This is a genomic window from Lentzea sp. NBC_00516 (genome assembly GCF_036346835.1).
Lineage (GTDB): Bacteria > Actinomycetota > Actinomycetes > Mycobacteriales > Pseudonocardiaceae > Lentzea > Lentzea sokolovensis.
In genome coordinates this window covers 4758104-4814478 of the sequence record NZ_CP107840.1, presented here as the reverse complement: position 1 = coordinate 4814478, position 56375 = coordinate 4758104, and the positions used below count along the sequence as shown (strand labels likewise).

Below are 56375 nucleotides of genomic sequence, written 5' to 3'. Positions count from 1 at the left end.
TGCGCGACTTCTCGGCGGCCTTGGAGAAGTCGTTGATCAGGTCGTCCGCCTTGACCTTCGACAGCGAGGACTCGTCGCCCAGCGCGCTCCACGAGTCCAGGAACGGGAGCTCCGCGAGGTGTTTGATCGAGCCCCGGTACGCGCGCACCGCGTCCTCCGCGGCGTCACGGCAGCCCTTGTCCGACACGCCGCCGACCCGGCCCGCCAGCACCAGGGACGCCACGAGCCGCTTGAGGTCCCATTCCCACGGTCCTGGGAGCGTCTCGTCGAAGTCGTTGATGTCCATGACGATCTGGCCCTCGGGCGTGCCGTAGAGGCCGAAGTTCGCTGCGTGTGCATCACCGCACAACTGAGCGTGAAGTCCTGTCGCGCACCCGGCGGCGAGATCGCCCGCCTGCAACCCGGCCGAACCGCGGAAGAACGCGAACGGGTTCTCCAGCATCCGTCCGACCCGCAACGGGATCAGGTTCTCCAATCGGCCCTTGTTGCTGGCGCGCAGGAACTCCAGCACGGACGGGCGTGCGGAGGCGAGCGACATCGCGCGGTGCGCCTTGAAGTCCACAGAGGACCGCAACGCGCGTCCCTCCGCGTAGACCTCGTCCGGCTCGACCCAACGGCCCAATGCCGCAGCAGCCCTGGCGCGAACCCGTTCACCCATAAGAGTCATCATGCCTGCGGCGGACGGGCAGCGTGGCCCGTCCGCCGCTTTTGTGACCTAGCTACGAATGAAAATCACCCTAAACGGGACGAACAACCTCGGCGATCGCCTGAACGCCCAGGTCGATCTCGTCCCGCGTGATCACCAACGGCGGAGCGACGCGCAACGTCGACGCGTGCGTCTCCTTGCACAGCACCCCGCGCAGGGAGAGCGCCTCGGACGCGGCCCTGCCGACCGGACCGCCGGGCGCGATCTCGACACCGGCCCACAGGCCGCGCCCGCGCACCTCGGCCACCCCGTGACCGACCAGCTTGTTCAGCTCGGCGTGCAGGTACGCGCCCATCTCCCGCGAGCGCTGCTGGAACTCGCCGGTCGCGAGCAGCCCCACGACCGCGCGGCCCACGGCGCAGGCGAGCGGGTTGCCGCCGAACGTCGACCCGTGCTCGCCGGGCTTCAGCACGCCCAGCACGGCCCGTGAACCGACCACGGCGGACACCGGCAGGATGCCGCCGCCCAGCGCCTTGCCGAGCGTGTAGAGGTCGGCGCGCACGCCCTCGTGGTCCAGCGCGAACAGCTCGCCGGTCCGGCCGAGGCCCGACTGGATCTCGTCGGCGATCATCAGGACGTTGTTCTCGTCGCACAGGCGGCGGATCCCGGCCAGGTACCCGGCGGGCGGCACGACGACGCCGGCCTCGCCCTGGATCGGCTCCAGCAGCACGGCGGCCGTGCGCGGGGAGATCGCGGACTCGATCTCGTCGAGGTTGCCGTACTTCACGACCTTGAATCCGGGCGTGAACGGTCCGAAGTCGTTGCGCGCGGTCTCGTCGGTCGAGAACGACACGATCGTCGTGGTGCGGCCGTGGAAGTTGGACCCGGCGACGATGATCTCGGCCGTGCCCTCCGGCACGCCCTTGACCTGGTACGCCCACTTGCGCGCGACCTTGATCGCGGACTCGACGGCCTCCGCGCCGGAGTTCATCGCGAGCACCATCTCGGTGCCGGTCAGTGCCGCGAGCTCGCGGCAGAACAGGCCGAACTGGTCGTGGTGGAACGCGCGGCTGGTCAGCGTGACGCGGCCGAGCTGCTCGACGGCGGCGGCCACCAGGGCGGGGTGGCGGTGCCCGAAGTTCAGCGACGAGTAGCCGGACAGGAAGTCCAGGTAACGGCGGCCCTCGACGTCGGTGACCCACGAACCCTCGCCGTGCGAGATGACCACCGGAAGCGGGTGGTAGTTGTGCGTGCTCCACTCCTCGTCGAGTGCGACGTAGTCAGCGCTAGCCAAAGTGGTGGTCTCCGCGGTGTGGTGGTCAGCGATGGCGGTCATCCTCCAAGGCTAGGGTCCCGGACAAGCGATATCGACCGTGAAGCGTTGCGCACTGCCTCAGTTCGTTGCGTAGATTCATCAATCAGTGGCGGAACTTTGCACAGCAGGCGGAATCGGCGGTGAATCGCTACGGTCTGGTGATGTCCAAGAAGTCGGTTCGTGAAGCCCTGCGGCTCGATGAGGTGGATCTCTCCACCCTCGACCCGGCGGGCCGCCCGGTCGGTCCCAAGAACAAGAAGGAGGCGGCCGACGACCTGGTCGCCACCGGGGCCGAGCTGGACGACCTGCAGGAAGCGCTGTACGCGGAGAATTCTCGCGCGGTGCTGCTCGTCCTGCAGGGAATGGACACCGCGGGCAAGGGTGGCGTGGTCCGCCACGTCGTGGGCCTGGTGAACCCGCAGGGCGTGCGCATCGCGTCGTTCAAGAAACCGACTCCCGCCGAACGGCGCCAGCACTTCCTGACGCGCGTCAGGAAGGTCCTGCCCGAGAAGGGCCGCATCGGGGCGTTCGACCGCTCCCACTACGAGGACGTCCTGGTGCCCAAAGTAGAACGCCTGCTGACGGCCGCGGAGATTCGCGGGCGTTACAAGGAGATCAACGCGTTCGAGCGGGAACTCGCGGACGGCGGCGTCACGGTCGTCAAGTGCTTCCTGAACATCTCGCCGGAGGTGCAGAAGGAACGGCTGCTCGCGCGCCTGGACGACCCGAAGAAGCACTGGAAGTACAACCCGGCCGACATCGACTCGCGGTCGAAGTGGTCCCGGTACCAGGACGCCTACACGCAGGCGTTGAAGAACTGCTCGGCCACGCCCTGGTACGCCGTCCCGTCGGACCGGAAGTGGTACCGGAACTGGGCGATCAGCCGGTTGCTGCTGGAGACCATGCGCGAGATGGACCCGAAGTTCCCGCCGCCCGCCTACGACATCGAGGCCGAGAAGGCCCGGCTGATCTCCGCCGACCCGTTGCGCTAGACGCAATCTTGATTGCACCTATTGCCTGGCCGTAGTGGTCTGGGCCAGTGTGGGCTGCGCCGCCGCCGCAAAGTTCATTCCGGAGGTGCGGACGTGGGTGTTGATCGGCGACGTTTTCTCGGAGCCATGGGCGTAGGAGCTGGACTGCTGATGACCGGAGGAACCGCTGAGGCGGCTGCCGCCACGCGGAGAGTGTTCTTCGGCGCCTACACGACGTGGAGCGGTGGCGCCAAGGGCATCGGCATCGGCACCTACGACACCGTGACCGGGCAGCTGAAGACGACAGGCGTGATCACAGGCGTGGTCAACCCGTCGTTCGTGATCGAGTCGCGGGACGGCAGGTTCCTCTACGCCGTCAACGAGAACACCAAGGGCGAGGTCACCGCGATCAACGCGGCCACGCTCAAGGTGATCAACAAGCAGGCGACCGGTGGCGCCGACCCGTGCCACCTGACGCTCGACCCGTCCGGGAAGTTCCTGATCACGGCGGACTACTCGTCGGGGTCTTTGAGCGTCTTCCCGGTCAACGCGGACGGCAGCCTCGGCGCGCGCACGCAGAAGGTCCAGCACAAGGGGTCAGGGCCGAACAAGGAACGTCAGGAAGGCCCGCACGCGCACCACATCGTGTTCGACCCCGCCGGCAAGTACGCGGCGGCGGTCGACCTCGGCGCGGACTCGGTGTTCGTCTACTCGTTCACCGGCGGGAAGCTGACCCAGGTCTCGCAGGCGAAGCTCACACCGGGAGCCGGACCGCGCCACATCGCGTTCCACCCGGACGGCAAGACGGCCTACGTGGCGAACGAACTGGACTCGACGATCGTGACCTGCACCTATGCGAACGGGGTGCTCACGCCGGGCCAGGTGCTCAAGACCGTGCCGTCCGGAAGCCCGACGAACTACCCGGCCGAGGTGCTGGTCTCCGCGGACGGCAGGAACGTCTACCTGTCGAACCGCGGGCATGACAGCATCGCGCACTTCGCGGTCGGCGGTTCCGGGCTGACGATGCTCGGCACGACCGCGGTCGGCGGCAAGTACCCGCGGCACATCACGTTCGACCCGACCGGGTCTCTGCTGTTCGCGGCCAACCAGAACTCGAACAACGTCACGTCGTTCACGGTGGACAAGGCAACCGGCAAGATCACCTCGTCCGGCACGGCGCTGCAGACCGCGATCCCGGTCTGCGTGCTGCCCACACGACTGGGTTAATACCCTTCCTAGTCGATCGTCCACAGTGGTACTCCGGCTCTCATGGGTCTTATGGCTGGAGTCCTCGCTGTCGCTCTGCTGGCGCCCGCGCCGTTCGCACCGGAGTACATCGCACTCGGCGACTCCTACGCGTCCGGTGCGGGCGCCGGTTCCTATGTGGACGGCTCGTGCCGTCGCAGCTCGAACGCCTACCCGGCGTTGCAGGGCAAGGAGTTCTCGTCGTTCAAGTTCGTGGCGTGCAGCGGCGCGACCACGAAGTCGCTGAAGTCGCAGTTCCGGGCACTGACCCCGGCCACGACGCTGGCGACGATCACCATCGGCGGCAACGACCTCGGGTTCGTCGACGTGCTGACGACCTGCACGCTCGGCAGCGACAACGCGTGCGGCAAGCGGGTGGAGAAGGCCCGGCAGTTCGCCCGCGACGAACTGCCCGCGCGGCTCGACGCCACCTACTCCGCGATCAAGACCGCCGCACCGAACGCCGAACTGGTCGTGCTCGGCTATCCGCGGCTGTTCACGCAGGTCGACGGGTGTCGCACGCTCTCCACGATGAAGCGTGAGGATCTCAACGCCGCCGCCGACGAGCTGTCCGGGGTGATCGCCGAGGCCGCCGCACGGGCGGGAGCGCGGTACGTGGACGTGAGGGAAGCGTTTGCGGACCACGGCGTCTGCTCGCGCGAGCCGTGGATCAACGCGCTGATCAATCCGACCGCCGACTCCTACCACCCGAACAGGGCCGGTCAGGTCGCCTACTTCAAGGCGCTGACTTCCCGCAGCAGGTAAGTTCGGGCTTACCGTTCGTGGAGACTTGCCCAACGGCGTTCGCGGCGCTCGGTGATCCGACCCTCCGCGAGATCTTCACGCTGCTCGTGTCCGGACCGCGGGCGCTGCTCGCCTGGCACCTCGACGGTGACCGGGATTACGACCCGGACCCGGCGCGGGCCTCCACGGTGGAGATCACCTTCACCCCCGAGGGCTCCGGCACCCGCGTTGAGCTGGTGCACAGCGCCTTCGAACGGCACTTCGCCAAGCCGGACCGCGTGCGCGAAGGCGTCTCCGGGGAAGGCGGCCGGGGAGCTAATCTGGTCGGCTTCCGGCAGGCGTTCGTGTGATCATGCGCGGGTGAGTCTTCTGAGGGAGGTCACGGCCACCCGCTATGTGACGCCGTTCCGCGAGGGCGGGTCGATGCCGGGGCTGGTCGAGGCCGACGACCTGGGTATGTACGTGGTGAAGTTCCGCGGCGCGGGACAGGGAGTGAAGGTCCTGGTCGCCGAGATCGTCGTCGGCGAGCTCGCCCGGCGGCTGGGCTTCCGGATACCCGAGATCGTCCTGGTGCACCTCGACCCGGAACTCGCGCGCGCGGAACCGGACCAGGAGGTCCAGGAGTTGCTGCGGGCCAGTGGCGGCCTCAACCTCGGCCTCGACTACCTGCCCGGGTCGTTCGACTTCAACCCGATCGTGCGCGACCCCGGAACCGGGCTCGCGACGAGGCTGCTGTGGTTCGACGCGCTGGTGCTCAACGTGGACCGCAGCTGGCGCAACCCGAACATGCTGCTGTGGCACCGCGAACCGTGGCTCATCGACCACGGCGCCGCGCTCTACTTCCACTACTCGTGGAGTGAGGACCGCCCGGCCACCAAGGACTACCGGTACGACTCGTCGGACCACGCGATGCTGCCGAACGCGGGGGCGCTGTCCGAAGTGGACGCCGAACTGGCCGCGAAGGTGACGCAGGAACTGCTCGACGAGGTGCTCGCACTCGTTCCCGACGAGTGGCTGGAGGGCGATCCGGCCGAACTCCGTCAGCGCTACAAGGACTTCTTCACCTACCGCCTGAACAACCGCGGCTGGGTCGACTCGCTGGAGGCCGCGCGTGCCGCACGTGTTTGAGTACGCGCTGCTGCGGGCGGTGCCGCGGCAGGAGCGGGGCGAGTTCATGAACGTCGGCGTCATCGTCTACTGCGCGTCGCTGGGCTTCCTGTGCGCGAAGACCTATGTGGACGGTGAGAGGCTGCGGGTGCTGGACCCGCACCTCGACGTCGAGACGCTCGAATCGTCGCTGAAGCACCTCGCCAACTCGTGCGACGGCACTCCCGAGGCCGGTCCGGTCAGCAGCACGACGGTCGGGCAGCGCTTCCGCTGGCTCACCGCTCCTCGCAGCACGATCGTGCAGACGTCACCGGCCCACACGGGCTGGACCGACGACCCGTCGGCGGAGGTCACCCGGCTTTTCGAGGCGTTGGTGCTGCCGCCCCGGTAGGTTTCGTCGCAACCTAAAGGGACGAACGGCGTCTCTAGTTGCAAAGCGAAACTGATGCGATCGGGGTTGGCGACAAATGAGCGCTGGGTATCACCACGGCTACCAGCAGCCGCGGCGTCCCATGCCGCCGCAGCGGCCGATGAAGAAGAAGAGGCGTCCGGGACGCGTCATTCTGGTGCTGCTGCTCGTCCTGGTGCTGGGCACGATCGGGTTCGGGTTCTACGTCGACTCGACGCTGACCCGGATCAGCGCGCTGCCGGACTACGAGGGCCGTCCCGCCGAGACGCCGGGCACCACCTGGCTGCTCGTCGGATCGGACGCGCGGGAGGGCCTGACGCAGGAGCAGAAGGACGCGCTGGCCACCGGTGACGCCGCCGGACGGCGGACCGACACCATCATGATGCTGCACCTGCCGGACAACAGCGCCGCCAAGCCGGTGCTGGTGTCGATTCCGCGCGACTCCTACGTCGCGATCCCGGAGAACGGCCGCAACAAGGTCAACGCGGCGTACGCGTTCGGCGGGCCGCAGATGCTCGTGCAGACCGTCGAGGGTGCGACCGGCGTGCGCATCGACCACTACATGGAGATCGGCTTCGGCGGGTTCTCCGACATGGTCGACGCGGTCGGTGGCGTGGACATCTGCATCGACGAGCCGATCAAGGACCCGCTGGCCGGCATCGACCTGCCCGCGGGGTGCCAGGAGCTCGACGGACCGCAGGCGCTCGGGTTCGTGCGGACCCGTGCCTTCGCGACCGCCGACCTGCAGCGCGTGCAGAACCAGCGCAAGTTCCTGTCGGCGCTCTTCGAGAAGGTGAAGAGCCCGGCGACGCTCGCGAACCCGTTCCGCGTCATCCCCCTGATGAACGCGGCGTCCGGATCGGTGTCGGTCAACGACGACGACCACGTGTGGCACCTGGCCAGCGTCGCGCTCAACATGAGCGATGCGACGAGCGGAACGGTGCCGGTCGGAGGCACGCCGACGGTGCCCGGTGCGGGCTCGGTCGTGCAGTGGAACAAGGAGAAGGCGTCACAGCTGTTCGACCTGATCAGCAAGGACCAGCCGGTGCCCGCCGAGCTGATCGCCCCTCCGAAGTAGTGCTTCCCCCTACGACTTGACCGGCTCGGGAGTGGGCTCCGAGCTGGTCGAACCGGCCTCCTGTGCGATCTCGTCGAGCTCGCGCAGGAGGTCGTCGTAAATAGGCGTTGTGGACATGGTGTAGCCCCCTCTTGCGGATCTTCCCCCGTTCAGGTGACGGGAGCTTACGCCTCTGTACCCAGTCATTCGGCCAGATATGCCAGTGAGACGCTAAATGTTGGCTAAAGCCACCCTGTGACCAGGCGTTGTGTGGGCCCGCCACATGTTGATCACGCCGCGTGACGCCTACCGTTTCCAGGCATGTCGAGTGTCACGGGTCACAGCGCGCTGGTCACCGGTGCCGCGAGCGGCATCGGCCTGGCCTGCGCTCGCGCACTGGCCGCCGCCGGCGCCGAAGTCCATCTGGTAGATCGAGATCCGAAGGTCCTCGCCCTCGCCGAGGAACTCGGCGGCGCCGGTCACGTGCTCGACCTGATGGACCCGGTCGACGCCCTGCCCGCCCAGATCGACGTTCTCGTCAACAACGCCGGCGTGCAGCACGTCGCGCCCATCCACGAGTTCCCCGCCGAGCGCTTCTCGGCGATGCTCGAACTGATGGTGGGGGCGGCCTTCCGGCTCACCAAGCACGTGCTGCCGCACATGTACGCGCGCGGCTGGGGCCGGTTGGTCCACATCACCAGCGTGCACGGCATCCGCGCCTCCGCCTTCAAATCCGCCTACACCGCGGCGAAACACGGCCTGGAGGGGTTCTCCAAGGTCGCCGCGCTCGAAGGCGCCCCACACGGCGTGACGTCCAACTGCGTGGCCCCCGGCTACGTGCGGACTCCGTTGGTGGAGAAGCAGATCGCGGACCAGGCGAAGGCGCACGGGATTCCCGAGTCGGAAGTTCCGGAGAAGATCTTCCTCCAGCGCAGCGCAGTCAAACGGATGATGGAGCCTTCCGAGGTGGCCTCGGCAGTGCTGTGGTTGTGCGACAACAGTTTTGTCACCGGTACGTCGTTGGCCGTCGATGGCGGCTGGTCAGCTCAATGAGGAGTTGTCGATGATCAAAAAAGTGGTAGGCGCTTCGCTCATCGGAACAACTGTCGAGTGGTACGACTTCTTCCTCTACGGCTCGGCAGCCGCCCTGGTGTTCAACAAGCTCTTCTTCCCGACCGCGGACCCGTTGAACGGCACGCTGCTCGCGTTCACGACGTACGCGATCGGCTTCCTGGCGCGGCCGTTGGGCGGCGTCGTCTTCGGCCACTTCGGCGACCGGCTGGGGCGCAAGAAGTTGCTGGTGCTGTCGTTGCTGCTGATGGGTGGCGCGACGATGCTCATGGGTGTGCTGCCGACCTACGCGTCGGTGGGAATCCTGGCGCCGATCCTGCTCACGCTGCTGCGACTGGTGCAGGGCTTCGCGCTCGGTGGTGAGTGGGGCGGGGCCGTGCTCATCGTCTCCGAGCACGGTGACGCGAAACGGCGCGGGTTCTGGGCGTCGTGGCCGCAGGCCGGTGTGCCGTGCGGGAACCTGCTGGCGACGGGTGTGCTGGCGATTCTCGCCGCGGTGCAGTCGGACGAGGACTTCCTCGCGTGGGGCTGGCGGATCCCGTTCCTGCTCTCCGGCGTGCTCGTGGTGATCGGGCTGTGGATCAGGCTGACGGTGTCCGAGTCGCCGATCTTCCTGGCGGCGCAGGAGAAGCGCGCGAAGGAGCCCGTGCAGGAGAAGGCGCCGGTCCTCGTGCTGCTCAAGCACAACTGGCGCGAGGTGCTGATCGCGATGGGCGCGCGGTTCGCCGAGAACGTGTCGTACTACGTGATCACGGCGTTCATCCTGGTCTACGTGGTGACGGGACTCGGGTTGTCGAAGTCGGTGGGGCTCAACGCGGTGCTGATCGCCTCGGCCGTGCACCTGGTGACGATCCCGGTGTGGGGCCATCTGTCCGACAGGTTCGGGCGGCGGTCGATCTACCTGATCGGCGCGGTCGGCATGGGCGTCTGGATCTTCGCGTTCTTCGCGTTGCTCGACACGAAGGACCCCGTGCTGATCACGTTGGCCACCACGATCGGATTGGTGCTGCACGGCGCGATGTACGGGCCGCAGGCGGCGTTCTTCTCGGAGCTGTTCGGGACGCGGGTGCGGTACTCGGGCGCGTCGGTCGGCTACCAGCTGGCGTCGATCGTGGCGGGCGCGCTGGCCCCGTTGATCGCGACGGCGTTGCTGAAGGCCTACGGGGCCTCGCTCCCCATCTCGATCTACGTGGTGATCACGTGCGTGATCACGGTGGTGGCGATCCTGCTGGCGAAGGAGACCCGTGGTGCGGATCTGGAGGATCGTGACAGGGTTGGGGTGTGACACGACGGCGTGAGGCCGAACTGGCGGCGTTGTTCGAGACCGCGTCCGAGCTCGCGGGCATGCGCGACCCGGACGCGGTTCTCCGCTCGATCGTGCGCAGAGCCCGGACGCTGCTCGGGACGGACGTCTCCTACCTGTCGATGAACGACCCGGCCGGCACCTACATGAGGGTGACGGACGGGTCGTTCTCCCCTTTGTTCCAGAAGGTCCGGCTCGGCCTCGGCGAGGGCCTGGGCGGGCTGGTCGCGCAGACCGCACGGCCCTACGCGACCGCCGACTACTTCGCGGACGCCCGCTTCAACCACACGAACCCGATCGACTCGGCTGTGCACGACGAGGGCCTCACGGCGATTCTGGGCGTGCCGCTGAAGCTCGACTCGAAGGTCATCGGCGTGCTGTACGCGGCCGACCGGACCTCGCGCGAGTTCCCGGCCGAGGAAGTCGCGTTGCTGCAGTCGCTGGCCGACCACGCGGCCATCGCGATCGACACGGCGTCGTTGTTCGCGACGATCCAGTCGCACAACGAGGCCATGAAACGGGCCGAGGAGGCCCACGACCGGCTCACGGACCTGGTGCTGCGCGGCGGTTCCTCGGCCGACGTCGCCGCGGCGGTGGGGGAGTTGCTCGGCGGGCAGGTCGAGGTGCTGGACACCGTGCCGACGCCGGCGGTGCGGGCCAACGGACGGGCCGTGCTGCTCGACGACGTCTGGGTGTGCGCGGTGCTGGCCGGATCGGAACTTCTGGGCGGCATCGCGCTGACCGGGTGCCCGGACCTGCCGAACGTCGATCGCCGGCTGTTCGAGCGCTCGGCCGTGGTGACGGCGTTGTTGTTGCTGCTGCGCCGAACCGTGGCCGAGGCGGAGAACAAGGTCCGCGGCGAGCTGATCACCGACATTCTGGACGGCAGGGACGCCGCGGGGTTGTTGGCGCGTGCTCGCCGGGTGGGCGTCGAGCTGAGCGATCCGCACGTCGTGCTGGTCGCGGATGGAAACCTTTCCGGGGCAACGCATTACGCCTCGGTCCACAGAGGACTCGCCGGGTCGCGTGACCGGGACGTCGTGCTGGCGTTGCCGTCGCGGTCCACGGACGTCGCTCGCGAAGTGGCGAAGGCGCTGGACGCGACGGTGGGTGCGTGCGGGCCGGTCGCAGGGCCGGTGGCCATCGCGGCGGCCTACGAGGAGGCGCGGCGGTGCCTGAAGGCGTTGCGGCAGCTGGGCCGGGAGAAGGACGCCGCGACGATGGACGACCTCGGGTTCGTCGGCGTGCTGCTGGGCGATCGCGCGGACGTCTCCGGGTACGTGCGATCGGTGCTCGGCCCGGTGCTGGACTACGACTCCGAGCGCGGTACGGAACTGGTGCACACGCTGGAGGTCTACTTCCGCTGCGGCGCGAACCTGAGTCGTGCCAAGGCGGAGCTGCACCTCCACGTCAACACGGTCACCCAACGGCTCGACCGGGTCACGTCGCTGCTCGGCGACTGGCAGTCGCCGGACCGCGTGCTGGAGGTGCAGCTCGCCCTGCGGCTACTTCGCCTGACCGGTTAGGGCGGGCACCGCGTCGCCCGCCGCCGCGTCGGAGTGGCCGAACGGCTTGGCGATCAGCATGTAGACCAGGCCGATGCCGACCACGAGCGTGCCGCTCAGGATCACGACGTAGTTGTCGTACCAGGGGCCGTCCGGGGTGCGCGGCCAGACCATGTTCACCATCGCCGCGACGCCGTACGCGAGCGCCAGGACGTTGATGATCAGGCCCCACCGGCCGAGCGTGAACTCGCCGGACGGCGTCCAGCCCTTGAGCCTCGCCCGCAGCGCCGCGAACACGACCATCTGGAAGCCCAGGTAGATGCCGAGCGTCGCGAACGACACGATCTTGTCCAGCGCGTTCGTGGACAGCATCGACGCGATCACGATGACCGCCGGGATGACGCCGGCGAGCGCGAGGGCGTAGGGCGGGATGTGGCGCTTCGGGTTGAACTTCGCAAGTGCCCTGTGCCCGAAGATCATCTTGTCGCGGGCGTAGGAGTAGGTCAGGCGGGACGCGGCCGCCTGCAGCGACATCGTGCAGGACAGGAACGAGATCAGCACGACGCCGATCACGATCTTGTAGCCGACCGGGCCGAACGCGTTGGTCAGGATGTTCGTGACCGGGTCCGCGTCCTCGCCGCTGATGACCTTGCCGAAGTCCGGCACCGCCAGCAGCAGCGACAGGCACGCGAACGTGGCCGCCGCGCCGCCGATGTAGATGGTGCGGCGCATGGCCTTCGGGATGACGCGGCCGGGGTCCTTGACCTCTTCCGCGGTGTCACCGCACGCCTCGAAGCCGTAGTACTGGTAGAGACCGATGATGCCCGCCGCGAAGAACGCCGGCAGGTAGCTGCCCGAACCGCCCGCGCCGAAGCTGTCGAACAGCACGCCCAGGCCGTGGACGCGGTTGTCGACCAGCAGCCAGATGCCGACCACGAGCGCGCCGACGATCTCCGCCGCGAACCCGAAGATGGCGGCCCACGACAGCACCTTCGTGCCCGCGTAGTTGATGAGCGTGGAGACCACGATGATCGCGATCGCGCACAGCACGGTGTTGCCGACGTTGGCGGTGTAGCCGAGAAGTGTTGCCAGATAAGGGCCCGCGCCGTAGCTGACGGACGCGATGGTGACCAGCAGGGCGATCATGTAGACCCAGCCGGTCATCCACGCCCAGCGCTTGCCCCACAGGCGGCGTGCCCAGGGGTACACGCCGCCCGCCACCGGGTACTGCGCCACGAGCTCGCCGAAGATGAGCGCGACCAGGAACTGGCCGATGCCCGCGACGACGAAGCTCCAGATCATCGGCGGGCCGCCCAGGGCGAGGGCGACGCCGAACAACGTGTACGTGCTGACCACGGGGGAAAGGTAGGTGAAGCCCAGCGAGAAGTTCGCCCAGGGACTCATGTCCCGCTTGAACTCCGAGGTGTACCCGAGATTTTTGAGCCTGTCTTCCGCTGACAGTGCTGAATCAATTTGGGTCACTCACGCCTCCTTGATCAGGTCCGCGGCGCGTTCTCCAATCATGAGCACCGTGACCATGGGGTTCACGGTGGGCATGGTGGGGAACACGGACGCGTCGACGACCCGGAGGCCTTCGAGTCCGATGACTTTCAGATCACCGTCCACAACGGACCCGATGGCGCAGGTGCCCGCCGGGTGGTAGACGGTGTGGGCCGCGCGGCGGCCGTACTCCGACAGCGCCTCGTCGCTCGTGACGTCCGGGCCGGGTGCGATCTCCCGCTTGAGCCACGACTTGAGCGGCTCCTGTTCGGCGATCTGCCGTGCGATCCGGAAGCCGTCCACGAGGGTCTGCTCGTCGTAGCCGTCCGGGTTCACGAAGTAGCCGAAGTCGAGCGCCGGCTTCTCCTTGGGGTCACTGGACTTCAGCCACAGCTTGCCCTTGCTGTGCGGCCTGGGGATGTTCGGCGTCATGCAGACCCCGTGCTCCACCGCCGGGTAGCCGAGGCGTTCCGTGTTGGTGGTGAACGGGATCTGGTAGAAGTGGAACATCAGGTCCGGCCGCGGGTCGGACTCGTCGCGCCGGATGAACAGACCGGCGTCGGAGTCCATCACCGAGTTCTCCGGCAACGGCTTCGTGGTCTCCCAGACGATGACCGACTCCGGGTGGTCGAGCAGGTTCTCGCCGACGCCGGGCAGGTCGTGCTTGGGCTCGATGCCGATGCTGCTCAGGTGCTCGGCGTCGCCGATGCCCGAGAGCATCATCAGCCGGGGCGTGTCGATGGCGCCCGCGCAGAGCAGAACCTCTTTGTCCGCCTCGATGTAGCCCTTGTCGGTGTGCACGCCGATCGCCCGGTTGCCGTCGAACTCGATCCGGCCGGCCCAGGTGTTGAGCAGCAGGGTCAGGTTCTTGCGGTCCAGGATGGGGTGCACGTAGGCGGTCGACGCCGACGAACGCTGGTTGTTCTTCTCCGGGTGGTAGGCGATGGAGAAGAAGCCGACGCCGTCCTCGAAGGGCGCGGCGTTGAAGTTGTCGACCTCCGGGACGTCGACGGCCTTCCGCGCGGCGGCCACGAAGTCCTTGGCGATCGGGTTCCGGTCCTTCTCCACCACCGGGATGATGTTGAGCTGGACCTTGTCGTAGTACGGGCCGACCGCGTCCCACGTCCAGCCGTGACCCCAGTCGTCGAGGTCCTGCGGCAGCGGCTTGAAGCAGATCAGCGTGTTGTGGCTGGAACACCCGCCGAGCACCTTCGCGCGGCTGTGTCGGATGTGCGAGTTGCCGCGCGGCTGCTCGACCGTCGGGTAGTCGTAGTCGTACTCGGTCTCCAGCAGGTTGATCCAGTTGCGCAGGTTCAGGATCTTCTCGTCGCCGACGTCAGAGGGACCGCCCTCGATGACCGCGACCGTGATCGAGGGATCTTCGGTCAGCCGCGCGGCGAGCACGCAGCCCGCCGTTCCGCCACCGACGATCACGTAGTCATATGCGGTCACTTGGAGTCCCTTCGCGCGAACCAGTTCTGGGCTTCAGGCTTGAGGTTCTGGTACACGTGCTTGGGCTCGGTGTACTCGTGCAGGCCCGCGGTGCCGAGCTCACGGCCGACGCCGGAACGCTTGAAGCCGCCCCACTCGGCCTGCGGCAGGTACGGGCCGAACTCGTTGATCCAGACCGTGCCGTGCCGGAGCTTCTTCGCGACGCGCTGCGCCTTGTCGAGGTCCTGGCTCCAGACACCGCCCGCGAGGCCGTACTCGGTGTCGTTGCCGAGCCTGATCGCGTCTTCCTCGGTCTCGAAGCGCTCGGCCGTGATGATCGGGCCGAACGTCTCGTCCTGGACGAGCTTCATGTCCCTGGTGCAGTCCGCGTAGACGGTGGGACGGAAGAAGAAACCGTTCTGCAGCTCGGGTTCGTCGGGACGCTTGCCGCCGGCCTTGAGAGTCGCGCCCTCCTGCCTGGCGACCTCGACGTAGCTCTCGACCTTGGCGCGGTGCTCGGCGGAGACGAGGGGCCCGGACTCGGTGTCCTCGTCGAAACCGTTGCCCAGCTTGATGAGATCCGCCCGGCGCGCGACCTCGTTCACGAAGTCGTCGTAGACGCTGCTGTGCACGATGAGCCTCGTGCCGGACGAGCAGACCTGGCCCGCGTGGAAGAACGCCGCCGTGAGCGCGTAGTCGACGGCGACGTCGATGTCGGCGTCCGCGAAGACGATGTTCGGGTTCTTGCCGCCGAGTTCGAGGGCGACCTTCTTCACGGTCTTCGCGGCCGACGCCATGATCCGCTGGCCGGTCGCGAGGCTGCCGGTGAACGAGACCAGGTCGACGTCGGGGTGCTCGGACAGCGGGGCGCCGACCTCGGGACCGGTGCCGAGCACGAGGTTCGCGACCCCGTCCGGCAGTCCGGCCTCGGCCAGCAGCTCGAACAACTTGATCGTCGTGAGTGGAGTGATCTCGCTGGGTTTGGCCACCAGGGTGTTGCCGGCCAGCAGGGCGGGCGCGATCTTCCAGGAGACCTGCAGCAGCGGGTAGTTCCACGGAGCGATCAGGCCGCACACGCCCACGGGTTCGTAGTCGACGCGGCTGATGACGTCCGCCGGGGCACCCTGGACGATCTTCGGGTGCAGCAGCCCGGCGAGGTTGCCGTAGTAGCGGAACACGGCGGCGACGTCGTCCACGTCGATGCGGCTCTCGACCAGCGTCTTGCCGGTGTCGAGCGTCTCGGTGCGGGCTATGTCCTCCTTGTCGCGTTCCAGGAGGTCCGCGACGCGGTTCAGCACGGCGGCGCGGTGTTCGGGGCTGGAGTGCTGCCAGTCGCCGTCGTCGAAGGCGTGGCGTGCCTTGGCGATCGCTGCGATCGCCTGGTCGCGGGTCTGCTCCTCGACCTCGGTGATGACGCTCTGGTCGAAGGGGTTGATGATCTGCCGCACCGGCGACACGGACTGCCTCCCTGATTCGTGTGTCCACGAAGGACACCGGGGTTTAGCCGGTCGCCGGTGGGCGTAAACCGTGACGACCGTCTCCTACTTGAGACTCCTGCGGAGCCGGGTGAAAAGTCGTGCGTTGCTCATGGCCACAATGCCAACGATGTCGTCCGGGTGCTCACCGTCTCGATAGGTCGCGACGAACTTCCTGTCCTCGATGGACCCATCTTCCACTCGAACGTCGTCCGTCGCCCGTCCGATGAACTGGATCCGCACGCCGTACTGGTCCGACCAGACGTAGCCTCCGTTGGTGTGCGTCGCGACGGTCTCGCCCGCGAGCAGGTTGCGGGTGGCGATCTGCGCCTGTTCGGTCGCCGACGTCCAGTGCTCGGCGCGGTGCCCCGCGCAGTTCGCGACGTCGCCGACCGCGACGATGTTCTTCACGTTCGTCACGCCGCCCGCGTCGCACACGACGCCGTTGCCGAGGTGGACCGGCCCCCCGGCGAGCCAGTCCGTCGCGGGGCGCGTGCCGATGCCCGCGACGACGACGTCGGCGTGGACGACCCGGCCGTCCGCGAGGTTGATTCCGCCGTCAACGTTGACCGAGTCAACATTGATTCCCGTGATCAACGTTGATCCGTGGTCGCCGTGCAGATGTCCGCACGCGGTACCCATCTCGGCCCCCAGCACGCGTGTGAGGGGCGTGGGGAGCGCTTCGACGACGGTGACGTCCTTACCGAGCGCACGCGCGCTGGAGGCGATCTCAGCCCCGATGAACCCGGCGCCGATGACACCGATGTGCTGCGCGGTGCCGAACGCCTCACGGAGCTTGATCGCGTCGTCCAGCGTGCGCAGGACGTGCGTGCCGGGGATCGTGCGCGGCAGACCGCCCGTCGCGATGACGATGCCGTCGGCCTCGACGGTCGTGTCGTCGCTGAGCGCGATCTCCTGGGTGGAGAGCAGCCCCGTCGCCCGGACGCCGAGACGCCACTCCGCGTTGAGCGCGTCGATGTCCTCCTGGTCCGCGAGGGGCACCGCCTCGACCTTGCCGAGGAGGAAGTCCTTCGAGAGAGGAGGCCGGTCATAGGGCAGATGGATCTCGTCGCCGATGACGACGAGCCGTCCGTCGAACCCCTGCTGGCGCAGTGCCTGCGCCGACCTCAAACCGGCGAGTGAGGCGCCGATGATCGCGATCGTCTTCACGCCACGTCCTTGTTCACTTCGGCATCGACATAGACCTCTCCATCATTCACCTGGACGGAATAGGTCTTCACCGGTCTTTTGGCGGGCAGACAAGTCGGCGCGCCGGTGCGAAGGTCGAAGCTCGCGGCGTGCAGAGGGCACTCCACGAGGCATCCCTCCAGCCACCCCTCGCTCAGCGAAGCGTCCTGGTGGGTGCAGGTGTCGTCGATGGCGTAGATGGCGCCCTCGGCGTTGAACACCGCGATCGGCGCATGAGGGCCGACGATGCGAACCGCCTCCCCTGGGGGCAGGTCCATGAGAGCGCAGGCGCGGATCATCGTCGGCCTCCGTTGCGTGACGCGGCACACGTTCCGAATGACGCAACACAATGTGAGCCTCGCGAGACCCGCCGTCAAGAGTCCAGCTGGTTGTTTTGCCTGCCGGTTACTGTTGCGCGATGAGCAACTCCGACTCGGCAGCTCAGGTGCAGTCCGTGGACAGAGCCATCAGCGTGCTCGAACTACTGGCGCAAGGTGAAGCCGGTATCACCGAAATCGCTGGTGAGCTCGGTGTGCACAAGTCCACGGTGTCCAGACTCGTCTCCGTGCTGGAGTCACGTGGCCTAGTGGAGCAGCTCGGTGAAAGAGGCAAATACGCCATCGGTTTCGGGGTCGTCCGCCTGGCCGGCGCCGCCACCGGACGGATGGACCTGACCAAGCTCGGCCAGCCCGTCTGCCAGACCCTCGCGGACTCGTTCGGCGAGACCGTCAACATCGCCGTGCACGACGCCGGCGTCGCCATCAACATCACCCAGGCCCGCGGCTCCGCGGCCATCTCGGCCGTGAACTGGATCGGCCAGCGCACACCCCTGCACGCCACCTCGTCCGGCAAGATCCTGCTCGCGTACCTGCCGTCGGACGAACGTCGCCGCCTCGTCTCGTTGCCGCTCGACGCCTACACCGAGCACACGCTCGTGGAAGCCGCGCGACTGCTCTCGGAACTGGAGGAGGTCGCGTCGCAGGGGTACGCGGCGTGCTTCGAGGAACTCGAACTCGGCCTGCACGCGGTGGCCGTTCCGGTGCGTGGGCACCGTGGCGAGGTCGTCGCGGCGATGAGTGCTTCCGGTCCGTCGTACCGGTTGTCGCGGGAACGGGTCGACCAGATCGTGACCACGATGTCGTCGGCGGCGGCTGGTCTCTCGGCCCAGCTGGGCTACTTCGCGGGCTGATCCCGCCAGGGGGCCCAGCTCGGCCAGGACGTGCGGAGGCGTTCGGCGAGTGTGCCGCCGAACGCCACCGACGACTCGTGCGAGGCGTACGCGATCCAGTCGAGCATGTCGTCGGTCCAGATGCCTTCGGCGCGGTCGTGGCCACGGTGGCGAGTGCACTGGCGAGCTGGGTGAGGTGCGGCAGGTCTTCGGGATCGAGTCGTTCGACCTCGCTCAGCATCGCGTCTGCCGTCTGCCGCCTGGGCAAGGCCGGCTTTCCGTTGCGGCTCATCAGGTACCTGCGCGCCATCGTGTGCAGGGTGGTGGACTCCATGCCCGATTGTGCGGACGATGTCCGTTCGCGCGGACACGATTTTCCTGCTCGCGCGAACGGCGGTATTGACAGCCGGACGCCCTGGCCGCAACTTGTTGCAGATAGCGGAACGAGTTCTGTTACTCGCAACTGCGGCGAAGGGGTGTCCTGATGCCTGGTGAAGTGCCTCGCGTGGTGCTTGTGGGAGCGGGGATCGTCGGGTGCGCGCTGGCCGACGAGCTCACCGACAGAGGCTTCACCAACGTCACGGTCCTCGACCAGGCAGCGGGCCTCGCGGTCGGCGGGTCCAGCAGTCACGCCCCTGGCCTGGTCTTTCAGACCAACTCGTGCCGCAGCATGACCGCCTTCGCCCGCTACACCGTCGAGAAGTACACCGCTCTGGGCTGCTTCGACCAGATCGGTGGCCTGGAGATCGCCACCAGCCCCGAACGGCTCGCCGACCTCTCGCGCAGGCACGGCTGGGCCACGTCGTGGGGCGTGCGGAGCCGGCTGATCGACGCCGACGAGGTCGCGCGCCTGCACCCGTTGCTGGACCGGGAACAGCTGCTCGGCGGGTTCCTGATCCCCAGTGATGGCCTGGCGAGGCCCGTGCAGGCCGCCGAGATCCAGGCGCGGCGGGCGATCGAACGCGGGGCGAGGTTCGAGTTCGGGCAGAAGGTCGTCGCCGTCGAGACCTCGGGCGACCGGGTCACCGGGGTGCGGACCGAGTCGGACGTGTTCCCCGCGGACATCGTCGTGTCGTGCGCCGGGATGTGGGGGCCGGTGCTGGGGGAGATGGTCGGGCTGACCGTCCCGCTCGTGCCGATGGCGCACCAGTACGTGTTCACCGGCAACGTGAACGCTGACGCGGAAGCGTTGGCACGGCAGCCGATCCTGCGGCACCAGGAAGCCGACCTGTACTTCCGTTCGCACGGCCAGGCGCTGGGGATCGGCGCGTACGGGCATCGGCCCATGCCCGTCGCCGCCCAGGACATCACCGGCTCGGAGCTGCCGTTCACCGAGGAGGACTTCAAGGCGTCGTGGGAGTCGGCCGTCGAGCTGATCCCCGCGCTGGCCGAGGCGGGGGTCGAGCGCGGGTTCAACGGGCTGTTCTCGTTCACCAGCGACGGGATGCCGTTGCTGGGCGAACATCCTGGCCTCAAGGGGTTCTGGGTCGCGGAGGCGGTGTGGATCACGCACTCCGCCGGGGTGGCGCGGTCGATGGCCGAGTGGATCGTCGACGGGCAGCCCGAGCTGGACCTGCACTCGAGCGACCTCAACCGGTTCGAGCAGGTGCAGCTGGCGCCGGACTACGTGCTGGAACGCAGCTGCCAGAACTTCGTCGAGGTCTACGACGTGCTGCACCCGTTGCAGCCCATGGACAGTCCGCGGCCGATCCGCACGAGTCCGTTCTACGGCAGGCAGCAGGAGCTCGGCGCGCTCTTCCTCGAGGCGTCCGGCTGGGAGCGGCCGCACTGGTACGAGGCCAACGCCGATCTGCCCGAGGTGGCCGAGGTGCCCGCGCGAGGTGAGTGGGCGAGCCGGTTCTGGTCGCCGATCTGCGGCGCCGAGGCGTTGGTGACGCGCAAACGGGTCGCGCTGTTCGACATGACCCCGTTGAAACGGCTGGAGGTCAGCGGGCCGGGAGCACTGGAGTTCCTGCAGCACATGACGACCAACAACCTCAACCGCAAGCCCGGCGCCGTCGTCTACACGCTGCTGCTGGACGAACAGGGCGGCGTGCGCAGCGACCTCACGATCGCGCGCCTCGACGCGACGACGTTCCAAGTAGGCGCGAACGGCAACCTCGACCTCGACTGGCTCACCCGGCACGCGCCGGACGACGTGTACGTCAAGGACATCACGGCCGGAACGTGCTGCATCGGCCTGTGGGGGCCGCTGGCCCGCGATCTCATCGACGACATCTCGCACACCCTGGACACGCGGAAGGGGTACTTCACCGCGCAGAAGGCCTTCATCAAGAACGTTCCGGTGACCGCGCTGCGACTGTCCTATGTGGGCGAACTCGGCTGGGAGCTCTACACCACCGCGGACATGGGCCCGAAGCTGTGGGACACGCTGTGGAAGACCGGGCAGCGGCACGGGGTCATCGCGGCCGGGCGCGGCGCGTTCAACAGCCTGCGCCTGGAGAAGGGCTACCGGTCGTGGGGCACGGACATGACGACCGAGCACGACCCGTTCGAGGCGGGGCTCGGGTTCGCGGTGCGCCAGGACAAGGAGTTCCTCGGCAAGGGATCGCTGCACAACCTGACCTCGACCAAGAAGCTCACCTGCCTCACGATCGACGACCCGCACAGCGTCGTGCTGGGCAACGAACCCGTGTTCCACCAAGGAGAACCGGTCGGCTACGTCACCAGCGCCGCCTACGGGTACACAACGGGCCTCAACATCGCCTACGCGTGGCTGCCCAGCGAGATCGACGACGAGGTCGAGATCGAGTACTTCGGCCAGAAGGTCAAGGCCCGCCCGGCACCTGAGCCGTTGTTCGATCCCGAGATGAAGCGGCTCCGCGGATGACGTACGACGTCATCGTCATCGGGCTCGGCGGCATGGGCGGTGCCGCCGCGTATCGGCTCGCCCAGCGCGGGAAACGCGTGCTGGGGTTGGAGAAGTTCACGCCCGTGCACACGCACGGGTCGAGCCATGGCGGGTCGCGCGTCACGCGGCAGGCCTACTTCGAGGATCCCGCCTACGTGCCGTTGCTGCTGCGAGCCCACGAGATGTGGGACCAGATCGAACGGGACAGCGGCGAGCACGTCTTCCACCGCGTCGGCGGAGTCATCGTCGGCGATCCGGCCAGCGGCGCCATCACGGGTAGCCGGGCGAGCGTCGAGCAGTTCGGTCTGAAACACGAGCTGCTCGACGCGTCCCAAATCCGCGGGCGCTTTCCCGGGATGCGTCCGGCGGCGGACGAGATCGGGCTGTACGAACCCGGCGCGGGCTTCGTCGTGCCGGAGACGGCCGTGCGGGCTCACCTCGCGCTCGCCCAGCAGGCGGGCGCCGACCTGCACTTCGAAGAGGCGGTGATCAGCTGGGGGGACGGCAGGGTCACCACGACTCGTGCGACGTACGAAGCCGGGCACGTCGTCGTGTGCCCCGGCCCGTGGGCGCCGGAGTTGTTGGGGGACCTGGGAATCCCGTTTGAGATCGAACGTCAGGTCCAGTTCTACTTCACCCCGGACGGCGACTTCCGCGACCACCCGGTCTACATCTGGGACCGCGCGGACGGCACGATCTTCTACGGTTTCCCCGAGCACGACGGCGCGGTGAAGGTCGCGTTCCACAGCGGTGGCCAGATCTGCACGCCCGACACCATCGACCGCACGGTGCACGCCCACGAGGTCGAGGCGATGGCCGCCGCGACCAGGTCGCCGATGCCCGGCCTCGCCGGCACCTTCCAGCGCGCCGCGACCTGCATGTACACCAACACAGCCGACCGGCACTTCGTCATCGCCCGCGAGCACGACGTGACCGTGGCGTGCGGCTTCTCGGGGCACGGCTTCAAGTTCGTGCCCGTCGTCGGCGAGATCCTCGCCGACCTCGTGATCGACGGGGCCACGCGGCACCCGATCGGCCTTTTCGACCCTGCTCGCTTGAGAGGCGGAGCATGACCGGCAGCCTGATCTCCACCCTTGAGGGCCGCTACTACACCGACCCCGCGATCTTCGCCCAGGAACAGGCGCGCGTCTTCGAGCAGATGTGGTTCTGCGCGGTGAAGTCGGGCGACCTGGCGAACGCCGGCGACTTCCGCACGGTGCAGGTCGGACGGGAGAGCGTGCTCATCGCGCGCGACCGCAAAGGAGGCCTCAACGCGTTCCTGAACGTCTGCCGGCACCGCGGCGCGCGCATCTGCGTCGACGAGGCCGGAAGCGTCAAACGGGCGTTCCAGTGCCCTTACCACGCCTGGACGTACGCGTTGGACGGCAACCTGATCGCCGCACCCAATCTCACCTCAATGCCGGACGTCGATCGCGTTGCGTACGGCCTGACGAAGGTGCATCTGCGCGAGTGGCTCGGGTACGCCTGGGTGAACCTCGCCGAGGACCCGCCGAGCTTCGAGGACGACGTACTGAGCGCCGTCACCGAACGGCTGGGCTCGCTGGAGGGCATCGACGGGTACGAGATCGACCAGTTGTCCGTGGGCAAACGAATCGTCTACGACGTCAAGGCCAACTGGAAGCTCATCATCGAGAACTTCATGGAGTGCTACCACTGCGCGACGATCCACCCCGAGCTCACCGAGGTGCTGCCCGAGTTCGCCGACGGCTACGCGGCGCAGTACTACGTCGGGCACGGCGCCGAGTTCGGTGACGAGATCAGGGGTTTCACCGTCGACGGCAGCGAGGGATTCGAGAAACTCTCGGCGCTGGAAGAGGAACGCGACAGGAAGTATTACGCCATCACCATCAAACCGCAGGTGTTCATCAACCTCGTGCCGGACCACGTGATCCTGCACCGGATGTACCCGCTGGCGGCGGACCGGACGATCGTCGAGTGCGATTGGCTCTACGCCAAGGAAGTCGTCGACACCGGCCGTGACGTCTCTCGCTCGGTCGAGCTGTTCCACCGGGTGAACGAACAGGACTTCGAAGCCTGCGAGCGATGCCAGCCCGCGATGGCCTCACGCGCCTACGCGCACGGCGGAGTGCTGGTGCCCTCAGAGCACCACATCGGCGGATTCCACGCCTGGCTCGTCCAGAAACTGGAATCAGCCGACTAGGGGATCGACTGCTCACCCGTGCACGGCGAAAGCTGGCACGGGTGATGGAGCAGACGGACTTCTTGCTCCCGGACGGGGAGCACGAACACCTGCGCCGCATCCGGCTTCTGGCCGAGCGCGCGCAACGGACGGCGCACAACAGGTCCAACCTCGTTGGGCCACCGCCGTCGCAGGAGCACCTGGACATCCTCGCGGAGATCAGGAAACTCACCGACGAGATGACCACGCCCAGAACGGCCAGGCGGGCCGAGGCGTTGCCCCGGCCCGCCAGACCCGCGGACGACCTCGTCGTCCCGGGGAAGATCTGACTGTCAGCGGCGCTGGCCGCGCACCATCTTCACGAGACCCTTCATCGTCTCCTCGAGCCCGGAGCCGAAGGGGTTGTCGTGCACGAGGTAGGTCCACGTCGAGCTCGGGCGCTTGACTCCGGCGTCGGCGAGGTCGTAGCCGTCGTCGGTGATCTTGGCCGCCTCGTACTTCTCCCTGGTGAGCTCCCAGGACTCCGGCACGATCTTGTTGAACGCCGGGATGGCCTCGCGGTGGAACTCGTCCAGCGGGTTCTGCCGCGCCAGCGCGCGCAGGTGGATGCCCTCGCGCAGGTCCGACAGGAACGTCAGGTGGTGCGTCCACAGGTCGTCGAGGAAGAACAGCGTGATCTTGCGGGCGGCGTCGGCGGCGATGTCGTCCGGCGCGCCTTCCTTCTCGCCGACCTTCTCGAACGCCGCGTCCGTGCGCAGCACCACGTCGCGATGCTTGAGCAGCAGGTCGCGCTGGTGCTCGATCAGCTTGTTGTAGCGCCACGTGTTGCGGTGGATCTCCAGGTTCACGCCCTCGGCCACGCGCTGCGCGTGTTCGAAGGTGTGCAGCAGGCCCTTGTCGTGCACCCGGCCGTCGTTGTCCACTTCGGACGGATCCTCGGCGTCCGGCGCGTACTGGGTGATCAGCTCGTCCTGCATGGACGAGAAGAACACCGAGCCGCCGGGGTCGCCCTGACGTCCGGCGCGGCCGCGCAGCTGGTCGTCCAGGCGCGACGACGAGTGGCGTCCGGAGCCGATCACGTACAGGCCGCCCAGTTCGGCGATCCGGTCGTGGTCCTCGCCCTCGTGACCACCGAGGCGGATGTCCGTACCGCGACCGGCCATCTGCGTGGAGACCGTGATGCGCTGGTACGAACCGGCGTCCGCGATGATCGAGGCTTCCTCGGCGTCGTTCTTCGCGTTGAGCACCACGCACTCGATGCCGGCGGCGCGCAGCTTCGAGGAGATCCGCTCCGACTCGGCGACGTCCAGCGTGCCGACGAGGATCGGGCGCCCGCTCTCGTGGGCGGTCTTGATCTCCTCGACGATCGCGTCTTCCTTCTGCTCCAGCGTCGCGTAGAGGCGGAAGTGCTCGTCCTCGCGGATGTTCTCCTTGTTCGGCGGGATCACGAGCACCTCGAGCTCGTAGAACTCCCGCAGCGTCTCGGCGACGGCGACGGCGGTACCGGTCATGCCGCACCGCGTCGGGTAACGCGACAGCAGCGCCTGCACCGTCATCGAGTCGAGGATCTCGCCCGACTCGGTCGTCTGCACGTTCTCCTTGGCCTCGACCGCAGCCTGCAGGCCGTCCGGCCACCGCTGCAGCTTCGCGACACGGCCACGCGTGTCGTTGATCAGGTGCACCTTGCCGTCACGCACGATGTAGTCGACGTCGCGGTGCAGCAGCACCTGCGCGTGCAGCGCGACGTTCACCTTCGACAGCGTGGACGTGACGTGCTCCTGCGAGTACAGGTCGATCTCGCCGAGCGCCCGCTCGACGGCCTCGGAGCCCGCACCCGTGAGGAAGACGTTGCGCTCCTCGTCGTCGATCTCGTAGTGCAGCTCCTGCCGCAACCGCTTCACCAGGTCCGCGATGACGGGGTCGGCCGCCTCCGCGCTGGTCGAACCGGCCAGCACCAGCGGCACGCGCGCCTCGTCGACGAGCACCGAGTCGGCCTCGTCGATCAGCGCGACCTCGGGCTCCGGCACGATCAGGTCGTCGGGGCTCGTGACGATCCGGTCGCGCAGGATGTCGAACCCGATCTCGCTGACCGGCGCGTAGGTGATCTCGCACTGGTAGGCCTCGCGGCGCTCCTCGGCCTTCGAGCTGCCGTTGATCCAGCCCACGGTGACGCCGAGCAGCCCGTACAGCGGCCCCATCCACTCCGCGTCGCGCTGGGCGAGGTAGTCGTTGACGCTGACCACGTGGACGCGCTTGCCCTTGATCGCGAACCCGGCCGCGGCCATGGCGCCCGCGAGCGTCTTGCCCTCACCGGTGGCCATCTCGACGACGAGGCCGCTCAACAGCCCCAGCGCACCCAGCACCTGCACGTCGAACGGACGTTGCCCGATGGCACGCTCGGCGGCCTCCCGGGTCAGCGCCACGAGCTCGGTGTCCGTGCTCTCCTCGCGCAGCTTCTTGGCGTGTGCCGTCAGCTCCTCGTCGCTGAAGGCCTTGAACGTCTCGGCGTGTTTGTCCACGTCCGAGAGCAGGGCCTGGAACGGGGCGAGGTCGATCGACCCCGGTTTCTGCGCGAACCTGCGCATCCGCTGCTTGAAGCGCGCCATGAGAGTGGTCACGACGCGCCAACGTACGGCATCGACCGGAGGTTCCGCAGAGGTCTTGACTGTGAAGGCCCGATTTGTCTCTTAGATCGGGCCTTCACAGCCTCTGATCAGGTCCGTTCCGGCTGGTGCGTCTCCGGCAGCTTGATCACCGACACCAGCGTGCACAGGCCCATGAGCAGCAGGAACGCCGACACGGACATCGAAGTCCCGGTCGCGCCCAGCAGGGCCGTCATCACGAACGGCGTGCCGCCGCTGACCAGGATCGACGCCAGCTGGTACGCGAGAGAAGCACCCGAGTACCGCACGTGCGGCTCGAACAGTTCACCCAGGTAGGCGGCGATGGGGCCGTACACGAGAGAGGACGCGATGCCTCCGACCGTGGACGCGACGAACATCAACACCAGCGAGCCGGTGTCCACGAGCAGGAAGTACGGGAACGCCCACACGATCATGCCGACGGTGCCCGCGATGATCAGTGGACGGCGCCCGAGGCGGTCCGAGGCGTGGCCGGCCCAGAGGATGACCGGGATGCTCACGATGGACGACAGCAGGCTCACGATCAGCACGGACTCGCGGGCGAGGCCGAGCGTGGTGGTGGCGTAGGACAGGACGCCCGCGATCGACACGTAGAAGATCGCGTTGGAGGCGAACATCAGGCCCGCGCCGAGCAGGATCGGCTTGCGGTGGGTGCGCAGGACCTCCGTCAGCGGTGCCGGGGCGGCGGCGGGCTCGGTCGCGCGGCGTTCCTTCAGTTCGCGGAACACCGGGCTGTCCTCGACCTTGAGCTGGATGAACAGCACCACCGGGAACAACAGCGCCGACGCCAGGAACGGCACGCGCCAGCCCCACGACGCGAACGCCTCTGGCGACAGCGACGTCGTGGCGCTGATGAAGGCGACGTTGCCCAGCAGCACGCCGATCGGAACGCCGGCCTGGCCGAACGTGCCCGCGAAGCCGCGTTTCTTCGGCCCGGCCGTCTCGGTCAGCAGCAGGACCACGCCGCCCCACTGGCCGCCGACCGCGATGCCCTGCAGGAACCGGAGCAGGACCAGCAGCAGGGGTGCGCCGACGCCGATGGACGCCGTGGTGGGCAGCAGGCCGATGAGGAACGTTGCCGCGGCCATCAGCCCGAGGCAGATGACGAGGGCCGGTTTGCGTCCGACCCTGTCGCCGACGTGGCCGAAGACCAGGCCGCCGAGCGGGCGCGCGACGAAGCCCGCCCAGAACGTGCTGAACGACAGGAGCAGCGCCACGATCGGCGTCGCCTCCGGGAAGAACAGCTTGGGGAACACCAGTGCCGCGGCGGTCGCGTAGATGAAGAAGTCGTACCACTCAAGACTCGAACCGACGAGCCCGGCTGCCATGAGCCGACGTAAGGTCTTCTGTTCCGCAGGGGCGACGCTGACCACGGATTCTCCTCACCACGTGTCGATGAACGGGCGTTTCTTCCCTTGAGAACGGGAAGTTGCGGGGGCCAGCGCCGTGGTGATCCAGCGGCGGGTGTCGGCCGGGTCGATCACGTCGTCGATCTCGAAGACCGAGGCGACGTTGAGGGCTTTGCCGTGCTCGTAGGCCATCGCGACCATCTGGTCGTAGCGCTGCTTGCGCTCGTCCGGGTCCGCGATGGCCTCGAGCTCTTTCCTGAAGCCGAGTTTGATGGCGCCTTCGAGTCCCATCGGGCCGAACTCGCCGGTGGGCCAGGAGATCGCGAACTGCGGCACCTTCAGGGAGCCTGCCGCCATGGCCTGGGCACCGAGGCCGTAGGCCTTGCGGAGGATCACGAGTCCAAAGGGGACGGTGAGGTTGGCGCCCGTCACGACCATGCGGGTGAGATGGCGGACGGTGGCGGTGCGTTCGGCGTCGGGGCCGACCATGAACCCCGGGGTGTCGCACAGGGAGACGACTGGGATGTCGAACGCGTCGGCGAGCTGGAGGAAGCGGGCGCACTTGTCGGCGGCGTCGGCGTCGATGGCACCGCCGAGGATCCCGGGGTCGTTGGCGATCAGGGCGATCGAGCGGCCTTCGACGCGGATGAAGGCGGTGACGATGGCCTTGCCGAATCCTTCGCGGAGTTCGAGGACCGAGTCGGTGTCGGCGAGGGTGGTGATGAGGGCGCGGATGTCGTAGGCGCGGAGGCGGTTCTCGGGGACGGCGTGGCGGAGGAGGCGCTGGTCCGCGCAGTTCCACGATCCGAAATTGTCGGTGCTGTCTGGGAGAATTGAATTCAGGGGTCCCCCCGAGGGCGACGGCGAAGGCTGCGCACTCGACGAGGGGACGCCTGCGGGAGCTTGCAAGCCTGTGGGAGCCCGAGAGCCTGCGGGAGCCTGGACGCCTGCGGGAGCTTGCAAGCCTGCCGGAGCCTGGAAGTACGAGAGGTACTTCTTCGCCACGGCCACGGCTTCTTCTTCTGACCCCACCGCGATGTCCACGACGCCGTTGGGCACCTGCACGTCCAACGGGCCGATGTCCTCCGGCCGGAACGTGCCGAGCCCTCCGCCCTCGATCATCGCCGGCCCGCCCATGCCGATGTTCGCGCCCTCGACCGCGATGATCACGTCACACGTGCCGAGCAGTACCGCGTTGCCCGCGAAGCACCGGCCCGCCACCACGCCGATCAACGGCACCCGGCCGCTGAGCTGCGCGAACGCGTGGAACGAGCCGCAGTCGAGTCCGCTGACCATGCTGTGGTCGGTGTCACCGGGACGCCCTCCGCCACCTTCGGCGAACAGCACCACCGGCAGGTTCTCCTGCTGCGCCAGGGCGAACAGTCGGTCCTTCTTCTGGTGGTTGCGCAGGCCTTGTGTGCCGGCGAGGACCGCGTAGTCGTAGGACATCGCCACGACCCGTGCGCCGTTGACGACGCCGATGCCTGCCACAAGACCGTCGGCGGGCGTGCGTTCGATCAGGTCGTCCAACGACCGGCGCTGGCGTTGGGCGGCGATCGCGAGGCCGCCGTACTCGACGAACGATGTACACAGGTCCGCGATGTTCTCCCGCGCGGTCCGGCCACCCCGGGAATGTCGCCGAGAAGCGGCCTCGGGGCGGTCGAAGTCGTGGCGCGCCAGCACCTCGGCCAGATCCGGCCGAACCGACTCCAGATCCACCTCGGCGACGTCCTCAGTGGACTCGCCGACCCCGGAAGCCAGCACCTGGCCCTCGGACACGGTGTCGCCCACCGACACCAGCACGTCGCCGGACACCCGCACGACGTGCTGCATCTTCATCGCTTCGAGCACGACGGAGTCGGAAGAAACAGCGACCACCGTGCCCGCCAGCGGAGCCCGCATCCCAGAAACCGGCTCCTCGACCACGAAGTCGGTAGTCGCCCCGACGATGTCACGCGCAAGCAGCGAGCGGAGGAACTCCAGGTTCGTCGAGACCCCCTCGACCCGGAACTCGCCCAACGCCCGCCGCGCCCGGTTCAGCGCCACGTCCAGGTCCTCGCCGTGCACCACGAGCTTCGCGAGCAACCCGTCGTAGCGCGTCCCGACGCGGTAGCCGACGTACCCGTGCGTGTCGACGCGGACGCCCGGTCCGGCCGGCAGCCCGAACGACGACAGCACGCCGCCCGAGGTCTGGTTCAGCCGCACCTGCACGGCCGCGCCGCGGTCGTGCGGCGTGAAGTCCACGTCGCCGCCCCAGGCGAGCAGCAACTGGGTGCGCACGAGGTCCACTCCGGACACCATCTCGGTGACGGTGTGCTCGACCTGCAGCCGCGGGTTGACCTCCAGGAACGCGAACGAGTCCCCGGACACCAGGAACTCGACGGTGCCGACGCCGGTGTAGCCGGCTGCAACAGCCAACGTGACAGCTGCCTCGTGCAGTGCCTTGCGCAGCAACGGGTCCAGCAGGGGAGCGGGCGCGATCTCCACGACCTTCTGGTGCCGCAGCTGCACCGAGCAGTCGCGGTCACCGATCACCGACGTCCCGACCAGCTGCACCTCGATGTGCCGCGCGGAGGGCATCAATCGTTCGAAGTAGACGTCGCCCACCCCGAACGCCGCCAGCGCCTCCGCCTGGCACGCCTCGACCGCGGCGTCGAGTTCCAAAGCCGAGTACACCGCCCGCATGCCCTTGCCGCCACCCCCGGCGACCGCCTTCACCATCACCGGGAACTCGCCGGGCAGCGCGTCCAGCACCGGGATCCCCAGCGAGGAAGCCAGCTCCCGTGCTCGCCGTTTGTCACCGAGCAGTTCCAGAACGTCAGAGGAAGGCCCGACGAACGCCAGTCCGCGCTCCGAACACGCCCGAGCGAAAGCGGCGTTTTCCGACAGGAATCCCCACCCCGGATGCACGGCCTGGCACCCCTCGGCGGCATCCAGCAGTTGGTCCACATCCAGGTACGGCGACGGCCCACGCAGGGCCACGGCACGGTCCGCGAGGGTCACGTGGAGCGAGGAAGCGTCGTCCTCCGCGTACACCGCCACGGTGCGTATCCCCAGGTCAGCCGCTGCGCGAAGGACGCGCACGGCGACCTCACCCCGGTTGGCGACGAGCAGCAAGACGACCTCCTGAGCGACCGCTTAGTATGTGACGGCGGTCGCATGTTGCCATCTGAAGTGAACGGAAGTCCATACGGAACCGATCGTGGTGCTGAGGCGTCAACGGAACACTTCGCCGCAAACGGGCGATCCAGTTGGCAGACTCCCCGCAAACAGCAAGGGCTTCAGGAGGCCGCAGTGGTGTTCAAGAGGATGATGCGCGCGTTCGGCGTGGGCGGGCCGACTGTCGACACGGTGCTGACGAACCCCAACGTCAGGCCCGGCGAGGTGCTGTCCGGTGAGGTGCGCATCGCCGGCGGCGACCACCCGGCCGAGGTCGACCACGTCACGCTCGCGCTGCTCACCCGCGTCGAGGTCGAGAGCGGCGACAACGAGTACAACACCAACATGGAGTTCCACAAGTTCTCCGTTGGCCAGCGGATCATGATCCAGCCGCACCAGAACCTCTCGCTGCCGTTCCAGATCCCGGTGCCGTTCGAGTGCCCGATCAACGTCGTCGGCGGCCAGCAGCTGCACGGCATGCAGCTGGGCCTGCGCACCGAGCTCGAGGTCCGCGGCGCCGTCGACCCCGGCGACCTCGACCCGATCTGGGTGCACCCGCTGCAGTCCCAGGACGCCGTGCTCCAGGCGTTCGGGCACATGGGCTTCCGCTTCACCAAGGCGGACAACGAGCGCGGCCGCATCCACGGCGTGCCGCAGCAGCTGCCGTTCTACCAGGAGATCGAGTTCTACCCGCCGCCGCAGTTCGCTGGCCGCGTCAAGCAGGTCGAGCTGACGTTCGTCACGACGCCGGGCGAGCTGCACGTCATCCTGGAGGCCGACAAGCGCGCCGGCCTGCTCCGCGCGGGTGGCGACGCGTACGGCCGCTTCGCCGTCTCGCACCAGCAGGCGGTCGGCACGGACTGGACCGCCACGATCAACCAGTGGATGAGCCAGGTCTCCGGCAGCCGCTGGTAGTCATCGGCACCTGGGCGTACCGCTTGCCGATCTCGAGCTGCGGATCTTGCCGGATGACGGGATGATTTTCCGCGAGATCCCCGAGTGCATCGGGGTGTAGCGGGAGGAGGCGTCCGTGACCATCGAGAGCATTCTCGGCGCGCTCATCATCGGTCTGATCCTGGGCTTGCTCGGCAAGCTGTTCGCACCGGGCAAGCAGGCCATCCCGATCTGGCTGACCCTGCTGGTCGGCATCGCGGCCGCGTTCATCGGGTCCTGGATCGCGCGGCTGCTCGGCGTGGAGGACACGCCGGGCATCGACTGGATTGAAGTGATCGTGCAGATCGTCGTCGCCGCGATCGGTGTTTCAGTCGTGGCCGGCGTGTACGGCAGGAAGTCGGTCAGGTAGGTCGGACCATCCTCAGGACGAGGTCGGCGTACATCGCGCCGATCTCGTCCGGAGTCCGCTTCCCGCTCGGCTGGTACCAGCGGGCGACGTCGATGCACAGCGACAGCACGGCCAGGGTCGCGCCCTTGAGGTCGGGGACGTCGAACACGCCCTCCTCGATGCCGTCCGCGATGTAGGCCCGCATCCGCTGCTCGATCTGCCGGCGCAGCTCCGCCACCTGCTCGTGGTGTTCGGGAGAGAGCGCGCCGAGCTCGTACTGCACCACCCGCGCCGTCGTGTGGAACTCCGCGTGCCACCCCGCGAACGCCGCCACCGCGTTCTTCAGCCGCTCCACCGCGCCGGTGCCCTCGATGCCCGACAGCAGCGTCAGCGACGTCTCGTGGCCGACGAGCGAGATGTTGAACAGAAGCTCCTCTTTGGACCGGTAGTGGATGTACACGGCCGCGGGGGACATTCCGGCCAGTGAGGCGATGTCCCGGGTCGTCGTGGCGTGATATCCCTTGCTCGCGAACGCCTGGACGGCCGCGATGAGCATCCGGCGGGCGGCATCCGGGGTGACGGTGCGCCAGGTCTCGTCGAGCAGCGAGAACCCGTCCAGTCCGGTCGTCGTCATCGGGCGGCTCCTCGCGTGTTGACAGGTGATGGATCGTACTGCACGCTAAGCGGGCGCTTAGCTCTAAGCAACCGCTTAGTATGGAGGTAGTCGTGCAGCGGACGCTGTTCAACGAGGATCACGCCGCGTTCCGTGAGTCGGCGAAGGCGTTCGTCGAGCGCACGATCACGCCGAACATCGAGAAGTTCATCGAGCAGCGGGTGATCGACCGCGACGTGTGGCTGGAGGCCGGCCGTCAGGGCCTGCTCGGCCTCGAGATCCCCGAGGAGTACGGCGGCAGCGGCGCGAACGACTACCGGTTCAACACGGTGTTCGCCGAAGAGCTGTGCCGGGTCAACGCCGCGGTGGCGTCGAGCCTTGGCATCCACGGCGACGTCGTGGCGCCCTACCTCGTCGACCTGTGCACCGAGGAGCAGAAGCAGCGCTGGCTGCCCGGCATGTGCACCGGCGAGATCAAGACCGGCATCGCGATGACCGAGCCGTCCGGCGGCTCCGACCTCGCCGCGCTGAAGACCAACGCCGTGCGCGACGGTGACGACTGGATCCTCAACGGCTCCAAGACGTTCATCACCAACGGCTACACCGCCGACATGATCGTCGTCGCGGCCCGCACCGACCCGTCCAAGGGCGCGCGCGGCATCACGCTGTTCGCCGTCGAGACCGGCATGCCCGGCTTCGAGCGCGGCCGCAAGCTCGACAAGGTCGGCCAGCACCCGTCCGACACCGCGGAGCTGTTCTTCTCCGACGTGCGCCTGTCCGCCGAGCACATGATCGGCGACGAGGGCCAGGGCTTCATCTACATGATGGAACGCCTGCCGCAGGAGCGGATCGGCGGCGCCATCTCGAACCTGGCGCACGCGCAGGGCGTCTTCGACGAGACGATGGAGTACGTCAAGGAGCGCAAGGCGTTCGGCCAGGCGATCGGCAAGTTCCAGCACAACAAGTTCCTGCTCGCCGAGCTGCGCACCAAGCTGGACGTCTCGCAGGCGTTCATCGACACGCTGACCATGCAGCACGTGCGCGGAGAACTGAGCCCCGTCGAGGCGGCGCAGGCCAAGTACTGGAGCGCCGACATCGAGAACGAGGTCATCGACGCCTGCGTGCAGCTGCACGGCGGCTACGGCTACATGACCGAGTACCGCGTTGCCCGCGCCTGGATGGACGCCCGCGTCACCAAGATCTGGGCCGGTTCGAACGAGATCATGAAGGAACTCATCGGCCGCGACCTGGGCCTGTAGGAGGTTTTCCATGGCTGAAGCAGTCATCGTCTCCACCGCCCGGTCGCCGATCGGCCGTGCCCGCAAGGGTTCCCTGGTCTCGCTGCGCCCGGACGACCTGGCCACGCAGGTGATCTCGGCGGCGCTGGGCGACATCCCGGCGTCCGAGATCACCGACCTGCACCTCGGGTGTGCCGAGCCGCAGGACGAACACGGCCAGAACATCGCGCGCCGCGTGGCCGTGCAGCTCGGCTACGACAACTTGCCGGGCACGACCGTCAACCGGTTCTGCGCGTCTTCGGTGCAGACCGCGCGAATGGCTTTCCACGCCATCAAGGCGGGGGAGGGCCACGGGTTCATCTCGGCCGGCGTCGAGTGCGTCTCGCGGTACATGCACGCGGGCGCGCCGTCGTTCAACCCGCTGTTCGCCGACGCGCAGCAGCGGACCCTGGACACGGCCGCGTCGAACGCGGCGTGGACCGACCCTCGGCTCGACGGCGCACTGCCCGACTACTACATCTCGATGGGCCAGACGGCCGAGAACGTCGCCACGCAGATGGGCATCTCGCGGCACGACCAGGACGAGTTCGGCGTGCGGTCGCAGAACCTCGCCGAGAAGGCCATCGCGGACGGCTTCTTCGCCCGCGAGATCACGCCGGTGACTTTGCCTGACGGAACCGTTGTGTCGACTGATGACGGACCGCGTTCCGGGGTGACGCTGGAAGCCGTTTCCGCGCTGAAGCCGTCGTTCCGGCCCGAGGGCACGATCACGGCCGGCAACTGCTGCCCGCTCAACGACGGTGCGGCCGCTGTCGTGATCATGAGCGACGTGCGGGCACGTGAGCTGGGCCTGACCCCGTTGGCGCGCATCGTGTCCACAGGCGTCTCGGGCCTGTCGCCGGAGATCATGGGCCTCGGACCCGTCGACGCCACCAAGCAGGCGCTGGGCCACGCCGGTCTGTCCATTTCGGACATCGACCTGGTGGAGATCAACGAGGCCTTCGCCGTCCAGGTGCTCGGTTCCCAGCGCGCACTGGGCATCGACATCGACAAGCTCAACGTGCACGGCGGCGCGATCGCGCTGGGCCACCCGTTCGGCTCGACCGGTGCGCGGATCATGACGACGCTGATCAACGGCATGCAGGCCCGCGACGCCCAGTTCGGCCTGGAGACGATGTGCGTCGGCGGCGGCCAGGGCATGGCGATCATCCTGGAAAGGCTTTCGTAGTGGGAATCCTCGACAAGTTCCGCCTCGACGGGAAGGTCGCGATCGTCACCGGCGCGTCCTCAGGGCTCGGCGTCGCGTTCGCCAAGGGCCTCGCGGAGGCCGGCGCGGACGTCGTGCTCGCGGCTCGTCGCGCGGACAAGCTGAAGGAGACGGCCGCTCTGGTCGAGGCCACCGGCCGTCGCGCGCTGGTCGTGCAGGCCGACGTGTCGCAGCCCGACGACTGCCGTGAGGTCGCTCGCGCGGCGGCGGAGTTCGGTTTGGTGTCGGTGCTCGTGAACAACGCCGGTGTCGCATCGGCGGTGCCGGCCTCGCGGGAGACGCCGGAACAGTTCCTCAGCGTCATGGACGTGAACCTCAACGGCGCCTACTGGATGGCCCAGGCGGCCGCGGCCGTCATGAAGTCCGGTGGCTCGATCATCAACATCTCCAGCGTTCTCGGCCTCGTGACCGGCGGTATTCCCCAGGCCGCGTATTCGGCGTCGAAGGCCGGCCTGCTCGGTCTGACGCGGGACCTGGCGCAGCAGTGGACCGGGCGCAAGGGCATCCGCGTCAACGCGATCTGCCCCGGTTTCTTCGCCTCCGAGATGACCGACCAGTACCCGCCGGGGTACCTGGAGAAGATCCAGGCGTCGCTGCCATCCGGGCGAATCGGTGACCCGGAGGAGCTCGCTTCCGCCGTTGTCTTCCTGGCCTCACCGGCGGGCGGTTACGTTACCGGTGAGACGCTCGTCGTCGACGGTGGTGCCGTGATCGTCTGACTCCAGGGGGAGCCGTGCGGGAGCCCGAGTTCAAGGTTGTCGACCCGCGAAGACGGTTCCTGCTGTGGTTCGTCCCGCCGCTGGCGGTGTTCGTGACCGGGCTGGTGGTGCTGCTCGTTTCGGGGCACATCACCGGCCCGTTCCGTTCTGTCACGGTGGTGCGGGCGCTGTTCGCCTCCAAGCGCGACTTCTTCCAGGACGAGCAGGTCAAGCGCATCCTGATGGCGCGCGGCTACCAGGTGCACGTGACGCCGATCGGCTCGCGCGACCTCGCGGACAAACCCGACCTCGACTCGTACCACTTCGTGTTCCCGTCGGGACACGTGGCGAACGAGCACGTGAAGACCCGCCGGGCGGGCAAGCACGTCGTGCCGTACCGGCCGTTCTTCACCCCGGTCGTGCTCGCCACGTTCCGCGAGTACGCCGAGGCGCTGAAGAAGGAAGGCGTCGCGACACCGCACGATCAGAGCGAGAAACCGCTCTACTACAACCTGGACATGGTCAAGTTCAAGGAACTGGCCGACAAGGACAAGCGGTGGAACGAACTCGGCCTGACCAACGGCAACCGGGTCATCGTGCAGTCGCCGGACCCCTGCAAGGCCTACTCGGGCGCGACGCTCGTCGGGTTCTTCGCCACCGCCTTCGGTGACGAGCCACCGCAGACCGTCGACGCCGCGGAGAAGCTGGCACTGGCGGTCAAGCCGTACGTCGACGCGCAGGGCCAGGCCGGTGAGGACATGGCCCCCAAGTACTTCGTGCCGGAGGGCCGCACGCACGCCGTCATCGCGGTGATCTACGAGCACCAGTACATCGCATATCAGTTGCGGCAGAAGAGCATCGACACCGAACGAGTGCTGCTCTACCCGAACAAGCAGCACCAGAGCACGCCCGAGCTGATCTCGTTCACGCCGGAGGGCGACCGGATCGGCGAGCTGATGATGAACGACCCGGAACTGCGCAGGCGCGCGGTCGAGCTGGGGTTCCACTCGCTGAGCTGGAACGGGGAGTCCGCCGACGACTTCGGCACCTACATCGCGGGCCGCGGTCTGCCGGAGCCGCCGGCCGGTGACGCGGGCAGGGTCCAGCTGCCCAAGGCGGAACTCTTCGAGCGCATGCTCGACGTCGTCGGCGACTGCAAATGAGAGTGCTGGCGGCAGTTCTGCTGCTCTTGCTGGCCGCGTGCACGCCGAGCACGCCCGCGGTCCGGTTGACGATGCTGGCCAGCACCGAACTGGCCGATCTCGGTCCCGTTCTGACGGAGCTGAGGAAGGCCACCGGGGTCGAGCTGGCGGTGGAGCACCGCGGCACGGTCGAGGCCAGCAGGTCGCTCGCCGGGTTCGACCTGGCCTGGTTGTCCACCACCAGGTTCCTGCGGCTTCGTGGTGCCGAACCCGAGCTGGCGTCGAGCGTCATGACGTCCCCGGTGGTGCTCGGGGTGAAGCGCGGCAGCCGGGCGGTGCTGGGCGAGCGGCCGACGTGGGCGGACGTCGCCGACCGGGCCGCACTGGGCCAGTTCCGGTACGGCATGGCCGATCCGCGGGTCTCGGGTGGTGGGATGGCCGCGTTGATCGGCGTCGCGACGGCGGCCGCGGGCACCGGTGCGCCGCTGCGGCCCGAGGACGTCAGCTGCGACCGCCTGCAGGGGTTCCTCGCGGGGCGGGCGTTCGACGTACCGAACCCCGTGGACGAGTTCGCTCGACGGTCCGATGTGGACGGACTGGTCGCGCACGAGTCGGAGTTGTTGTCCTTGAACGCCTCCGGGCGTCTGGCGGAACCGTTGGAGATCGTCTACCCGCGCGACGGCATCGTGCTGTCGGACTATCCGCTGATGCTCGTCGAGTCCGCGCACCGGGCCGCCTACGACCGGGTCGTGGAATGGCTGCGGTCGCCGGACGCGCAGCGGATGATCGCCGAACGCACCTGGCGCCGGCCCGTCGAACCCTCCGTGGTGCGCAACGAGAAGCTGCGCGCCGACCTCGGCACCGCGCTGTACTTCCCGGACAGCCAGGAGGTGCTCGACCGGCTGCTGCTGTTCCACGACCGCGCGGGCGAAGGCCGTCAGGTGATCTTCGTGCTGGACTACTCGACGTCCATGCGGGGCCCGCGGCTCGCCGGGCTGCGGGAGGCGTTCGCGTCCCTCAACGGGTTCGACCGCTTCTACGTCGGCGAGACGGTCACGATCGTCCGGTTCGCGGGCACCGTGCTGGAGGAACGTTCGATCACCGTGCGCGGGAAGCAGGACCTCGACGCGCTGCTGGCCGTCGTCGCGTCCGACGACCTGCAGGACAACACGGCGATCTGGGCCGCGCTGGACCACTCGCTCCGGCTGGCCCGCGGGGAGACGGCGGTCGTGCTGATGACCGACGGGGAGAACAACGCGGGGCCGTCGGTGAACGAGTTCCTTCGCGTTGGGCGGGGAGAGGTGCCGGTGTTCCCGATCCGGTTCGGCGAGGCCTCGACGGCGGAACTGGACCGGGTGGCGCAGGCGAGCGGTGGCCGTCTCGTGGAGGCCGGCGCGAAGTCGTTGCTGGAGGCGGTGAGAGAGATCCGTGGATGTCGATAGAGCGCTCTGGTGGTCGGTCTCGTGGGGCTGGATCCTGCTGTGGGTCGCGACGCTGATCGCGTTGGTCGTGGTCGTCGCGCTCGGGTGGCGGTGGCTGCGGCGCCGTGAACCGGAACCCGAGGTGCCGGGCCTGCTGTTCTACGTGCACGGTCAGCGCATGATCAACCTGTGCAAGGTCGGCAGGTACGACGACGCGGTCACCCGGCAGTTCGTCAAGCAGATCACCGTCACCAAGAACGGTAAGCTGCAGGTCGGCCCCAGCGAGTTCGGAATCGGCGTGGACGGCTCGGTGGTCTCGCAGAACACCGACACCTACGAGAAGCCGGCCACGGAGATCGACGTCATCGGCGTCGTGCTGGCCGGCCTGCGCGCGGGCCACGGCGTGATCGACGTCGACCTGACGACGCGGACCATCACGGCCGACGAGTCGTGGCGGCGAGGAAAAGCCCGGCGCCTCAACGACATCCGCGACTACGTGTCGCTGCACGGCCGGTTCGAGGTCGGTGACGGCGACGGCGCGGCGGTGCTGATCGCGCCCGTGGGCGAGCACCGGGTGCGGGTGGAATGCGACCGGGCGAGCCTGCGCGACACGTTGCCGCCGGGCCAGTTCAACGCGCGGTGCCTCGGCAAGGTCCAGTCGTGGAACGCGGCGACCGGCGAGATCGTGGTGCTGCCGGTCGTCGTATTCCAGTAGACGGGTGGGGGACGATCAGCGCGTGATTTCGTTGGATGAAGTGCTCGTGGTCGACGTGGAGTCGACGTGCTGGGAGGGAACGCCGCCCGCCGGTGAGGTCTCGGAGATCATCGAGATCGGGATCTGCCCGGTCGCGGTGGCGACCGGGGTCCGCGGTGAGCGGCGATCGGTGCTGGTGCGGCCTTCGCGGTCGTCCGTCAGTCCTTTTTGCACTCAGCTCACGACGTTGACCGCTTCGCAAGTCGCGGACGGTGTCTCGTTTGCGGAGGCGTGCGCGTTGCTGCGCAAGGAGTTCCGGTCGGATCGTCGGGTGTGGGCTTCCTATGGTGACTACGACCGCAAGATGTTCGAACGGCAGTGCGCCGACTTCGGCGTCCGGTATCCGTTCGGGCCGCGGCACGTCAACGTCAAGACGCTCTTCGCTTTGACGCACGCGTTGCCGCGGGAGGTCGGGATGGCTGAGGCGGTGCGGCTCGCCGGGCAGAAGCTCGACGGCACGCACCACCGCGGCCACGACGACGCCCACAACATCGCGGGCCTGCTGGCGGGGCTGCTCGGGCGTTGAGATCACCTGTTCGGAGGATTCCAGTCGATTCCGACCGTGCAGACGCGGATGGCGTCTCTCCACACCGTGATGGCGAACGTGCCCGCGTCCGCTGACACTCGCGTGAGGTATTCGGTTGCGCAGGCGACCGTGTAGTAAGACTTCCAGTCGGCTCCTTTCCTTATGTACCAACCATGATCCTCTACGGATTCGACGTAGGCGAGGGTGAGCCGGCCGTTCTTGCCGCGCCGGTGGTACTGGATGCTGTGGACGTACTCCATGCTGTGGACGGTCCTCACCGGACCCCGCCACCGTGATTCACGAATGTCAGATCTCGCCCGTAACGTTTGGGGTTATGACCGACCCCACGTTCCGGCAGGTGCGCCTCGGCGAGGCGTTGAGGAAGCTGCGCGAACGGGCCGGGATCAGTCAGCGGGAGGCGGCGTACCGGCTCCGCTACAACTATCAGAAGCTGAGCCGCATCGAGAACGGTCAGTTGCCGGAGTACCACGGCATGCGTGCGATGCTCGATCTCTACGGCGTGCTCGTGTCGGAAGAGGCGCCGTACATCGACATGTGGGAACGCGCCAGCGAGAAGGGCTGGTGGCATCCCTATCGCGTCGCCGATCACGGTTACCTCAGCCTGGAGCACGACGCCACCCGACTGAGCACGTTCTCCCTCGGCTACATCCCTGGACTCCTGCAGACCGAGAGCTACATGCGTGCGTTGTTCGCGGGCTGGCAGGTCCAGCGCTCACGGAAATGGATCGAGAACCAGATCGCGGTTCGGACGAGGCGGAAGGAGCGGCTGATCGCGGATGACGGGCTCGAGTATCACGCGATCATCGCCGAGGCGGCTTTTCCTCTGGCTGACCGTGAGCAGTTGCTGCACATCAATGACATGGGGACGCGGCCCAACGTGAGAGTGCAGGTCCTGCCGTTCGCAGTGGGGTTGAACGACGGGTACACCGGATCGTTCCACCTGCTTGATTTCGCCTACCTCGCTGACATGACGGTGCTCTACGTCGAACATCCCGCGGGCGCCGCGCATGTGGAGGACAGCGAGCAGGTGAAGGCCAGTAAAGTGCTCTTCAAGCACCTCTCGAAGCTGGCGCTGGCGCCGAACGAGTCCGCCGATTGGATCGGGAGGTTGGCTGCTGAGAGGTAGGGATCGACTTGTCTGCTGTCTGGCGGAAGAGCAGCCGGAGCAACGCCGGCGACAACACGGAGTGTGTCGAGATCGCCGTGGACGGCTCCGCCGCCCGCATCCGCGACTCCAAGGGCCGGGCGGACGCCACTGTCGCGGCGCCCGCCTGGGGTTCGTTCCTCGCCATGGTCAAGGGCGAGGACCAGTTCAGAAGGTGATGACGTCGGCCGTGTTCGGGTTCGCCTTGCCCGCCAGCACGGCCTGCCACACGTCGATCAGCTCCTCCGGCCCGCTGTGCCGCACGACCCCGACCCAGTCGCCCGCCTGAGTGGTGAAGCCGCGCCACGCCTCGCCGAAGCGCTGGGCCAGACCGTCCGAGCCCCAGTCCGCTGTGCGCTTGCGCAGCTGGTCCGGGGCGAAGAAGAACTCGGAGCGCGCGTCCTGCGAGGCGGCCTGGTGGGTCAGGCCGATCGAGATGTCCTTCACCAGCGCGGAGCCGAGGCGGTCGTGCAGCGCCGAACGCACGTCGGCCGATCCGCTGAAGTCCAGGTACACGCTCGGTTCGACGTCCACCGAAGCGCCGTAGGGCAGCACGGTGTCGTAGAGGCCGAGGCTTTGGGTGAATTCCACGTTGCGCGGCGAGGTCAGGCCCACGACCCGTACGCCCTGACCGCGAAGGCACTGCGCGGTGCCGAACGCCGTCTTGCTGGACGCCGAGGAGATCACGACGGTGCGAGCGCCGTGGAAGTCGTTGTCCGCCAGCTGGTCGGCGAGCAGGAACGACGTGAGGAACAGCGGCCGGTACAGGACCTGGAGGTCCTCCAGGGACGCGTCGTAGGCGGGGTCCTGGGAGGTGACGAGGTAGCTGTTGTAGACCGCAGGCAGGTCGGCGCGGTGGTCGGCGGTGTCGACGAAACCGGACGAGGTCAGCTTGGCGCGTGCGACGAAGTGGCTCGCCATCGGCAGGTAGCCGTACACGCGGGTGCCGGCGGGCAGAGCGTCCACTGTGGACTCCACGACGTCGGCGAAGCCCCAGACCGGGACCACGCCCTGGCCTTCGCCGCCCGCGGGGAAGAAGCGCCAGTAGCCGATGAGGTCGCCGATCACGCCGTACGTGACGTTGTTGGCGGTGAGGCCGACGTGGCTCACCCGGAGCAGCACCTCGCAGTCGGACAGCTCGAGCGGCTCCGGCAGTTCGTCGTGCAGCACCTCGGTTTTGGTGAGGTCGTCGCGATCGACGACCACGGTCCAGCGAGTGGTCATTGCCTGGATTCTCCTAGCTCGGAAGGTACGCTCCGGTCGTGACCGTGCCTGAAAGACTGATCGACGCCGCCACCCGCCTGTTCGCGGACAAGGGGTACGAGCGGGTCGCCGTGCAGGAGATCGTGGAACACGCGGGCGTCACCAAAGGCGCCATGTACCACTACTTCGGGTCGAAGGACGACCTGCTGCACGAGATCTACGGGCGGTTGCTGCGCTTGCAGACCGAACATCTGGAGAAGATCGCGTCGAGCACCGGGCCGGTCGTCGAGCGCCTCCGCGAGGCCGCGATCGACGTGATCGTCACGAGCATCGAGGACTTCGACGCCGCCAAGGTGTTCTTCCGGTCCATGAACCACCTGTCCGCCGAGAAGCAGAAGGAAGTGCGGGCGGAACGGCGGCGCTACCACGAGAAGTTCCGCGGCCTGATCGAGGAGGGCCAGCAGGACGGGACCTTCCGCGACGACGTGCCCGCCGACGTCGCCACGTACTACTTCTTCGGGTCGTTGCACCAGCTCGGCACGTGGTACCGCCCGGACGGGGACATCCCGGCCGGGCGGCTGGCGGAGCACTACGCGGATCTGCTGATCCACAGCCTCAGGGCCTGATCCTCAGGGCACGATCACGCTGACGATCTCGGCGACGCACGCGGGCTTGTCGCTGCCCTCGATCTCGATGACGACCTTGGTCACGAGCTGCTTGCCCAGAGAGATGTCCGTGACGTCCAGCAGCTCGACGCCGCCGCGCACCCTGGCGCCGACCAGCACCGGCTGCGGGAAGCGGACCTTGTTGCTGCCGTAGTTCACGCCCATCTTGATGTTCTTGACGGTGTAGACGTCCCGCACCAGATACGGCACCAGCGACAACGTCAGGTAGCCGTGCGCGACCGGTCCGCCGAACGGGCCCTTCTTCGCCTTCTCGACGTCGATGTGGATCCACTGGTGATCCAGCGTCGCGTCGGCGAACAGGTTGACCTGCTCCTGCGTGACCTCGTGCCACTCGCCGAACCCGAGGTGCTCGCCCTTGGCGGCGACCAGCTCGTCGATGTTCTCGAAAGCGCGCATGGTGGGAGTCCTCAGTCCTTCGGTCCGCCGGCGACGTAGATGACCTGGCCGGACACGAACCCGGCACCCTCGCTCACGAGGAACGACGCGGTGTGCGCGATGTCCTCCGGCTGGCCGACGCGCGCGACCGGGATCGCCTGCGCCGCACCGGTGAGGAAGTCCTCGAACGGGATCTTCATGCGCTCGGCCGTCGCCTTGGTCATCTCGGTGGCGATGAAACCGGGCGCGATCGCGTTGACCGTGACGCCGAACTTGCCGAGCTCGATCGCGAGGGTCTTGGTGAAGCCCTGCAGACCGGCCTTGGCGGCGGAGTAGTTGGCCTGGCCGCGGTTGCCGAGAGCGGACGTGGAGCTCAGGTTGACGACGCGGCCGAAGCCTTCCTTCGTCTGGAACGCCTGCACGGCCTTGCTCATCAGGAACGCGCCGCGCAGGTGCACGTTCATGACCGTGTCCCAGTCCGCGGAGGTCATCTTGAACAGCAGGTTGTCGCGCAGCACGCCGGCGTTGTTGATCAGCACGGTCGGCGCGCCGAGCTCCTCGGCGACCTTCGCGACGGCGGCGTTGACCTGCTCCTCGTCGGCGACGTCGACCTTGAGGCCGATGGCGCGCCCGCCGCTCGCGACGATCTTGTCGGCGCCGTCCAGCACGCCCTGCTCGTCGAGGTCGAGCAACGCGACGGCTAGGCCGTCCGCGGCGAGACGCTGCGCGACCGCGGCACCGATGCCACGAGCCGCGCCGGTGACGATCGCAACCCTGTCGGCCACGGGTCCTCCTTCGGTGAGGGGATGGTGAGCTAAGCAAGCGCTTAGTAACGTACCTATCAGTCCGCTTGACGTCCAGGTCTGTGCGGACGACCATACCGACTGGTCGGAATGTGGCAATTCGAGGAGGCAGATGCCCGTGGAACTCACCGGCAAGGTCGCGCTCATCACCGGCGGATCCAACGGCATCGGCGCCGCGTCCGCCCGGCGTCTGGCGTCGCTCGGCGTACACGTCGTCGTGGCTGATGTGGACGCCGACCAGGGCAAAGCCGTCGCCGATGAGATCGGCGGCGTGTTCGTGCGCTGCGACGTGACCCAGGCTTCGGACTCGGCTGAGGCTGTCGCACTCGCCGTGCGCGAGTTCGGCGGGCTCGACATCGCGTTCCTGAACGCCGGCATCGGCACCGGGTGCTCGCTGGGCGACGACTTCGACGTCGAGACGTACCGGCGCGCGATGGCCATCAACCTCGACGGCGTGGTCTATGGCGCGCACTACGCGTTGCCCGAGGTGCGCAAGCGCGGCGGCCAGATCATCGCCACGGCGTCTATGGCCGGCCTTATGGCGATGCCGGGCGACCCCGTCTACGGCGCGAACAAGGCCGCTGTCGTCGGGCTCGTGCGCTCTCTCGGTGGCGCCCATCCCGACGTGCGCATTAACGCGCTGTGCCCTGGGTTCGCCGACACCAACATCATCGTTCCGCTGCGCTCGACGCTGGACGAGATCGGCATGCCGATCATCCCGGTGTCCGCCGTGGTGGACGGTTTCATGTCCATTGTGGAGGGTTCCGGCACCGGCGAGGCCTGGTTCGTGCAGGCAGGTCGTCCGTCGGAGCCGTTCGGGTTCCGCAACCCGCCTGGGCCTCGTGCCGCTGACGGCTCGCGCATCGAGGCCGCTCGCAAGGACCCCGTTTCCATCGCGCTTGAGGAGAACTGATCGTGCGTGCCATTCAGATCACCGAGTTCGGCGGGCCCGAGGTGCTCCAGCAGGTGGAGCTGCCCGACCCGGTTGCCGGCGAGGGCGAGGTGCTGATCTCCGTTTCGCGTGCTGGGTTGAACTACGCCGACACGCATCAGGCGGAGAACTCCTACCTGGCGAAGATGTCGTTGCCGCTGGTTCCTGGTGGTGAGGTTGTTGGGGTTACGGAGGATGGGCGTCGGGTTGTTGCGCTCACCAAGAACTCTGGTGGGTATGCGGAGAAGGCTGTTGCGCCTGCTCTCACCACCTTTGACGTTCCTGATGGCGTTGACGATCTGACTGCGTTGTCGTTGATCGTTCAGGGTGCTACTGCCTGGTTGTTGTTGCGCAAGTCGACTCACATGGAGGCCGGTGAGTCGGTCGTCGTGCACGCTGCTGCTGGTGGTGTGGGGACGATCGCCGTTCAGCTGGCCAAGTTGTGGGGGGCCGGGCGGGTCATCGCCACCGCTTCTTCTGATGACAAGCGGAAGTTGGCGTTGGATCTCGGGGCTGATGTTGCGATCGATTCTCGTTCCGAGGACATGACCGCTGCCTTGATCGAGGCCAACGAGGGGCGGCGGGTTGATGTTGTGCTCGACATGACTGGGGGAGCGGTCACTGATCAGTCGGTTGTGGCGTTGGGGCCTTTTGGGCGGCTTGCGTTTTATGGCATGGCCTCGCGGGAAAGGCCGAAGCCGGTTGACCTCGGGGCGTTGCTGGTGCACTCCACGGCCGTTGCGGGTATGTGGTTGCCGCACGCGTTGAGGGTTCGGGACGCTGAGCATGGGACGTTGGCGCATCGGGCTATGGCTGAGCTGTTCCAGCTTGTTGTGGATGGGAAGGTTCGAGCTGTTCCTGGTGGGGAGTACGGGATGGGGGAGGTTCGGCAGGCTCACGAGGACCTTCGGTCTCGCAAGACCCAGGGGAAACTTGTGCTTGATCCGTCTCGCTAGTTTTGTCGCGTTCCGCGACCGGGCGGGTGGTCACCTTGCGGGCGGCGACCTTGCGGGTGGTCGCCTTGCGGGCGGCCAGCTTGCGTTGGGTGCTTCCCCTGGGGGCTCTGCCCCCAGACCCCCGGCAATCTGATCGGGGGGTGGCGCCGTACGTGGGTTGATGGCACGCCTGTTGCGTTGGGCGGCTGCCTGTTGCTTTGAGGGTTGCGTTGGCGGTGGGGTCCCGTCCCAAGTCCCACCAAGAGCGGGCCACATGCGAGAAGGGGTGTCAAGCGGACGAAAAGCGTGTCCGCTTGACACCCCTTCTCGCATGCAGCAAGAGCTGTGGTGCGACTCGTGACGGGACCCCACCGCCGGGCCCGCTTGGTAAAGACGGCTCGCCTTCGGCTTCGCGGGCGGCTGGGTGTGCGTGTGTGCATTGGCTCGAACCGGTGAACCTGCGAATGGCCGTTGTTTGCATGCGAAAGGGCGGTCCGCTTTGTGCGGGCCGCCCTTCTGCGTCTTGCTGGAACTAGTCCGAAAGCTCAGCCAGCTGGGCCTTCACCCTCGCCAGTTCGGCTTCCAGCTCCTCCATGCGGGTGCGGTGCTGGTCGCGCGCCGCCTCGAGCACCGACTCGATGCCCTCCGCGATGTCCTCATGCAGTTCCTTGGCCGCCTTGGCGACGGCGATGGCCGGGATGACCAGGCCCGACACGACGCGCTGCGTGCCGTGGACCAGGTCGGCCTGCCATTCGCCCTCGGCGGTACCGGTCACCGTGAGCGTGAGCTCTACGGTGCGGGTCTTCTTCGCCGTGCTCTTCGGGCGGCCTGCCTTCGGCTTTTCCGCCTTGGGGGCTTCGACCTTGGGAGCCTCGGCCTTCGGCGCTTCAACCGGCTTCGGCGCCTCGGCCTTCTCGGCCACTGGGGCCGACGCCGGAGTCTCCTCCACGACGGTCTCCTCGACTGCCTGCACCTCGGTGAGCGTGTCCGACACGATCAGGTTTCCTCTCTCCGCAACGACGTGACCCCGCGCACAGCATAGAACACTTGTTCGATCAGGCGTGTGTGGGGTCAGGAGAGAGACTAGTCAGTACGGCGGGAGCTGTACGCGCCACTGCCGTTCTACGTCGATGACTCCGGGTACCGCCTGCAGGGCTGGGATGGCTCTGACCTCGGCGGTGCCGGTGACCACGCCCAGGGCCTCCAGGACCGTGTCCACCACCAGGCCCGCCTCCCGCAGGTCGTCGAGGACCCGCGGGAGGCTGCCGTCCGTCACGGAGACCATCACCTGGTCCACCGAAGCGGTCATGGCGCCTGGACGAGTCCGGTGCCGATGTCGGTGGACGGCAGGGGGAGGCGCAGTGCGGTGCCGGCCAGGCGGGCCCACAGTTCGAAGCCTCGGGCGCCGGTTCGTTCGGCGATCAGGACCGCCACGCCTGCCACGTGCGGGGTCGCCATCGACGTGCCGCGCAGGCGCGAGTACTTCTGCGGGAGCTTGAACGACGAGTAGACGTCCACGCCGGGGGCGCAGACGTCGATCTGGCCGATCTTGTCCGCTGAGCCTGACGAGAACGACGCGATCGCTCGGTTCACGTCGATCGCGGCCACGGCGATGATGCTGGGGCAGCGTGCGGGGTGGCCCACCGGCGCGATGCGGGCCGGGCGTGACGAGGCGTTGCCCGCCGCGGCGATGATCAGCGTGCCCTTGGCCATCGCGCGCTGGGCCACGGTCTCGTAGATCTGCGAGTACGGCGTGCCCGCCGGGACGTCGGCGCCCAGCGACATCGAGATGATCGCGCAGCCGTTGGCGACGGCCCAGTCGATGCCCGCGAGGATGCCGCCGTCGGAGCCGGAGCCCGCGTTCGACAGGACCTTGCCCGCGAAGATCTCCGCCTCGTACGCGACGCCGTAGCCGGGCAGGGTGGCGGGCTTGCGCGGGCCCGCTGACGTGCCGATGCAGTGCGTGCCGTGGCCGTGGCCGTCCTGCACGTCCTCGCCGGTGATGAACGACTTCGTGGTGATGGTGCGGCCCGCGAAGTCCGGGTGGTTCGTCTCCCAGCCGGTGTCCAGGACGGCGATCTTCACGCCCTTGCCGGTGGCCGTGCTGACGTCCGCGCCGACCGCCTGCAGCCCCCAGGTCAGCACTGATTCGTCGGCCGCGGCCTCAGGTTCGTCCGCGACCGGCGCGGCGAACACGTGCACGACGCGTTCCGGTTCGACGATCTGGACCGCGCCGGGACCCTCCGCGGCGCCGTTCAGCTGGCCCAGCAGGTTCGGGTCACCGGACACCACGGCGACGCCGAGTTCCGGGAACACCTGCAGCGTGTCCGAGCCGATGTCGCCGGTGTTCGGGTTGAACCCGGCGATCGCGCCGAGCTCGGCCAGGCCTTCTTCTACGGCGTCTTCCTGCAACAGCACCAGGAACCGGCCGGTGGTCTCCACTTCCGCGGGTTCGGTCATGACGATTCGCCCCTACTCTCCGTCTAGCCCTCACTAGAGAGTCGTCACATCGGGGCAGTTGTTTCAGGCCGTTTGCCGTCTGCGTTGAAAGAATTCACCGATTGGCTCAACGTACTTGGCCGCGATGGGCCCGAGGATCGCCATCAGCAGCACGTACGCGGTCGCCAGCGCCGCGAGCTCGTCGGCCACCTGGCCGGACGCCACGGCCAGCCCGGCGATGACGATGGAGAACTCGCCGCGCGCCACCAGCGCCACGCCCGCACGCATGCGGCCCATCTTGCCGATGCCTTGCCTGCGCGCCGCCCACCAGCCCGTGTACACCTTCGTCGCCGTCGTGACGGCGGCCAGCGCCACCGCGATCCCCAGCACCGGGGGAATCGAGCGCGGATCGGTGTTCAGTCCGAACACGACGAAGAACATCGCGGCGAACAGGTCGCGCAGTGGTTCCAACAGGCGCGTCGCGTTCTCGGCGGTCGACCCGGAGATCGCGATGCCGAGCAGGAACGCGCCGACCGCCGCGGACACCTGCAGCTGCGAGGCGATGCCCGCGACGAGCAGGGCGGAGCCGAGCAGCTTGAGCAGGAACACCTCGTGGTCCGGACTGTCCACAATGGCCGAGATGAACCGGCCGTACTTCAACGCCACCACCAGGACCACGGTGATCGCGAACAGCGAGATGCCGACCGAGGTGAGCCCGCCGAGGAAGCTCACGCCCGCCAGCACGGCGGTGAGCACCGGCAGGTACACGGCCATCGCGAGGTCCTCGAACACGAGCACGGACAGCACGACCGGCGTCTCGCGGTTACCCAGCCGTCCGAGGTCGCCGAGCACCTTCGCGACGATGCCCGACGACGAGATGTACGTGACGCCCGCCATCGCCAGCGCCCCGACGGTGCCCCAGCCGAGCAGATACGCCGCGATCGCGCCCGGCGCGGCGTTCAGCACCAGGTCGAGCACGCCGGCCATCCAGGACTTCTTGAGCCCGTTGGTGAGCTCGGACGCCGAGTACTCCAGGCCGAGCAGAAGGAGCAGCAGCACGACGCCGATCTCGCTGGCGAGGTGCGTGAACTCCTCGATGCCGTGTAACGGGACGAGCCCGCCCTGGCCGAACGCGAGCCCGCCGATCAGGTAGAGCGGGATCGGGGAGATTCCGGCACGCCGAGCCACACGACCCAGCAGACCGAGGCCGAAGAACACCGCGCCGAGCTGGATCATGGCCATAGTTGTCTCGTGCACTGTGCTTAACCGCCGTGGAGGATCTCAGCGGCGGCGTCGAGGCCCTCCGCGGTGCCGACGACGACCGCGAGGTCACCGTTTTCGAAGAGGAAGTCGGGGCCGGGCGACGGATGCGCGTTGCCCGAGCGCACGACGGCCACGATGGACGCACCGGTCCTCGTGCGCAGAGCGGTCTCGCCGAGCGAGTGGTTCGCGAACGCGGTCACCGGCAGCTGGCGGGTGGTGATGCCCGCGATGTCGCGGGTCTCCTCGCGCAGGTGGGCGACGAGCTGCGGCGCGCCGAGCAGGCCCGCGAGCGTGTTCGCCTCTTCCGGCGAGAGGGGTATCGAGGCGGCGCAGGAGTCGGGATCCGACGCTTTGGACAGGATGAGCTCGAACCGGCCGTCCCGGTAGGTGATCACGCCTACTCGGCGTCCGGCGCGGATCATGAAGTCCTGGCGCGTCCCGATGCCCGGCAGGGGCGTGATCTCTACGTTCACACAGATCATGATACGTGCATGTCACTGCGTGTACGCCCCGTGCGTCGCGGCTGGGTGGTACGCGAGCGCGTGCCCGGCCCCGACGTCGACGAGTTCGCCGAACCCGGCCAGGTGATCGGGGCGCTCGCGAGAGCCCCGCACGGCACGTTGCTGGCCGTCCAGCACCCCCATCGCACGCCCGCCGCCCTGGCCGCGGGCACCGGGCTGCTCGACGCGCTGCCGCACGCCCGCGCCGAGCTCGCGGCGCTGATCCGGCGGGCGTACACCGAGGTCACGGACGTCGTCGCGCCGTATCGGGTGGACGGGCCGGACGGGACGGCGTGCGGTCTGCTGTGTCTGGTCGATCCGGACGGGATCGCGCACACCGAGGACGTCTACCCGGGCGTGGTCGCCGAGCGCGGTCAGGTGCTGGCCTCGCTGGGCATCGCGACGAGCGCGGCCATGCTCGTCCCGATCACCCCGCACGACGGGCTGACGGACCTGGTGCTGGGCATGACCGGGGAGCCGGCCGTGTCGCTCGTGGACTCTGGCGGGCGGCGGCACTGGGTGTGGCTGGTCGGGCCGGGGGAGTCGCAGGAGCGGTTCCTCGAAGCGGCGGGCGCGCATCCGTTGCTCGTCGCGGACGGCAACCACCGGGTCGCGGCGGCGCGGGAGGCGGGGCTGGCCGGGTTGCTGGCGCTCGTCACGTCCGGGCCGGGGCTGCGGGTCGGGCCGATCCACCGCGCGATCGTCGGCACCGGGTTCAGCACGTCCGATCTCGTGACCGCGTGGGAACGGGTCGGGCTGACGGTGTCGTCGTTGCCGTACGTCGTCGATCCGGAACCGGGTGTCGTCGTGGTGCGGTGCGCGGACGCGGTGCTGCGGGTCGAACTGCCCGCGGGGCACGGGATCGACCACGCGGTCGTCGAGTCGGTGCTGCTGGGCGAGGCGCTCGGGCTCGACCCGGAGAGTCCGCGCGTGCGGGCCGTCGTGGATCCGTCCGTGGAGGCAGAGGCGGTGTTGCTGATCGCGCCGGTGCCGTTGCGGGAGGTCCTGGCAGGCACCAAGATGCCGCGCAAGAGCACCTACTTCACCCCGAAGCCGCGTAGCGGGCTTCTGCTGGCCGACCTGTCACCGTAGGGCCCTGCCCGGCGGGTTCGTTCGACCCTGGTCCCCGGCCCAACACGCGTTGAAAATCGTCCAATGCACAACGACGCCTCACCCTCGTTGCCGCCGCCCCACGCCAAGATCGGGCACGTGCACGTCAGGCACCTGAGGGCGATGACGTCGGCGTTGCGCGCGGTCGACTACCGCTACGGCGGTGGGGCGTGCCGCACGCAGGTGCAGGCGATGTTGTCCTGGTGCGACAAGGCTTTCCCGCACTCGGCCGGCGCCGCCGTTCGCCGCGACTTCCGGTGCGCCATCGCGGAACTGCACGCGCTCGCCGGGTGGACCGCCTTCGACGCAGGGCTCGGAGGGTCCGCGCACCGTCACTTCCTTCTCGCCCTCGACTTCGCCCAGGACGAGGATCTGGTGGCGAACATCCGCTATCGGATGGGGCGGGTCCACCTGCACCACGGTGGACCCGCCGAAGCGCTCGGCATGTTCCGGCTCGCGGGGATCGTCGCGAACAACCACCACACGAACGCGATCCTGGCCGCGAACCAGGCGTGGTGCCACGCCGAGATGGGGGACCGGGTGGCCGCGCTGGCGTTGCTGGGGCGTGCGCACGACGAGTTCGCACGGGCGGACGTCGATCGTGCCGCGCCGTGGGCCGCGTTCTTCGACGTGCACGATCTCGCGGGCATCACCGGTGCCGTTTACACCTCTCTTGCGAGCACAGTCGATCCCGGGTTCGCGCGGCCGGCCATCACGTCGTTGCGGCAGGCCGTGACGGGGTACCGCGACGACATGGCGCGCAGCCGCACGTTCGCGCTGATCGCGTTGTCGCTCAACCATCTCCTGGAAGGGGACGCGGACGAGGCGGCGGTGACGGCGGGGCTCGCCGTGGTGCAGACCGGGGACATGATGTCCGCCCGCACGCGCAAGAAGCTCGATCCGTTGCACGCCGAAGCGGGTAGACGCCGTGCGACCACGGTGCGGGAGCTGATCACGCCGTTGCTGGCGGCCCCGTCGCACGCCGCGTGATGAGCGCGCGGACCCGGTGGTTTCCGGCGACACCAGGGTCGTTGCCGGAGATCCGGGCCTTCGTGCGGGGTCTCGCCGGTGAGGCCGGGTTGCACGGCGACGACGCGCGGGACGTGCTGCTCGCGGTGTCCGAGGCGGCGGACAACGCGGTGCGGCGCGCGGGAGCGTCCGTCGTCGGGGTGACGTGGGAGCCGCGCGACCACGCCGTGCTGCTGACCATCGAGGACGACGGCGTCTTCGACCTCGAGGCCGGCACCGCCGCCCGGCCGCTGGGCCTGCGCCTGCTGTTCGGCATCGCCGACGAGGTGCAGGTGCGGCCCGGCAAACCGACCTGGCCCGGCACGGTCGTGCGAGCGCTCGTGCGGGTCTGGTCGCGTGCGGGCGTCCCGGACCTGCCCGCGCCTCCGGGACGCCCGTGCGTGCTGCTGCTGGACGGCGACCGGTTCTCCGGCCAGTCGCTGGCCGCGTTCCTGCACGCCGAGGGGTACGACGTGACGCTCGTGACGACGGTCCCGGCCGCGCAGGAGGCTCTTCAGAGTCCACCGGCACTGGCGATCGTGGACCTGCTGACGTCTCATGGTGAAGGGACCAGGTTCGCGGCGGCGGCACGAACGTCCGGCGTGCCGGTGGTAGCCGTTTCGGCGATCGAGCCGGCCGCTCACGTCGCCGATGCTTATTTGCCGAAACCAACGCACCCGCTGCGTGTGCTCGCGGCGGTGCGCGATCTGCTGTCTCCTGATCCGTGAGGCACCCACGATGGAACCGCAGCCAGTCCTGTTGGAGGTACGTCGCCACGGCGCGGTGGTGACGCTCACCGGCGAGGTCGACCTGAGCACCAGCGACCTGCTGCGCTCCGAGCTCGCTCTCGCCTGTTCGTTCGGGGACGGCGCGGGAGACGTCGTGATCGACTTCAGCGGCCTGACGTTCATCGGGTCGAGCGGCCTGCACGTGCTGATCGAGACCGCGGGCGTGCTCGGGCAGCGGCGGCTGGTGCTGCTCGGCGGCGGGTGGGGCGCCTACGTGGTGAACCTGCTCGGCCTGACCCTCCGCTTCCCCAACATCGTCGTGGACCACTGACGTCCACTGAGGACGCTGTAGGGTCGATCGCATGGCGGTGCGAGCGATCAGGGGAGCCACGCAGATCGACGCGGACTCGCGCGACCTGCTGCTGGAGGCGACGGCCGAGCTGGTGCGGGAGGTGTTGTCGTGCAACGCGTTGACAGCCGACGACCTGATCAGCGTCGTGCTGACCGCCACCCCTGACCTGGTGTCGGAGTTCCCCGCCTACGCCGCCCGCCTGGCCGGTCTTTCGGACGTACCACTGCTGTCCGCGACGGAGATCGCCGTGCCCGGTTCGATGCCGCGCGTGATCCGGTTGCTGGCGCACGTCGAGACCGATCTGCCGCGGTCGTCGATCAAACACGTCTACCTGCGCGGGGCGGCGGCGTTGCGGACCGACCTCAACCACTGAACTTTCCGCTGACATGAAGTGATCACCGGGGGGCGATCGCATGTTCCAGCCTTATCTGGCCGACTACCGCTATTACGCGTTGTTCGAGGACGGGCGCGGCATGTCCGACGCCGGCAATGCGAAGGGCCTGTACCGCTCCATCATCGCCGGCGACGAGGAACGGTACGAGGGCCACGGCAGGTGGGAGCCGAGCTGCAGCCTGTCCAGAGCGGGGGACCGCGACTCCTACGACGACTACCGCGAGGCGACCCCGGCCGAGGTGGAGCACCTCACGCGCCGCATTGACGCCCAGCAGCCGGAAAAGCCGCGGTCGGCGCCCGTCGAACGGGGTGGCGTCCCCGAACTTCTGGCGGCACGGCGGCAAGCCGAACCGGTGGACGGCCATTACCACTTCGCGGAGTTCGAGAGTCTGGGCGACGTCGCGCACGTCGACCGCGCGCACGCCCTGATCCGGTGCCCCGCGAGCGGTGACGGCGAATGGGAGACGTACCTGCGGGAGGGCGAGTGGGTGCCGGGGAGGGTGCCGCGGGATCGAGTCGTGCTGCCGGTCGGCCGCGAGGACGTCGAACGGACCATCCGGGGCCGGGAGACCGCCGAGGTCAGGTACTTCGACGTCTGGCACGGCCTCGCCGTCGAGGACGGGCGCTACCTCCACGACCTCGTTCGCCGCACCGGATCTGTCGACGAGACCCCCGACGACCTCGGCTGGCGGCGCACCGACGTGCTCGGGCGGCTGGAGCCCGGCTGGTGGGTGATGGAATTCGGCGAGCGCCACTTCCGCATGAGCCGCCACGTCGCCGTGATGACGGCGAGATCGCGCAGGTTCCGCGGCCGTCCCCACGACTACCAGGCGTTCTTCAGCACCAAGGACGCCGTCTACGACTTCGGCAAGGTCAAGTTCCTGGCCAGGCGCCTGCCGAATCCGTACGAACTGGAGTACGAGCTGTGGACGCCGGACGGCTGGAAACCGGTCAGCGGATCGCTCGGAGGAGAGTCGCTGCCGATCTCCGAGGAGGAGTTCCAGCGTCTCGCGGCGCCCCGCCCTGACGAGCGGGGCGCAGGCGACGTCAGGCGCTGAAGTCCTTGCCGGGCAACCATCCGTTGGGGATGTCCGTAACGCGCCACGACGGCACGGACACCTTGACCGTGCGGATCGGCGTGGCCAGGAACGGCGCCACCTCGGGCACCTTCGTCACGAGCCGCTGCCGCACGGCCTCGTCCTCGGCGCCGTCCACCACCACGGCCGTGCCCCTGGCCTGCAGGAACGGCTCCATCGGCGACCCGGTCGACACGACCAGCGCCACCTCGGGGTTCTCCTTGATCGCCTTGATCGTCCGGCCGCGCTCTTCCAGCACGAGCACGAGGGTGTGCGGCCCGTCCTCGGCGAAGTAGACGCCGCTCACCCACGAGCCGTCCGAACCCGCCGTGGCGAGGAACATCGACTTGTGCGCGGCGAGCGTGCGGTGCAGCAACGCCTCGACGGCGCTGTGCTGTTCCGTGGTGGTCACTGAGCCCTCCATGTGATCGGTGATGCGCACACGAGATCGGCCACGGGAGCACGCGCCTGTTGCGGATTCCACCGATCGATACATCGGGTTCGGGGACCGCTGGGAATGGACACGACTGTCCTATGTGGACGTCACGGTGAGGACGGAGGACGGCTCGTCGGACACGATCACGGTGCCGGCTGATGTCGTCGGCTCTGGTGCCGCACCCCCGCTGACCGAGAGCTGCCGCAGTTCGACCACGGCGGCGCGTCCGACCAGGACGCCGCTCTCCCGGATGATCTCCTCGTAGTCGTCGGCACGGCAGGTGAGCACCAACGGCCCGGCCCGTCCGGCCACGCGCGCGATGTCCCGTACGGCGTCGACCTTCAGCGCGACCTCGTCCAGGGCGTCCAGCACGGGCAGGACCAGTCCGCGGTCGACGAGTTCTCGTGCGACCCGCTTCCCGCGTCGGCGGAAGACCGGGTGGTCGGCCGAGATCCGGCGCGCCATCCACGTGTCCAGGTCCTGCTTCCTGGGATTCCACGACGCCAGTGGGAACAGCACCGGCACCAGGTCGCCGGGTTCTCGCTGGGCGAGCAGGCGGAGCGTGAGCTGGACCGCGGCGCTCGTCTTGCCGGAACCCGGCTCGCCCAGCACCACGAGCTGGTGTGCCGGCAGTTCGCGCAGCGCCTTCGCCAGGTCGCCCGCCTCGCCGTGCAGCTTCAGCAGGATCGGTCTGCCCGCGACCACGCCCGTGCCGATGATCTCCGCGGGGCTCGGCGCGACCGGCCGTCCCGTCGACGCCCAGCGCACCTCCAGCGGGTCCTGGTGCGCGCGTTCCCACTGCCCGGTGACGAGCCGGGCGAGGTCCTCCAGCGCCTGGTCCGGGTCACGCGCGGTGACGCCGGCACGAAGGCTCAGCAATCCGGCCACCAGGCCCGCGACCGCGAGCACCGCCCCTGCCACGCCACCGAGTTCGCCGCCCGCGTCCGGCGTGGTCAGCCAGATCCAGACACCGATGACCGACACGGCGAACGCCACGACGGCGAGCCGCCACCTGCGCAAGTTCACCGGGGCATGATTCCGGATGATCGGCACCTGGACCGTCCCGGTGCCGGTGTGAGCGTCCGCACCAGGCACAATGTGGGCCGTGGGTGTCTCGGAGGGAGCTGCTGTGGGCCAGGGTCAGTTGCGCGGTGTGGTCGCTCTCGACGGACCGGCGGGCACCGGCAAGTCCACCGTGGCCAAGCGCGTCGCGATGGCGCTGGACGCGCGCTACCTCGACACCGGCTCGATGTACCGGGCGATCGCGCTGGCGGTGCTGCGCGCGGGCGTCGACCCGACGGACGAGGTCAAGGTCGCCGCGGTCGTGGACGGCGCGGTGCTCGTCGTCGGCACGGACCCCCAGAAACCCGGCATCACGCTCGACGGCGACGACGTGTCGGCCGAGATCCGCGGGCCCGAGGTGTCGCTGGCGGTGTCACCCGTCTCCGCGACCCGGCACGTGCGGGAACTCCTCGTGGCCCAGCAGCGCGCGATCATCGCGGACGCCGTCGACCACGTCGGCGGGATCGTCGTCGAGGGTCGCGACATCGGCACGGTCGTGTCGCCCGACGCCCCGTTGAAGGTCTACCTGACGGCGTCGGCGGACGCGCGGGCCGCGCGCAGGACCAAACAGGACACCGCGGCCGGACGTAAGTCCACTGTGGACACCGCGCTCGCCGACGTGCAGCGGCGTGACAACTACGACTCGTCGCG

59 protein-coding genes (2 of these 59 running past the window's edge) are annotated in these 56375 nt (G+C 68.2%); 36 read left to right on the top strand and 23 right to left on the bottom strand.

From position 1 onward, the window contains the following. Positions 1 to 658, bottom strand: the beginning of a protein-coding gene (locus OG205_RS20860) for a DUF2252 domain-containing protein (protein ID WP_330277909.1). The gene continues 728 nt to the left of window position 1, outside the view; 658 of the gene's 1386 nt are visible here — the first part of the coding sequence; it begins with the start codon at positions 656 to 658; the stop codon falls past the left edge of the window. A gap of 79 nt (positions 659 to 737) precedes the next feature. Then, positions 738 to 1982 carry an ornithine--oxo-acid transaminase gene (gene rocD / locus OG205_RS20855; RefSeq protein ID WP_330277908.1) on the bottom strand — a complete coding sequence of 415 codons (1245 nt, stop codon included), beginning with the start codon at positions 1980 to 1982 and terminating at the stop codon, positions 738 to 740. Positions 1983 to 2122: 140 nt separating this feature from the next. Here rocD and OG205_RS20850 point away from each other — a divergent pair, with 140 nt between their 5' ends. From OG205_RS20850 to OG205_RS20805, 10 genes are all read left to right on the top strand, one after another. Beyond that, positions 2123 to 2953, top strand: a complete 831-nt coding sequence (locus OG205_RS20850; RefSeq protein ID WP_330277907.1) for a PPK2 family polyphosphate kinase — start codon at positions 2123 to 2125, stop codon at positions 2951 to 2953. Positions 2954 to 3103: 150 nt separating this feature from the next. After that, a complete protein-coding gene (locus tag OG205_RS20845; RefSeq protein ID WP_330277906.1) occupies positions 3104 to 4159 on the top strand; it encodes a lactonase family protein in 1056 nt (351 codons plus the stop codon). Between the two features lie 51 nt (positions 4160 to 4210). Then, positions 4211 to 4942 (top strand): SGNH/GDSL hydrolase family protein, encoded by a 732-nt coding sequence (locus OG205_RS20840; RefSeq protein ID WP_330277905.1) that lies wholly within the window; start codon positions 4211 to 4213, stop codon positions 4940 to 4942. Positions 4943 to 4959: 17 nt separating this feature from the next. Further along, positions 4960 to 5271 carry an SRPBCC domain-containing protein gene (locus OG205_RS20835; protein ID WP_330277904.1) on the top strand — a complete coding sequence of 104 codons (312 nt, stop codon included), beginning with the start codon at positions 4960 to 4962 and terminating at the stop codon, positions 5269 to 5271. Between the two features lie 10 nt (positions 5272 to 5281). Next, positions 5282 to 6049, top strand: coding sequence for a HipA family kinase (locus OG205_RS20830; RefSeq protein WP_330277903.1), 768 nt, complete (start codon positions 5282 to 5284; stop codon positions 6047 to 6049). Next, positions 6033 to 6419: a DUF3037 domain-containing protein gene (locus tag OG205_RS20825; protein WP_330277902.1), complete on the top strand. Its 387-nt coding sequence runs from the start codon at positions 6033 to 6035 to the stop codon at positions 6417 to 6419. The genes OG205_RS20830 and OG205_RS20825 overlap by 17 nt, the downstream gene beginning before the upstream one ends. A 76-nt stretch (positions 6420 to 6495) precedes the next feature. Next, the gene (locus OG205_RS20820) at positions 6496 to 7515 is read left to right on the top strand and encodes an LCP family protein (protein WP_330277901.1); all 1020 of its coding nucleotides are present in this window, start codon (positions 6496 to 6498) and stop codon (positions 7513 to 7515) included. A 300-nt stretch (positions 7516 to 7815) separates the two neighbouring features. After that, positions 7816 to 8547 carry an SDR family NAD(P)-dependent oxidoreductase gene (locus tag OG205_RS20815; RefSeq protein WP_330277900.1) on the top strand — a complete coding sequence of 244 codons (732 nt, stop codon included), beginning with the start codon at positions 7816 to 7818 and terminating at the stop codon, positions 8545 to 8547. Between the two features lie 10 nt (positions 8548 to 8557). Continuing rightward, positions 8558 to 9850, top strand: coding sequence for an MFS transporter (locus OG205_RS20810; protein ID WP_330277899.1), 1293 nt, complete (start codon positions 8558 to 8560; stop codon positions 9848 to 9850). Beyond that, complete coding sequence (locus OG205_RS20805) at positions 9847 to 11394, top strand: helix-turn-helix domain-containing protein (RefSeq protein ID WP_330277898.1); 1548 nt, start codon at positions 9847 to 9849, stop codon at positions 11392 to 11394. Before OG205_RS20810 ends, OG205_RS20805 begins: the two co-directional genes overlap by 4 nt. On the opposite strand, the gene OG205_RS20800 is transcribed toward OG205_RS20805, so the two are convergent. From OG205_RS20800 to OG205_RS20780, 5 genes are all read right to left on the bottom strand, one after another. Continuing rightward, positions 11374 to 12855, bottom strand: a complete 1482-nt coding sequence (locus tag OG205_RS20800; RefSeq protein WP_330277897.1) for an APC family permease — start codon at positions 12853 to 12855, stop codon at positions 11374 to 11376. The genes OG205_RS20805 and OG205_RS20800 overlap by 21 nt on opposite strands. Continuing rightward, positions 12856 to 14325 carry a GMC family oxidoreductase gene (locus OG205_RS20795; RefSeq protein WP_330277896.1) on the bottom strand — a complete coding sequence of 490 codons (1470 nt, stop codon included), beginning with the start codon at positions 14323 to 14325 and terminating at the stop codon, positions 12856 to 12858. Next, positions 14322 to 15761 carry an aldehyde dehydrogenase family protein gene (locus OG205_RS20790; protein WP_330277895.1) on the bottom strand — a complete coding sequence of 480 codons (1440 nt, stop codon included), beginning with the start codon at positions 15759 to 15761 and terminating at the stop codon, positions 14322 to 14324. The genes OG205_RS20795 and OG205_RS20790 overlap by 4 nt, the downstream gene beginning before the upstream one ends. 84 nt (positions 15762 to 15845) lie before the next feature. Next, positions 15846 to 16949, bottom strand: coding sequence for an NAD(P)/FAD-dependent oxidoreductase (locus OG205_RS20785; RefSeq protein ID WP_330277894.1), 1104 nt, complete (start codon positions 16947 to 16949; stop codon positions 15846 to 15848). Further along, entirely contained in the window at positions 16946 to 17266 is a 321-nt protein-coding gene (locus OG205_RS20780; RefSeq protein WP_330277893.1) for a bifunctional 3-phenylpropionate/cinnamic acid dioxygenase ferredoxin subunit, read from the bottom strand. Before OG205_RS20780 ends, OG205_RS20785 begins: the two co-directional genes overlap by 4 nt. 119 nt (positions 17267 to 17385) lie before the next feature. On the opposite strand from OG205_RS20780, the gene OG205_RS20775 reads away from it, so the two are divergent. Then, the gene (locus OG205_RS20775) at positions 17386 to 18156 is read left to right on the top strand and encodes an IclR family transcriptional regulator (RefSeq protein WP_330277892.1); all 771 of its coding nucleotides are present in this window, start codon (positions 17386 to 17388) and stop codon (positions 18154 to 18156) included. Here OG205_RS20775 and OG205_RS20770 read toward each other — a convergent pair. Next, complete coding sequence (locus OG205_RS20770) at positions 18141 to 18263, bottom strand: hypothetical protein (protein WP_330277891.1); 123 nt, start codon at positions 18261 to 18263, stop codon at positions 18141 to 18143. The two genes, OG205_RS20775 and OG205_RS20770, sit on opposite strands and share 16 nt — an antisense overlap. Before the next feature lie 356 nt (positions 18264 to 18619). Between OG205_RS20770 and OG205_RS20765 the strand changes: the two genes are divergently transcribed. Genes OG205_RS20765 through OG205_RS20750 form a run of 4 tightly spaced genes read left to right on the top strand, consistent with a single transcriptional unit; the run spans position 18620 to position 23497 of the window. Then, positions 18620 to 20986, top strand: a complete 2367-nt coding sequence (locus OG205_RS20765) for a GcvT family protein (protein ID WP_330277890.1) — start codon at positions 18620 to 18622, stop codon at positions 20984 to 20986. Next, on the top strand, positions 20983 to 22080 hold the full coding sequence (gene solA / locus OG205_RS20760) for an N-methyl-L-tryptophan oxidase (protein ID WP_330277889.1): 1098 nt from the start codon (positions 20983 to 20985) through the stop codon (positions 22078 to 22080). Before OG205_RS20765 ends, solA begins: the two co-directional genes overlap by 4 nt. Further along, a complete protein-coding gene (locus OG205_RS20755) occupies positions 22077 to 23189 on the top strand; it encodes an aromatic ring-hydroxylating oxygenase subunit alpha (RefSeq protein ID WP_330277888.1) in 1113 nt (370 codons plus the stop codon). Before solA ends, OG205_RS20755 begins: the two co-directional genes overlap by 4 nt. Positions 23190 to 23233: 44 nt before the next feature. After that, positions 23234 to 23497, top strand: coding sequence for a hypothetical protein (locus OG205_RS20750; protein ID WP_330278198.1), 264 nt, complete (start codon positions 23234 to 23236; stop codon positions 23495 to 23497). Positions 23498 to 23500: 3 nt separating this feature from the next. On the opposite strand, the gene secA2 is transcribed toward OG205_RS20750, so the two are convergent. From secA2 to OG205_RS20735, 3 genes are all read right to left on the bottom strand, one after another. Continuing rightward, entirely contained in the window at positions 23501 to 25786 is a 2286-nt protein-coding gene (gene secA2, locus OG205_RS20745) for an accessory Sec system translocase SecA2 (RefSeq protein ID WP_330277887.1), read from the bottom strand. 95 nt (positions 25787 to 25881) lie between these two features. Beyond that, positions 25882 to 27138, bottom strand: coding sequence for an MFS transporter (locus OG205_RS20740; RefSeq protein ID WP_330277886.1), 1257 nt, complete (start codon positions 27136 to 27138; stop codon positions 25882 to 25884). Positions 27139 to 27192: 54 nt separating this feature from the next. After that, positions 27193 to 30276 (bottom strand): carboxyl transferase domain-containing protein, encoded by a 3084-nt coding sequence (locus tag OG205_RS20735; protein WP_330277885.1) that lies wholly within the window; start codon positions 30274 to 30276, stop codon positions 27193 to 27195. A 177-nt stretch (positions 30277 to 30453) separates the two neighbouring features. Here OG205_RS20735 and OG205_RS20730 point away from each other — a divergent pair, with 177 nt between their 5' ends. Next, positions 30454 to 31233, top strand: a complete 780-nt coding sequence (locus OG205_RS20730; RefSeq protein ID WP_330277884.1) for a sporulation protein — start codon at positions 30454 to 30456, stop codon at positions 31231 to 31233. Between the two features lie 115 nt (positions 31234 to 31348). Continuing rightward, positions 31349 to 31621, top strand: coding sequence for a GlsB/YeaQ/YmgE family stress response membrane protein (locus OG205_RS20725; RefSeq protein ID WP_330277883.1), 273 nt, complete (start codon positions 31349 to 31351; stop codon positions 31619 to 31621). On the opposite strand, the gene OG205_RS20720 is transcribed toward OG205_RS20725, so the two are convergent. Then, positions 31614 to 32234: a TetR/AcrR family transcriptional regulator gene (locus OG205_RS20720; RefSeq protein ID WP_330277882.1), complete on the bottom strand. Its 621-nt coding sequence runs from the start codon at positions 32232 to 32234 to the stop codon at positions 31614 to 31616. The genes OG205_RS20725 and OG205_RS20720 overlap by 8 nt on opposite strands. A gap of 92 nt (positions 32235 to 32326) precedes the next feature. Here OG205_RS20720 and OG205_RS20715 point away from each other — a divergent pair, with 92 nt between their 5' ends. From OG205_RS20715 to OG205_RS20685, 7 genes are read left to right on the top strand one after another with little or no spacing between them, the layout of a single operon-like run. Then, positions 32327 to 33472, top strand: a complete 1146-nt coding sequence (locus OG205_RS20715) for an acyl-CoA dehydrogenase family protein (protein WP_330277881.1) — start codon at positions 32327 to 32329, stop codon at positions 33470 to 33472. A gap of 10 nt (positions 33473 to 33482) precedes the next feature. After that, positions 33483 to 34679 (top strand): acetyl-CoA C-acetyltransferase, encoded by a 1197-nt coding sequence (locus tag OG205_RS20710; RefSeq protein WP_330277880.1) that lies wholly within the window; start codon positions 33483 to 33485, stop codon positions 34677 to 34679. After that, positions 34679 to 35437, top strand: a complete 759-nt coding sequence (locus tag OG205_RS20705; RefSeq protein ID WP_330277879.1) for an SDR family NAD(P)-dependent oxidoreductase — start codon at positions 34679 to 34681, stop codon at positions 35435 to 35437. Before OG205_RS20710 ends, OG205_RS20705 begins: the two co-directional genes overlap by 1 nt. 14 nt (positions 35438 to 35451) lie before the next feature. Then, positions 35452 to 36579, top strand: coding sequence for a hypothetical protein (locus tag OG205_RS20700; protein ID WP_330277878.1), 1128 nt, complete (start codon positions 35452 to 35454; stop codon positions 36577 to 36579). Continuing rightward, the gene (locus OG205_RS20695) at positions 36576 to 38000 is read left to right on the top strand and encodes a vWA domain-containing protein (protein WP_330277877.1); all 1425 of its coding nucleotides are present in this window, start codon (positions 36576 to 36578) and stop codon (positions 37998 to 38000) included. The genes OG205_RS20700 and OG205_RS20695 overlap by 4 nt, the downstream gene beginning before the upstream one ends. Continuing rightward, positions 37987 to 38694: a hypothetical protein gene (locus tag OG205_RS20690; protein ID WP_330277876.1), complete on the top strand. Its 708-nt coding sequence runs from the start codon at positions 37987 to 37989 to the stop codon at positions 38692 to 38694. The genes OG205_RS20695 and OG205_RS20690 overlap by 14 nt, the downstream gene beginning before the upstream one ends. A 22-nt stretch (positions 38695 to 38716) precedes the next feature. After that, complete coding sequence (locus OG205_RS20685; protein ID WP_330277875.1) at positions 38717 to 39259, top strand: 3'-5' exonuclease; 543 nt, start codon at positions 38717 to 38719, stop codon at positions 39257 to 39259. Between the two features lie 2 nt (positions 39260 to 39261). On the opposite strand, the gene OG205_RS20680 is transcribed toward OG205_RS20685, so the two are convergent. Beyond that, a complete protein-coding gene (locus OG205_RS20680; protein WP_330277874.1) occupies positions 39262 to 39519 on the bottom strand; it encodes a hypothetical protein in 258 nt (85 codons plus the stop codon). Positions 39520 to 39593: 74 nt separating this feature from the next. On the opposite strand from OG205_RS20680, the gene OG205_RS20675 reads away from it, so the two are divergent. Further along, on the top strand, positions 39594 to 40406 hold the full coding sequence (locus OG205_RS20675) for a helix-turn-helix domain-containing protein (RefSeq protein WP_330277873.1): 813 nt from the start codon (positions 39594 to 39596) through the stop codon (positions 40404 to 40406). Positions 40407 to 40414: 8 nt separating this feature from the next. Next, the gene (locus OG205_RS20670) at positions 40415 to 40603 is read left to right on the top strand and encodes a DUF397 domain-containing protein (protein WP_330277872.1); all 189 of its coding nucleotides are present in this window, start codon (positions 40415 to 40417) and stop codon (positions 40601 to 40603) included. On the opposite strand, the gene OG205_RS20665 is transcribed toward OG205_RS20670, so the two are convergent. Continuing rightward, positions 40593 to 41648: a DUF2855 family protein gene (locus tag OG205_RS20665; RefSeq protein WP_330277871.1), complete on the bottom strand. Its 1056-nt coding sequence runs from the start codon at positions 41646 to 41648 to the stop codon at positions 40593 to 40595. The genes OG205_RS20670 and OG205_RS20665 overlap by 11 nt on opposite strands. 38 nt (positions 41649 to 41686) lie before the next feature. Here OG205_RS20665 and OG205_RS20660 point away from each other — a divergent pair, with 38 nt between their 5' ends. After that, positions 41687 to 42253 carry a TetR/AcrR family transcriptional regulator gene (locus OG205_RS20660; protein WP_330277870.1) on the top strand — a complete coding sequence of 189 codons (567 nt, stop codon included), beginning with the start codon at positions 41687 to 41689 and terminating at the stop codon, positions 42251 to 42253. 3 nt (positions 42254 to 42256) lie between these two features. On the opposite strand, the gene OG205_RS20655 is transcribed toward OG205_RS20660, so the two are convergent. Next, positions 42257 to 42709, bottom strand: a complete 453-nt coding sequence (locus OG205_RS20655) for a MaoC family dehydratase (RefSeq protein WP_090069375.1) — start codon at positions 42707 to 42709, stop codon at positions 42257 to 42259. An 11-nt stretch (positions 42710 to 42720) separates the two neighbouring features. Continuing rightward, positions 42721 to 43473, bottom strand: coding sequence for an SDR family oxidoreductase (locus OG205_RS20650; RefSeq protein ID WP_245822590.1), 753 nt, complete (start codon positions 43471 to 43473; stop codon positions 42721 to 42723). Positions 43474 to 43603: 130 nt separating this feature from the next. Here OG205_RS20650 and OG205_RS20645 point away from each other — a divergent pair, with 130 nt between their 5' ends. Both OG205_RS20645 and OG205_RS20640 read left to right on the top strand, forming a co-directional pair. After that, positions 43604 to 44404: an SDR family NAD(P)-dependent oxidoreductase gene (locus OG205_RS20645; protein ID WP_330277869.1), complete on the top strand. Its 801-nt coding sequence runs from the start codon at positions 43604 to 43606 to the stop codon at positions 44402 to 44404. Positions 44405 to 44406: 2 nt separating this feature from the next. Continuing rightward, on the top strand, positions 44407 to 45378 hold the full coding sequence (locus OG205_RS20640; protein WP_330277868.1) for a quinone oxidoreductase family protein: 972 nt from the start codon (positions 44407 to 44409) through the stop codon (positions 45376 to 45378). A 511-nt stretch (positions 45379 to 45889) separates the two neighbouring features. Here OG205_RS20640 and OG205_RS20635 read toward each other — a convergent pair. The 5 genes from OG205_RS20635 to OG205_RS20615 form a co-directional block, all read right to left on the bottom strand. Further along, a complete protein-coding gene (locus OG205_RS20635; protein WP_330277867.1) occupies positions 45890 to 46351 on the bottom strand; it encodes a DUF6319 family protein in 462 nt (153 codons plus the stop codon). 93 nt (positions 46352 to 46444) lie between these two features. Continuing rightward, positions 46445 to 46666 carry a hypothetical protein gene (locus OG205_RS20630; protein ID WP_319981526.1) on the bottom strand — a complete coding sequence of 74 codons (222 nt, stop codon included), beginning with the start codon at positions 46664 to 46666 and terminating at the stop codon, positions 46445 to 46447. Further along, a complete protein-coding gene (locus tag OG205_RS20625; protein WP_330277866.1) occupies positions 46663 to 47817 on the bottom strand; it encodes a S8 family peptidase in 1155 nt (384 codons plus the stop codon). Before OG205_RS20625 ends, OG205_RS20630 begins: the two co-directional genes overlap by 4 nt. A 63-nt stretch (positions 47818 to 47880) precedes the next feature. Continuing rightward, positions 47881 to 49038 carry a cation:proton antiporter gene (locus OG205_RS20620; protein ID WP_442916829.1) on the bottom strand — a complete coding sequence of 386 codons (1158 nt, stop codon included), beginning with the start codon at positions 49036 to 49038 and terminating at the stop codon, positions 47881 to 47883. Between the two features lie 20 nt (positions 49039 to 49058). Further along, positions 49059 to 49532 (bottom strand): cation:proton antiporter regulatory subunit, encoded by a 474-nt coding sequence (locus OG205_RS20615; RefSeq protein WP_319981523.1) that lies wholly within the window; start codon positions 49530 to 49532, stop codon positions 49059 to 49061. Between the two features lie 18 nt (positions 49533 to 49550). Here OG205_RS20615 and OG205_RS20610 point away from each other — a divergent pair, with 18 nt between their 5' ends. From OG205_RS20610 to OG205_RS20585, 6 genes are all read left to right on the top strand, one after another. Then, complete coding sequence (locus OG205_RS20610) at positions 49551 to 50651, top strand: DUF1015 family protein (protein ID WP_330277864.1); 1101 nt, start codon at positions 49551 to 49553, stop codon at positions 50649 to 50651. A gap of 63 nt (positions 50652 to 50714) precedes the next feature. Next, positions 50715 to 51659: a hypothetical protein gene (locus tag OG205_RS20605; RefSeq protein WP_330277863.1), complete on the top strand. Its 945-nt coding sequence runs from the start codon at positions 50715 to 50717 to the stop codon at positions 51657 to 51659. Beyond that, complete coding sequence (locus OG205_RS20600) at positions 51659 to 52405, top strand: ATP-binding protein (RefSeq protein ID WP_330277862.1); 747 nt, start codon at positions 51659 to 51661, stop codon at positions 52403 to 52405. Before OG205_RS20605 ends, OG205_RS20600 begins: the two co-directional genes overlap by 1 nt. 10 nt (positions 52406 to 52415) lie before the next feature. After that, positions 52416 to 52736: an STAS domain-containing protein gene (locus OG205_RS20595; protein ID WP_330277861.1), complete on the top strand. Its 321-nt coding sequence runs from the start codon at positions 52416 to 52418 to the stop codon at positions 52734 to 52736. A 31-nt stretch (positions 52737 to 52767) separates the two neighbouring features. Further along, entirely contained in the window at positions 52768 to 53130 is a 363-nt protein-coding gene (gene aroH / locus OG205_RS20590) for a chorismate mutase (RefSeq protein WP_093605103.1), read from the top strand. A 40-nt stretch (positions 53131 to 53170) separates the two neighbouring features. Continuing rightward, positions 53171 to 54208 carry a hypothetical protein gene (locus OG205_RS20585; protein ID WP_330277860.1) on the top strand — a complete coding sequence of 346 codons (1038 nt, stop codon included), beginning with the start codon at positions 53171 to 53173 and terminating at the stop codon, positions 54206 to 54208. On the opposite strand, the gene OG205_RS20580 is transcribed toward OG205_RS20585, so the two are convergent. Continuing rightward, a complete protein-coding gene (locus OG205_RS20580; protein WP_330277859.1) occupies positions 54198 to 54638 on the bottom strand; it encodes a pyridoxamine 5'-phosphate oxidase family protein in 441 nt (146 codons plus the stop codon). The genes OG205_RS20585 and OG205_RS20580 overlap by 11 nt on opposite strands. Positions 54639 to 54758: 120 nt before the next feature. Continuing rightward, entirely contained in the window at positions 54759 to 55688 is a 930-nt protein-coding gene (locus tag OG205_RS20575) for a hypothetical protein (protein ID WP_330277858.1), read from the bottom strand. Between the two features lie 127 nt (positions 55689 to 55815). Here OG205_RS20575 and cmk point away from each other — a divergent pair, with 127 nt between their 5' ends. Then, on the top strand, positions 55816 to 56375 hold the 5' portion of the coding sequence (gene cmk, locus OG205_RS20570) for a (d)CMP kinase (protein ID WP_330278197.1). Its footprint extends 127 nt past the window's final position; only the first 560 of its 687 coding nucleotides appear in the window; its start codon is at positions 55816 to 55818; the stop codon falls past the right edge of the window.

Excerpts from the sequence above, each read along its gene's own strand:
- rocD (WP_330277908.1), bottom strand. The coding sequence starts at position 1,982 with ATGACCGCCATCGCTGACCACCACACCGCGGAGACCACCACTTTGGCT.
- OG205_RS20850 (WP_330277907.1), top strand. The coding sequence starts at position 2,123 with ATGTCCAAGAAGTCGGTTCGTGAAGCCCTGCGGCTCGATGAGGTGGAT.
- OG205_RS20845 (WP_330277906.1), top strand. The coding sequence starts at position 3,104 with ATGACCGGAGGAACCGCTGAGGCGGCTGCCGCCACGCGGAGAGTGTTC.
- OG205_RS20840 (WP_330277905.1), top strand. The coding sequence starts at position 4,211 with ATGGCTGGAGTCCTCGCTGTCGCTCTGCTGGCGCCCGCGCCGTTCGCA.
- OG205_RS20820 (WP_330277901.1), top strand. The coding sequence starts at position 6,496 with ATGAGCGCTGGGTATCACCACGGCTACCAGCAGCCGCGGCGTCCCATG.
- OG205_RS20815 (WP_330277900.1), top strand. The coding sequence starts at position 7,816 with ATGTCGAGTGTCACGGGTCACAGCGCGCTGGTCACCGGTGCCGCGAGC.
- OG205_RS20810 (WP_330277899.1), top strand. The coding sequence starts at position 8,558 with ATGATCAAAAAAGTGGTAGGCGCTTCGCTCATCGGAACAACTGTCGAG.
- OG205_RS20780 (WP_330277893.1), bottom strand. The coding sequence starts at position 17,266 with ATGATCCGCGCCTGCGCTCTCATGGACCTGCCCCCAGGGGAGGCGGTT.
- OG205_RS20775 (WP_330277892.1), top strand. The coding sequence starts at position 17,386 with ATGAGCAACTCCGACTCGGCAGCTCAGGTGCAGTCCGTGGACAGAGCC.
- OG205_RS20770 (WP_330277891.1), bottom strand. The coding sequence starts at position 18,263 with ATGCTCGACTGGATCGCGTACGCCTCGCACGAGTCGTCGGTGGCGTTC.
- OG205_RS20765 (WP_330277890.1), top strand. The coding sequence starts at position 18,620 with ATGCCTGGTGAAGTGCCTCGCGTGGTGCTTGTGGGAGCGGGGATCGTC.
- solA (WP_330277889.1), top strand. The coding sequence starts at position 20,983 with ATGACGTACGACGTCATCGTCATCGGGCTCGGCGGCATGGGCGGTGCC.
- OG205_RS20755 (WP_330277888.1), top strand. The coding sequence starts at position 22,077 with ATGACCGGCAGCCTGATCTCCACCCTTGAGGGCCGCTACTACACCGAC.
- OG205_RS20750 (WP_330278198.1), top strand. The coding sequence starts at position 23,234 with ATGGAGCAGACGGACTTCTTGCTCCCGGACGGGGAGCACGAACACCTG.
- OG205_RS20740 (WP_330277886.1), bottom strand. The coding sequence starts at position 27,138 with ATGGCAGCCGGGCTCGTCGGTTCGAGTCTTGAGTGGTACGACTTCTTC.
- OG205_RS20720 (WP_330277882.1), bottom strand. The coding sequence starts at position 32,234 with ATGACGACGACCGGACTGGACGGGTTCTCGCTGCTCGACGAGACCTGG.
- OG205_RS20710 (WP_330277880.1), top strand. The coding sequence starts at position 33,483 with ATGGCTGAAGCAGTCATCGTCTCCACCGCCCGGTCGCCGATCGGCCGT.
- OG205_RS20695 (WP_330277877.1), top strand. The coding sequence starts at position 36,576 with ATGAGAGTGCTGGCGGCAGTTCTGCTGCTCTTGCTGGCCGCGTGCACG.
- OG205_RS20680 (WP_330277874.1), bottom strand. The coding sequence starts at position 39,519 with ATGGAGTACGTCCACAGCATCCAGTACCACCGGCGCGGCAAGAACGGC.
- OG205_RS20675 (WP_330277873.1), top strand. The coding sequence starts at position 39,594 with ATGACCGACCCCACGTTCCGGCAGGTGCGCCTCGGCGAGGCGTTGAGG.
- OG205_RS20665 (WP_330277871.1), bottom strand. The coding sequence starts at position 41,648 with ATGACCACTCGCTGGACCGTGGTCGTCGATCGCGACGACCTCACCAAA.
- OG205_RS20655 (WP_090069375.1), bottom strand. The coding sequence starts at position 42,709 with ATGCGCGCTTTCGAGAACATCGACGAGCTGGTCGCCGCCAAGGGCGAG.
- OG205_RS20645 (WP_330277869.1), top strand. The coding sequence starts at position 43,604 with ATGCCCGTGGAACTCACCGGCAAGGTCGCGCTCATCACCGGCGGATCC.
- OG205_RS20630 (WP_319981526.1), bottom strand. The coding sequence starts at position 46,666 with ATGACCGCTTCGGTGGACCAGGTGATGGTCTCCGTGACGGACGGCAGC.
- OG205_RS20625 (WP_330277866.1), bottom strand. The coding sequence starts at position 47,817 with ATGACCGAACCCGCGGAAGTGGAGACCACCGGCCGGTTCCTGGTGCTG.
- OG205_RS20620 (WP_442916829.1), bottom strand. The coding sequence starts at position 49,038 with ATGGCCATGATCCAGCTCGGCGCGGTGTTCTTCGGCCTCGGTCTGCTG.
- OG205_RS20610 (WP_330277864.1), top strand. The coding sequence starts at position 49,551 with ATGTCACTGCGTGTACGCCCCGTGCGTCGCGGCTGGGTGGTACGCGAG.
- OG205_RS20605 (WP_330277863.1), top strand. The coding sequence starts at position 50,715 with ATGCACAACGACGCCTCACCCTCGTTGCCGCCGCCCCACGCCAAGATC.
- OG205_RS20600 (WP_330277862.1), top strand. The coding sequence starts at position 51,659 with ATGAGCGCGCGGACCCGGTGGTTTCCGGCGACACCAGGGTCGTTGCCG.
- OG205_RS20595 (WP_330277861.1), top strand. The coding sequence starts at position 52,416 with ATGGAACCGCAGCCAGTCCTGTTGGAGGTACGTCGCCACGGCGCGGTG.
- aroH (WP_093605103.1), top strand. The coding sequence starts at position 52,768 with ATGGCGGTGCGAGCGATCAGGGGAGCCACGCAGATCGACGCGGACTCG.
- OG205_RS20585 (WP_330277860.1), top strand. The coding sequence starts at position 53,171 with ATGTTCCAGCCTTATCTGGCCGACTACCGCTATTACGCGTTGTTCGAG.